Annotated in this window: 47 protein-coding genes and 1 tRNA gene (1 of these 48 running past the window's edge); 29 read left to right on the top strand and 19 right to left on the bottom strand. The window is 74.4% G+C overall.

Annotated elements, in window-relative coordinates:
- Nucleotides 1-160: 160 nt before the first annotated feature.
- Nucleotides 161-886 (top strand): hypothetical protein, encoded by a 726-nt coding sequence (locus GYH36_RS06330; protein WP_024841241.1) that lies wholly within the window; start codon nt 161-163, stop codon nt 884-886.
- A 43-nt stretch (nt 887-929) separates the two neighbouring features.
- Here GYH36_RS06330 and GYH36_RS06335 read toward each other — a convergent pair whose 3' ends face one another.
- The 3 genes from GYH36_RS06335 to GYH36_RS20285 form a co-directional block, all read right to left on the bottom strand.
- The gene (locus GYH36_RS06335; protein ID WP_162289413.1) at nt 930-1,715 is read right to left on the bottom strand and encodes a tyrosine-protein phosphatase; all 786 of its coding nucleotides are present in this window, start codon (nt 1,713-1,715) and stop codon (nt 930-932) included.
- The gene (locus GYH36_RS20280; RefSeq protein ID WP_024841239.1) at nt 1,712-2,278 is read right to left on the bottom strand and encodes a DUF308 domain-containing protein; all 567 of its coding nucleotides are present in this window, start codon (nt 2,276-2,278) and stop codon (nt 1,712-1,714) included. The genes GYH36_RS06335 and GYH36_RS20280 overlap by 4 nt, the downstream gene beginning before the upstream one ends.
- 155 nt (nt 2,279-2,433) lie before the next feature.
- Nucleotides 2,434-4,482, bottom strand: coding sequence for an FUSC family protein (locus GYH36_RS20285; RefSeq protein WP_162289414.1), 2,049 nt, complete (start codon nt 4,480-4,482; stop codon nt 2,434-2,436).
- Nucleotides 4,483-5,137: 655 nt separating this feature from the next.
- On the opposite strand from GYH36_RS20285, the gene GYH36_RS06350 reads away from it, so the two are divergent.
- The 3 genes from GYH36_RS06350 to GYH36_RS06360 all read left to right on the top strand — a co-directional run bounded on the left by GYH36_RS06350 (nt 5,138) and on the right by GYH36_RS06360 (nt 10,850).
- Nucleotides 5,138-7,726 (top strand): YhgE/Pip domain-containing protein, encoded by a 2,589-nt coding sequence (locus GYH36_RS06350; RefSeq protein ID WP_162289415.1) that lies wholly within the window; start codon nt 5,138-5,140, stop codon nt 7,724-7,726.
- Nucleotides 7,723-9,909 (top strand): YhgE/Pip family protein, encoded by a 2,187-nt coding sequence (locus GYH36_RS06355; protein ID WP_162289416.1) that lies wholly within the window; start codon nt 7,723-7,725, stop codon nt 9,907-9,909. The genes GYH36_RS06350 and GYH36_RS06355 overlap by 4 nt, the downstream gene beginning before the upstream one ends.
- Before the next feature lie 83 nt (nt 9,910-9,992).
- Nucleotides 9,993-10,850 carry a formylglycine-generating enzyme family protein gene (locus GYH36_RS06360; protein ID WP_246209243.1) on the top strand — a complete coding sequence of 286 codons (858 nt, stop codon included), beginning with the start codon at nt 9,993-9,995 and terminating at the stop codon, nt 10,848-10,850.
- 61 nt (nt 10,851-10,911) lie between these two features.
- On the opposite strand, the gene GYH36_RS06365 is transcribed toward GYH36_RS06360, so the two are convergent.
- Complete coding sequence (locus GYH36_RS06365) at nt 10,912-11,415, bottom strand: DUF4190 domain-containing protein (RefSeq protein WP_115943127.1); 504 nt, start codon at nt 11,413-11,415, stop codon at nt 10,912-10,914.
- Nucleotides 11,416-11,615: 200 nt separating this feature from the next.
- On the opposite strand from GYH36_RS06365, the gene GYH36_RS06370 reads away from it, so the two are divergent.
- The gene (locus tag GYH36_RS06370) at nt 11,616-13,244 is read left to right on the top strand and encodes a hypothetical protein (protein ID WP_151192101.1); all 1,629 of its coding nucleotides are present in this window, start codon (nt 11,616-11,618) and stop codon (nt 13,242-13,244) included.
- Nucleotides 13,245-13,340: 96 nt separating this feature from the next.
- Nucleotides 13,341-14,816 carry a beta-N-acetylhexosaminidase gene (locus tag GYH36_RS06375; protein ID WP_162289418.1) on the top strand — a complete coding sequence of 492 codons (1,476 nt, stop codon included), beginning with the start codon at nt 13,341-13,343 and terminating at the stop codon, nt 14,814-14,816.
- Nucleotides 14,817-14,820: 4 nt separating this feature from the next.
- Here GYH36_RS06375 and GYH36_RS06380 read toward each other — a convergent pair whose 3' ends face one another.
- Nucleotides 14,821-16,617, bottom strand: coding sequence for a dolichyl-phosphate-mannose--protein mannosyltransferase (locus GYH36_RS06380; protein ID WP_162289419.1), 1,797 nt, complete (start codon nt 16,615-16,617; stop codon nt 14,821-14,823).
- Nucleotides 16,618-16,651: 34 nt separating this feature from the next.
- On the opposite strand from GYH36_RS06380, the gene rsmI reads away from it, so the two are divergent.
- The gene (rsmI, locus tag GYH36_RS06385) at nt 16,652-17,572 is read left to right on the top strand and encodes a 16S rRNA (cytidine(1402)-2'-O)-methyltransferase (RefSeq protein ID WP_162289420.1); all 921 of its coding nucleotides are present in this window, start codon (nt 16,652-16,654) and stop codon (nt 17,570-17,572) included.
- 60 nt (nt 17,573-17,632) lie between these two features.
- Here the strand turns inward: rsmI and GYH36_RS06390 are convergent, their stop codons facing one another.
- Entirely contained in the window at nt 17,633-18,232 is a 600-nt protein-coding gene (locus GYH36_RS06390) for an isochorismatase family protein (RefSeq protein ID WP_024841229.1), read from the bottom strand.
- A gap of 123 nt (nt 18,233-18,355) precedes the next feature.
- On the opposite strand from GYH36_RS06390, the gene GYH36_RS06395 reads away from it, so the two are divergent.
- The 7 genes from GYH36_RS06395 (at nt 18,356) to GYH36_RS06425 (ending at nt 27,337) form a co-directional block, all read left to right on the top strand.
- Nucleotides 18,356-18,829 (top strand): MarR family winged helix-turn-helix transcriptional regulator, encoded by a 474-nt coding sequence (locus GYH36_RS06395; RefSeq protein WP_162289421.1) that lies wholly within the window; start codon nt 18,356-18,358, stop codon nt 18,827-18,829.
- A 129-nt stretch (nt 18,830-18,958) separates the two neighbouring features.
- Nucleotides 18,959-20,143: an aminotransferase class I/II-fold pyridoxal phosphate-dependent enzyme gene (locus GYH36_RS06400; protein ID WP_162289422.1), complete on the top strand. Its 1,185-nt coding sequence runs from the start codon at nt 18,959-18,961 to the stop codon at nt 20,141-20,143.
- Nucleotides 20,144-20,266: 123 nt separating this feature from the next.
- Nucleotides 20,267-21,577 (top strand): PQQ-dependent sugar dehydrogenase, encoded by a 1,311-nt coding sequence (locus tag GYH36_RS06405; RefSeq protein WP_162289423.1) that lies wholly within the window; start codon nt 20,267-20,269, stop codon nt 21,575-21,577.
- Nucleotides 21,578-21,831: 254 nt separating this feature from the next.
- On the top strand, nt 21,832-23,100 hold the full coding sequence (locus GYH36_RS20290) for a resuscitation-promoting factor (RefSeq protein WP_162289424.1): 1,269 nt from the start codon (nt 21,832-21,834) through the stop codon (nt 23,098-23,100).
- 119 nt (nt 23,101-23,219) lie between these two features.
- Nucleotides 23,220-25,013: a methionine--tRNA ligase gene (gene metG, locus GYH36_RS06415; RefSeq protein WP_162289425.1), complete on the top strand. Its 1,794-nt coding sequence runs from the start codon at nt 23,220-23,222 to the stop codon at nt 25,011-25,013.
- A 2-nt stretch (nt 25,014-25,015) separates the two neighbouring features.
- On the top strand, nt 25,016-25,999 hold the full coding sequence (locus tag GYH36_RS06420) for a TatD family hydrolase (protein ID WP_162289426.1): 984 nt from the start codon (nt 25,016-25,018) through the stop codon (nt 25,997-25,999).
- Nucleotides 26,000-26,170: 171 nt separating this feature from the next.
- Nucleotides 26,171-27,337, top strand: a complete 1,167-nt coding sequence (locus tag GYH36_RS06425) for a resuscitation-promoting factor (protein ID WP_162289427.1) — start codon at nt 26,171-26,173, stop codon at nt 27,335-27,337.
- A gap of 43 nt (nt 27,338-27,380) precedes the next feature.
- Here the strand turns inward: GYH36_RS06425 and GYH36_RS06430 are convergent, their stop codons facing one another.
- Nucleotides 27,381-27,779: a VOC family protein gene (locus tag GYH36_RS06430; RefSeq protein WP_162289428.1), complete on the bottom strand. Its 399-nt coding sequence runs from the start codon at nt 27,777-27,779 to the stop codon at nt 27,381-27,383.
- Nucleotides 27,780-27,903: 124 nt separating this feature from the next.
- Here GYH36_RS06430 and GYH36_RS06435 point away from each other — a divergent pair, with 124 nt between their 5' ends.
- From GYH36_RS06435 to GYH36_RS06450, 4 genes are all read left to right on the top strand, one after another.
- Nucleotides 27,904-28,890 (top strand): helix-turn-helix transcriptional regulator, encoded by a 987-nt coding sequence (locus GYH36_RS06435; protein ID WP_024841220.1) that lies wholly within the window; start codon nt 27,904-27,906, stop codon nt 28,888-28,890.
- Between the two features lie 342 nt (nt 28,891-29,232).
- The gene (locus tag GYH36_RS06440) at nt 29,233-30,666 is read left to right on the top strand and encodes a resuscitation-promoting factor (RefSeq protein WP_312028531.1); all 1,434 of its coding nucleotides are present in this window, start codon (nt 29,233-29,235) and stop codon (nt 30,664-30,666) included.
- A gap of 141 nt (nt 30,667-30,807) precedes the next feature.
- Nucleotides 30,808-31,749, top strand: a complete 942-nt coding sequence (rsmA, locus tag GYH36_RS06445) for a 16S rRNA (adenine(1518)-N(6)/adenine(1519)-N(6))-dimethyltransferase RsmA (RefSeq protein WP_024841218.1) — start codon at nt 30,808-30,810, stop codon at nt 31,747-31,749.
- Entirely contained in the window at nt 31,746-32,696 is a 951-nt protein-coding gene (locus GYH36_RS06450) for a 4-(cytidine 5'-diphospho)-2-C-methyl-D-erythritol kinase (protein WP_024841217.1), read from the top strand. The genes rsmA and GYH36_RS06450 overlap by 4 nt, the downstream gene beginning before the upstream one ends.
- 23 nt (nt 32,697-32,719) lie before the next feature.
- Here the strand turns inward: GYH36_RS06450 and GYH36_RS06455 are convergent, their stop codons facing one another.
- Entirely contained in the window at nt 32,720-33,727 is a 1,008-nt protein-coding gene (locus GYH36_RS06455; RefSeq protein WP_162289429.1) for an acetylxylan esterase, read from the bottom strand.
- A gap of 223 nt (nt 33,728-33,950) precedes the next feature.
- On the opposite strand from GYH36_RS06455, the gene GYH36_RS20295 reads away from it, so the two are divergent.
- From GYH36_RS20295 to GYH36_RS06485, 6 genes are all read left to right on the top strand, one after another.
- Nucleotides 33,951-35,963 carry a beta-xylosidase family glycoside hydrolase gene (locus tag GYH36_RS20295; protein ID WP_162289430.1) on the top strand — a complete coding sequence of 671 codons (2,013 nt, stop codon included), beginning with the start codon at nt 33,951-33,953 and terminating at the stop codon, nt 35,961-35,963.
- Nucleotides 35,964-36,247: 284 nt separating this feature from the next.
- Complete coding sequence (locus GYH36_RS06465; protein WP_024841213.1) at nt 36,248-37,393, top strand: LacI family DNA-binding transcriptional regulator; 1,146 nt, start codon at nt 36,248-36,250, stop codon at nt 37,391-37,393.
- A gap of 44 nt (nt 37,394-37,437) precedes the next feature.
- Nucleotides 37,438-39,078: an FAD-dependent oxidoreductase gene (locus GYH36_RS06470; RefSeq protein ID WP_197022559.1), complete on the top strand. Its 1,641-nt coding sequence runs from the start codon at nt 37,438-37,440 to the stop codon at nt 39,076-39,078.
- Between the two features lie 103 nt (nt 39,079-39,181).
- Entirely contained in the window at nt 39,182-40,465 is a 1,284-nt protein-coding gene (locus GYH36_RS06475) for an ABC transporter substrate-binding protein (RefSeq protein ID WP_034604732.1), read from the top strand.
- A 2-nt stretch (nt 40,466-40,467) separates the two neighbouring features.
- The gene (locus tag GYH36_RS06480; protein WP_312028532.1) at nt 40,468-41,355 is read left to right on the top strand and encodes a carbohydrate ABC transporter permease; all 888 of its coding nucleotides are present in this window, start codon (nt 40,468-40,470) and stop codon (nt 41,353-41,355) included.
- Complete coding sequence (locus GYH36_RS06485) at nt 41,345-42,316, top strand: carbohydrate ABC transporter permease (RefSeq protein WP_225872956.1); 972 nt, start codon at nt 41,345-41,347, stop codon at nt 42,314-42,316. Before GYH36_RS06480 ends, GYH36_RS06485 begins: the two co-directional genes overlap by 11 nt.
- Before the next feature lie 13 nt (nt 42,317-42,329).
- Here the strand turns inward: GYH36_RS06485 and GYH36_RS06490 are convergent, their stop codons facing one another.
- Nucleotides 42,330-43,505: a WXG100 family type VII secretion target gene (locus tag GYH36_RS06490; RefSeq protein WP_162289431.1), complete on the bottom strand. Its 1,176-nt coding sequence runs from the start codon at nt 43,503-43,505 to the stop codon at nt 42,330-42,332.
- Between the two features lie 161 nt (nt 43,506-43,666).
- Here GYH36_RS06490 and GYH36_RS06495 point away from each other — a divergent pair, with 161 nt between their 5' ends.
- Nucleotides 43,667-45,523, top strand: a complete 1,857-nt coding sequence (locus GYH36_RS06495; protein ID WP_162289432.1) for an ABC-F family ATP-binding cassette domain-containing protein — start codon at nt 43,667-43,669, stop codon at nt 45,521-45,523.
- The gene (locus tag GYH36_RS06500) at nt 45,520-45,852 is read left to right on the top strand and encodes a hypothetical protein (RefSeq protein ID WP_162289433.1); all 333 of its coding nucleotides are present in this window, start codon (nt 45,520-45,522) and stop codon (nt 45,850-45,852) included. Before GYH36_RS06495 ends, GYH36_RS06500 begins: the two co-directional genes overlap by 4 nt.
- A gap of 15 nt (nt 45,853-45,867) precedes the next feature.
- Here GYH36_RS06500 and GYH36_RS06505 read toward each other — a convergent pair whose 3' ends face one another.
- On the bottom strand, nt 45,868-46,353 hold the full coding sequence (locus GYH36_RS06505; protein ID WP_024841205.1) for a MarR family winged helix-turn-helix transcriptional regulator: 486 nt from the start codon (nt 46,351-46,353) through the stop codon (nt 45,868-45,870).
- Nucleotides 46,354-46,471: 118 nt separating this feature from the next.
- Between GYH36_RS06505 and GYH36_RS06510 the strand changes: the two genes are divergently transcribed.
- Nucleotides 46,472-47,074 carry an NADPH-dependent F420 reductase gene (locus tag GYH36_RS06510; protein WP_162289434.1) on the top strand — a complete coding sequence of 201 codons (603 nt, stop codon included), beginning with the start codon at nt 46,472-46,474 and terminating at the stop codon, nt 47,072-47,074.
- Nucleotides 47,075-47,213: 139 nt separating this feature from the next.
- Here the strand turns inward: GYH36_RS06510 and GYH36_RS06515 are convergent, their stop codons facing one another.
- The 9 genes from GYH36_RS06515 to GYH36_RS06555 form a co-directional block, all read right to left on the bottom strand.
- Complete coding sequence (locus GYH36_RS06515; RefSeq protein ID WP_162289435.1) at nt 47,214-48,245, bottom strand: TetR/AcrR family transcriptional regulator; 1,032 nt, start codon at nt 48,243-48,245, stop codon at nt 47,214-47,216.
- Nucleotides 48,246-48,354: 109 nt separating this feature from the next.
- Nucleotides 48,355-49,182 (bottom strand): ABC transporter permease, encoded by an 828-nt coding sequence (locus GYH36_RS06520; RefSeq protein ID WP_203231643.1) that lies wholly within the window; start codon nt 49,180-49,182, stop codon nt 48,355-48,357.
- Nucleotides 49,179-50,126 (bottom strand): daunorubicin resistance protein DrrA family ABC transporter ATP-binding protein, encoded by a 948-nt coding sequence (locus tag GYH36_RS06525; RefSeq protein ID WP_024841201.1) that lies wholly within the window; start codon nt 50,124-50,126, stop codon nt 49,179-49,181. Before GYH36_RS06525 ends, GYH36_RS06520 begins: the two co-directional genes overlap by 4 nt.
- Before the next feature lie 146 nt (nt 50,127-50,272).
- Nucleotides 50,273-51,634: an MFS transporter gene (locus GYH36_RS06530; protein WP_162289436.1), complete on the bottom strand. Its 1,362-nt coding sequence runs from the start codon at nt 51,632-51,634 to the stop codon at nt 50,273-50,275.
- A 62-nt stretch (nt 51,635-51,696) separates the two neighbouring features.
- Nucleotides 51,697-52,197, bottom strand: coding sequence for a MarR family winged helix-turn-helix transcriptional regulator (locus GYH36_RS06535; protein ID WP_115943104.1), 501 nt, complete (start codon nt 52,195-52,197; stop codon nt 51,697-51,699).
- Nucleotides 52,198-52,332: 135 nt separating this feature from the next.
- On the bottom strand, nt 52,333-53,541 hold the full coding sequence (locus GYH36_RS06540) for an ABC transporter permease (RefSeq protein ID WP_162289437.1): 1,209 nt from the start codon (nt 53,539-53,541) through the stop codon (nt 52,333-52,335).
- Nucleotides 53,538-54,497: an ABC transporter ATP-binding protein gene (locus GYH36_RS06545; protein ID WP_162289438.1), complete on the bottom strand. Its 960-nt coding sequence runs from the start codon at nt 54,495-54,497 to the stop codon at nt 53,538-53,540. Before GYH36_RS06545 ends, GYH36_RS06540 begins: the two co-directional genes overlap by 4 nt.
- Nucleotides 54,498-54,616: 119 nt before the next feature.
- Entirely contained in the window at nt 54,617-55,306 is a 690-nt protein-coding gene (locus tag GYH36_RS06550; protein WP_162289439.1) for a hypothetical protein, read from the bottom strand.
- 111 nt (nt 55,307-55,417) lie between these two features.
- On the bottom strand, nt 55,418-56,020 hold the full coding sequence (locus GYH36_RS06555) for a TetR/AcrR family transcriptional regulator (protein WP_024841195.1): 603 nt from the start codon (nt 56,018-56,020) through the stop codon (nt 55,418-55,420).
- 287 nt (nt 56,021-56,307) lie between these two features.
- Here GYH36_RS06555 and GYH36_RS06560 point away from each other — a divergent pair.
- Nucleotides 56,308-56,379, top strand: a tRNA-Gln gene (locus GYH36_RS06560).
- Nucleotides 56,380-56,409: 30 nt separating this feature from the next.
- A protein-coding gene (gene glmU, locus GYH36_RS06565; RefSeq protein ID WP_162289440.1) for a bifunctional UDP-N-acetylglucosamine diphosphorylase/glucosamine-1-phosphate N-acetyltransferase GlmU crosses the window boundary here: on the top strand, nt 56,410-57,245 show its 5' portion. It continues 844 nt past the right edge of the window; only the first 836 of its 1,680 coding nucleotides appear in the window; it begins with the start codon at nt 56,410-56,412; its stop codon lies beyond the right edge, outside the window.

The following is a 57,245-nucleotide window of genomic DNA, read 5'->3' on the forward strand; positions in this document are numbered from 1 at the left end:
CCCCCCCCGCGCCCCCCCCCCCCCCCCGCGGGGGGGGGGCGCGGGCCCCCCCAACCCCCCCCCCCCCCCCCCCCGGGGGGGGGGGGGGGGCCCCCCCCCCCCCCCCCCCGCGGTCGTCCCGACCCACCCGTCTGCCGGCCCACCGAGGGGAGCCCTCGCCATGAGCGAAGCGATCGTGACCACGTCCGTCGGACCACGGCCGTTCCTGGTCCCGACCCTGACCAAGCAGTGCTGGGGCTTCATGATCGGCTCGGCGCTGTTCGCGATCGGCTCGGCGCCCGGGTTCGGGTCGTGGGCCGGCGCCTCGGTCGCGAACCTCCTCTACTTCGTCGGGGCGATCTTCTTCACCGCGGCCGGTCTCGCCCAGCTCATCCTCAGCGGGGCGGTGAGCGTCCCCGTGAGCTACGCGCCCGGGCGGATGGTGCGGGCCGAGTGGCTCACCGCGGCCACCCAGTCCTTCGGCACGATCATGTTCAACGTGAGCACGACGGCCGCGCTGTACGCCCGGTCGCGCACCGCCGAGACCGAGTACGTCTGGAACCCGGACGCGGCAGGGTCGGTGGCGTTCCTCGTGAGCGCCAACCTCGCGTTCGTCGCCTACGCGCGCGCCACCTCGACGTGGTGGGACCCGGGGCGGATCGGGTGGTGGTCGGTCGTCGTCAACTACCTCGGGTGCGTCGCGTTCGGGGCCTCCGCGGTCGGGGCGTTCATCCTGCCGGACGGGTCGGCGATCAGCAGCTCCCTGGCGAACGGCGGGACGTTCGTGGGCGCGCTGTGCTTCTTCGTCGCGTCGCTCGTCGTCCTGCCGTGGTGGACCCGCGACCGCGCCGCGGGCGCTGCCGACGGGGCGCGGGACGAGGCCGCGGGGCCCTCGGGCCGCGACTGAGCCGCGGCCGGCGGCCGAGCCCGGCGGCGCGGACGAGGAGGCCTTACCCGGCGAGGCGGCGCCGGACGGTGCTCAGCTCACGCGACGTGAGGCCGCCCGACATGAGGTACCGGGCGCTCCCGCCGGCAGCGTCGACCCACGCGAGCGCCTGCGTGATCGCCGACGGGGGCGTCTCGGTCGCGAGCGTCCGCAGCTGCGGCGTCACGGGGATGCCGAGCGACTCGATCATGTGGAGCATGCCGTCCGCCCACGGACCCGCGAGGTTGCGCTGGGAGACGGCGTAGTCGTCGACGATCGCCGTGCGCTCGACCCCCACGGCGTCGAGGAGGAGCGCGACGGCGACGCCGGTCCGGTCCTTGCCCGCGGTGCAGTGGACGACGACGGCCGTCGGGGCGCCGTCGTGCGAGGCCGCGACGACCCGGGCGACGGCGGCGAAGGCCGCGGCCGACCCCCGCAGCATCCCGACGTAGAGGTCACCCAGCGCGGGCAGCGCCTCGAGGCCCGCACGGACGGCGTCGGGCGACGGCGCACGGGTCGGGTCGACCAGGGCGACGAGCTGCTCGCCGAGGGCACCCTGGGTGATCGCCGGCCGGACCGTGTCGATCGTCCGCGTGCTCGGGAGCCGGTCGGGTGCGGCCTCGCGCTCGGCGGGGGTGCGGAGGTCGGCGACCACGCCGGTCTCGGTGGTGGCGAGCTGGGCGACCCCTTGGTCGGTGAGGTTCCGCAGCGCGTCCGACCGGTACAGCACGCCCGGGCGGCTGTAGCCGCCGTCCTGGAGCGGGAGCCCGCCCGTGTCGCGGAAGTTGTAGAGGCCGTCGAGCGTGCTCATCGGGCGACCCCGACCCCGGTCCCGTAGCGGAAGCCGCGCACGATGTTGACGAGACCGAGGACGACGAGCGACAGGCCCAGGAGCCACCACAGCATGGTGGCGCCCCAGAGCGGCGTGAGGAGCAGGACGACGCCCGCGACGATCGACAGGACCGCGAACAGGATCGAGACCGGCTTCGAGGCGGCGTCGCGCAGCGAGGTCAGGTCCACGACGCCCTCGACGATCCACAGGACCCCGACGAGGATCCCGAGGAACTCCGCGAGGTAGGTGGTGGTCTGGCCGAGGTTGAGGAACGCCAGGATCCCCCCGACGACGAACACGACACCGAGGAGGGTCCGGCCGACGCGCGCCCACCCGCCCCTGCCGCCGCTGAAGATCCCGATCCCGAGGTGGATGAGGCCCGCGATGACCGCGTAGGCCGCGACGATGGCGGTGACGACCATGGCGGTCCGCCCCGGCCACACGAGGATGAGGACGCCGAGGATCGCGCTGACGAGCCCGCTCACCCCGAGGGCGGTGCGGATGCCGTTGACCGTGCGGATCGTTCCGGAACTGGTGCTCACGAAGGTCCCTCTCGTGGTGTCGGACGCGCGGCCGCGCTCCGGCGACCGTGCCGGCGGCGTCGGTCGTCGGCGCGCCTGTGCCACCGATGATGGCCAACGTGCGGAGCTCCTGCCCGCGAACCAGGGGAAGATCACCCCGGCGGTCACCCCGGCGATCACCCGCTCCGCCCGGGCGCGCGGGTGGGCCGGGGCTGCGTCAGGCGTCGCAGGGCCCACTCGACCCGTGCCAGGGCGAAGAGCGCCGCCGTCTGGGACCCGGTCGCGTCCGACGGCAGCCGGTGGACCCGGGAGACGAGCGGCGCGGACCGCGCGGACCCGCCGTCCCCCACGCGGTCGAACCGGTCGCGGGCGTCGTCCGCGGCGCGCCGGACGGCGGCGATCGCGTCCTGCACGACGCGGTCGCCGTCGGCGGGGCTCCCGTCCCCGTGCGCCCCGCGCCGCATCACGGCCTGCGCGAGCACGCCGCAGGCGCGGGTCACGACGTCCAGGAGGCGGACCGCCTCCAGCGCCGACTCGTGCCGGCCCAGCAGTGCGGCCGACATCGCCTCGACGGTCGCCTCGACGTCGTCCCTCGCCGCCTCGAGCTCGTGGAGGGCGGCGAGGGCCTCGTGGCCGTCGCCGCGCCCGCCGAACGTGCGGTCCCCGACCTGGAGGAGCGCGTCGAGCGCGCGGAAGCAGGCGCGCACCCTCCCCACGAGGTCGGGGTGCGAGCTCGCCGAGAGGATCGCGTAGGCGCACAGGACGCCGATGACCGCCCCCGCCAGGGTCTCCTCGAGGCGGAGCTCGAGGACGTCGTGGCGGAGGTCGCCGAGCATGGCGTAGACCGCGACCACGACGACCGTCATGAAGAACGGGGTGTAGACGTAGCGGACGGGGCCGAGGTAGAGCATGCCGAACACGGCGACGACGCTGATCCCGACGAGGACGCTCGTGTGCTGGCCGGACAGGAGGACGGCCCCGACGCCGACGACGATCCCGCCCGCCGTCCCCGCGACCCGCCGGTACGCGCGCGTGAGGACCCCGCCCCGCGTGGTCGTCCCGGCGAAGACGACGAACGCGCTCGTCACCGCCCAGTACCACCGGCTCGCGGAGATGGCCTCGCCGACCGCGACCGCCGCCGTCGCCGCGACCATCGCCTGCACCGCGAGCCGACTGGTCGGTGCCCACTGCCGCCACGGCGTCCAGCGGGGCGCCGCGCGCGCGGGTCGTGGCGGTGCGCCGACGTCGGACCGCGGGCGGGCCGTCGACGACGCGGGAGCGTCGTGGGGGAGCGTCCCGGTGCCGGGCGTCTGCTCGGCCCGGCGCAGCCGGGCGTGCGCGAGCGTGCTCCGCGCGACGAGGTACTCCAGGACGTCGTCCCTGACGGGTCGCCCCTGCGACGACAGCGCCCGGGTGGCCCACGCCGTCGCGGCCTCGACGCGGGCGCTCGACGCGCGCGGGGCGAGCACGGCCTCCAGGTGGGCGAGCGCGGCCGGGGCGCCGCGTCTCGTGCTCGCCGCTCCGGCGACGCGGACGAGCTCGTCGCAGGTCTCCTCGGTGCAGACGCGGGCGTCGAGCACGAGCAGGGCGAGCGACCGCTCGCTGCAGGCGACGTGGTCGGCGGTGGGGTAGTCCCGCTGCCACGCCGTGAGGGCGCGGCCGACCGCGTCGATCCGGGCGAGCCGGGTGCGCAGCACGCCCGCGCGGGCCGGACGGGCGGCGCTGCGGAGCGCGGCCGCGGAGGCGCTGCGCAGGTCGGCGAGGAGGGCGAGCAGCGTGCGGCGAGGGTGCTCGAACCGCAGGGCGGCGCGCGCGACGGCCTGGGTCGCGACCGCGCCGACGGCGATCAGGCAGAACGCCGGCAGCTCGTGCGCGGTGGGTCGGACGAACAGCGTGAAGAGGTAGCCCATGAACGCGAGCGTGCCGATCGCGGCGGCGCGGGGCCCGTACCGGCGGACCCAGGTCGCGGCGCCGGTCAGCAGGACGAAGCCCGCGAGCACCGCGGGCCGGTGCGGGGACAGCAGCGCGGCGACGGCGATCGACGCGGTGACCGTCGGGACCAGGAGCAGGGCCGTGCCGGCGCGCGCGCGAGGCGTGCGGTCCTGGACGACGGTGCTCGCCTGGACCGACAGGAACACCGCCATGGCCAGGAGGCCGGGGTGGGCGTGCAGACGGCGCACGACCTCCAGCGCCAGGACGGCGCTGCACAGGACGCCTGCCGACACGACCGCGGCAGTGGTCAGGCGCGTCCGTCCGGGATCGCGCGCGGACGGGGGGCGGGCGAGGCGGCGCGATCCGTCCGGAGGCCGCGGGACGACCACCGGGTGCCTACGGCGCCGTCGCCTCGGCCCGGGACGCGTCGGCGTCCAGGGACACGTCGGCGTCGAGCCGGTCGGCCCGTGGGCGCATGACGTCCTCCTGGGTAATTCTCCGCTCTCGGATCACATTGCGCGGTGCATTTCCGTCGACCGGACAAAAGGCTGACGAGCCGTCGCCTCGTACGGTGCGCAGCACCGTCGGTATTGACGGTGCGCGCCGTCGAAAATGTCCCGCGCCTTGCGACGGTAGCACCGGCCTTTGTCGGGCGTGGTGCACCGCGTGAAATTCACCCGCGCGCGCCCGAGCCGGACCACCCGTCCCTTGTCTGAGGCACGACGCGGGCGCGGGCGGGGGATGCCAGGGTGATGTGCCGGGTGATCTTTGTGCGCCGTCACGGGTCGGCCGAGAGTTTTCGGGAGGACCGAGACACACTGATGCCCCGAGGAAGGAGCCCGTGCACCACGGAAACGCAGTGTCCGTTGTCAGGGAACACCAATGTCCGGGAGGCGACAAGGCGACGTCCGAATGCGCGCCGCGGACCGCGGGCGACGAGGAGGAACGATGCGCAACGCCCTGAAGGTGTTCCGCCGCGACGTCGGGAGGATCCTTCACGCGCCGAAGGTCTGGGCCATCGTCATCGGGCTCGTCATCATGCCGTCCATGTACGCGTGGGTGAACATCCTCGCGTTCTGGGACCCGTACTCGGACACAGAGCACGTCAAGGTCGCGGTCGTCAACCTCGACGAGGGCGCGTCGACGGAGATGACGGGCGAGGTCGACGTCGGCGCCAAGATCGTCGACCAGCTCAAGGCGAACGACCAGCTGGGCTGGAGGTTCGTCGGGGAGGACGCGGCGCTGCGCGGGGTGAGGTCCGGCGACTACTACGCCGCCATCGTCATCCCGCCGACCTTCAGCGCGGACCTGCTGAGCATCACGACGGGGAGGTTCGTCCGCCCGGAGCTCGACTACTACGTCAACGAGAAGGCGAACGCGATCGCCCCGAAGATCACCGGCGTCGGGGCGTCGACCCTCGACTCCCAGGTGAACGCGACGTTCGTCTCGACCGTCGCGGAGACCGTCGCGGAGGACCTCGAGAAGGCGGGCGTCGACACGGGGGCACGCCTGCTCGACGCGAGGACGACGACGCTCGACGCGCTCGACGACACCGTGGCGGAGCTGGAGGCCGCGCGCGGCGGCCTGGCGGACCTCCAGGTCACGCTCACCGACGCCGGGGTCGCGCTCACCGACGCCACGAGCGCGCTCACCGAGGTCGACGAGACCATCGGCGACGTCCAGACGTCGATAGCCCAGGCCCAGGCGCTCGTGGACGACGCCCAGCAGGACCTCGTCTCGTTCACCGACTCGGTGACGACCGCCTACGTGTCGGGCGCCACGCTCCTGTCCGGGGCGTCGGCACGGCTCAACGTCGCCGTCACCACGCTCTCGGCGGGCGTGCAGAACGCGAACCTCGCGATCGGCACCGCGATCGACGACGCGGACGCGATCGCGGACGCCAGCGCCGAGGTGCTCGCCGAGCTGGAGGCGCAGCTCGCGACCATGGACCCCGCCGACCCCGGGTACAGCGAGCTGAGCGAGGCGGTGGACCTGCTGAGGGAGCGCAACGCGTCGGACCAGCAGCTCCTCGGCGACCTGGCGACGCTCAACCAGGACGTCGCGGACGTGACCACCGCGCTCCAGGCGACGGCGAGCGCGCTCAACGGCGCCGTGCAGGACTCGGCGACCTCGGCGGGGTCGATCCAGACCGCGCTGACGGGCACCGTCCCGGAGATCAACCGGACCATGGCCGAGCTGTCGGCGAGCGCCGGGGCGTTCTCGACCGCGCTCGACGCCCAGCGAGAGCTCGTGCGGGAGGCGGTCACGCTGCTCGACGGGCTCGAGGCCCAGATGGAGCAGGCGCGTTCCGCGGTCACGCTGCTCGACGGCAACCTGCTGGGCGTCGAGCAGGACCTCGAGACGCTGCGGACCGACCTCAGCGCGCTCAGCAGTGCGGAGATCTGGCGCACGCTGAGCGCGGTGACGGAGCTCGACCCGCAGCAGGTCGCGCGGTTCATGTCGTCGCCGGTCGAGGTGAAGCAGCACAACCTGTTCCCCGTCGCGACCTACGGCTCCGCGATGGCGCCGCTGTTCACCAACCTCGCGCTGTGGATCGGCGCGTTCATGCTCGTCGTGCTCCTCAAACAGGAGGCCGACACCGAGGGGGTCCCGGGCCTCACCGTGCGTCAGGCCTACCTCGGGAGGTGGATGCTCCTCGCGTCGCTCAACGTGCTCCAGGCGCTCCTGGTGAGCATCGGCGACGTCGTGATCGGCGTGCAGACGGCCAGCGCCGCGGCGTTCGTCGCGACGAGCGTCTTCACCGGGCTCGTGTACGTGTCGATCATCTACGCGCTCGCGATGTCGCTCGGCTACGTGGGCAAGGGCGTGGCGATCCTGCTGGTGATCATGCAGATCCCCGGGGCGTCCGGCATCTACCCGATCGAGATGATGCCGGGCTTCTTCCGGTCCCTCTTCCCGTTCTTCCCCTTCACGTACGGCATCGACGCGATGCGCGAGACCATCGGCGGGTTCTACGACGGCTACTACTGGCGCTACGTCGCGGTGCTCGGCCTGTACGCGGTGCTGGCCTTCGTCCTCGGCGTGTTCCTGCGGCTGCGGCTCGGCAACTTCTCTCGGCTGTTCAACGTCAAGCTGGCCGAGACGGGACTCTTCGTCAGCGAGGACGTGCAGATCTTCGGCTCGCGGCGCCGGCTCAGCCAGATCGTCCAGGCGCTGAGCGACCGACAGCGGTTCCGTGAGGAGATGGCGCGCCGGGCCGAGTGGTTCATGAAGCGCCATCTGACCGTGATCCGCCTGGCGGTCCTGATCGGTGTCGGGGTGAGCGTGGTGCTCCTGGGCGTCGCCTGGTTCGTGCCGGACGCCAAGGCGACCGTCCTCGGCCTGTGGGGCGTCGTGTGCCTCCTCGTGATCGGGACCGTCGTGACGATCGAGTACGTCCGGCAGAACATCGTCTTCGCGGGGAAGGTGGAGGACATGCCCGAGAGCTCGCTGCGGCAGGCGCTGGCACGGGAGGAGCGGGCGACCCGGTCGGACACGCCTCTGGCAGAGCTCCAGGACCACGGGAAGCGGTCGTGAACAACGTCTCCCGGCTCTTCCGCCACGACCTGCGGCAGGCGACGCGGAGCACGATCGCGCTCGTCGTGCTCTTCGGGGTCGTCGTCATCCCCTCGTTCTTCGCGTGGTTCAACGTGCTCGCGAGCTGGGACCCGTTCGGCAACACGAAGGACCTCAAGGTCGCGGTGGCCAACGCGGACGAGGGGTACGAGGGCGGTCTGCTGCCCGTGCGGATCAACATCGGGGACCAGGTCCTGTCGGCGTTGCGCGCCAACGCCGACCTGGACTGGGTGTTCACGAGCCCGGAGCAGGCGGTCCGGGGCACCGAGTCGGAGGAGTACTACGCCGCTCTCGTGCTCCCCCCGGACTTCAGCCGGCAGATGATGACGTTCCTCGTGCCGGGCGCCACCTCGGCCCGGATCGACTACTACACGAACGAGAAGACGAACGCGCTGTCGCCGAAGATCACGGGCGAGGCGGCGACCGACGTCTCCGTGCAGATCAACGAGACCTTCACGAAGACGTTGAACGAGGTCGGGCTGGGCGTCGTCGCGTCGCTCGCGGACAACCTCGAGGACCCCGAGACGCGCGCGGCCATCACCCGGCTGGAGGCGAACGCCGCGGCGCTCGCCTCCCAGCTCCGTGCGGGCGCCGACAGCGCGCAGGCGCTCGGCCTGCTCGTCTCGGCGAGCAAGCCGCTCGTGACCGGTGCGACGTCGCTCGCGACCTCCTCGGACTCGGCGCTGCGCGAGACGGCGGGCGCGATCGGCGACGGGTCCACCGCGGCACGGCGCCTCGGCACGACGCTGGAGACGGCGACCGGGTCCTTGGCCGCGGCGTTCTCGACGAGCGCGGACAGCTATCGGGCGCTCGGCACCCAGGTGGACCAGCTCTTCACGTCGCTGGGCTCGCAGAGCCAGGCGACGGTCGCCACCCTGAACACGCTCGCCGGGCAGGTCGACGCGCAGATCGCGGCCTACCAGGGTCTGCGCGACGAGCTCCAGGCGCAGGCGGACACGGCGACCGACCCGGCGCTGCGGGACGCGCTCGAGCTGGTCGTCTCCCGCATCGACGGGGCTCTCGCCCGGCAGGAGCTGCTGCGTGACCGCATCCAGGAGGCGGCCACGCGCCTGACCCAGGGCGAGGTCGACAGCCAGGCGACGCGCGACGAGGTGATCGCGGTCGTCGACGAGGCGAGGAGCGCCGTCGAGGGGGTCGAGAGCTCGTACTCCCAGAGCCTGCGGCCGCAGCTCGAGCAGCTCGCCGGGACGCTCGCGTCGGTCAACGGCGGATTCGTCGCGATCGGCGACGACCTGTCGGGCGCGGTCGCCGCCCTGTCCGAGGGCTCCGGCTCCCTCACCGGCGTGCTCACCGCCGCCGAGGGCACCCTGTCGACGATCTCCGAGGACCTGGAGGCCGCGGCAGCCCGGTTCGACGGCGTCGCGTCCGCGCTGCGCGACGCCTCGGAGTCGGGCGACCTCAGCGCGCTCACCACGATCATCGGCCCCGACGCCCAGACCTTCGCCGGCGAGCTGACCACGCCGGTCGCGCTCCGGACCATCCCGGTGTTCGAGGTCGACACGTTCGGGGCGCAGATGGCGCCCTTCTACTCCGTGCTGGGCCTGTGGGTCGGTGCCCTGCTGCTCTCGGTCCTGATCCGGGTCGACGTCGTGCGCGACCGCCTCCCGTTCGGGGCGGGCCTCACGCTGCCTCAGGAGTACTTCGGGCGCTACGGCATCTTCGCCGTCCTCGCCCTGCTGCAGAGCTCGCTGCTGTACGTGGGGCTCATCGGCTTCGTCGGGGTGCGACCGGTCTACCCGGCGCTGCTCATCCTCGCGGGGTGGGTGATGTCGCTCGTCTTCTCGCTCATCACGTACACGCTGGTCCTGTCGTTCGGCGAGGCGGGCAAGGCACTCGCCGTCTTCCTCCTCGTCGTCCAGATCTCCGCCGGGGGAGGGGCGTACCCGCTGAGCGTCCTGCCGCAGTGGTTCCAGAACATCAGTCCCTTCCTCCCCGTCACGCACGCGACGAGCGCGGTCCGCGCGGCGATCGCGGGGATCTACGAGGGTGACTTCTGGATCTCGCTCGGATGTCTCGTCCTCTTCGTCGTGCCCGCCCTGCTCCTGGGGCTCGTGCTCCGGGTCCCGCTCATCGGGTTCAACGACGACCTCGCGAAGGCGCTCGAGTCCACCCGGCTGATGTAGCGGCACGTCGTGCGGGCCCGGCGACCTATGCTGGCCGCGTGGACCTCACGGAGCTCGTCGCCGTCCCGGGTGGGACGTACCGCATGGGGTCCGACGCCCACTACCCGGAGGAGGGGCCGGCGCACGACCGTGAGGTCGCGCCGTTCCTCGTCGAGCGGCACCCCGTGACCAACGCGCAGTTCGCCGCGTTCGTCGCGGACACGGGCTACGTGACCGTCGCGGAGCGCGCGCTCGACCCGGCGGACTTCCCGGGCGCCGACCCCGCGGACCTCGTGCCCGGCGGCCTCGTCTTCACCCCGACCGCGGGCCCCGTCGACCTGCGCGACTGGCGGCAGTGGTGGCGCTGGCAGCCCGGTGCGTCGTGGCGCTCGCCGCAGGGGCCGGGCTCCGACGTCGACGACCGACCCGACCACCCGGTGGTGCTCGTCGCGTTCGAGGACGCGTCGGCGTACGCGGCGTGGGCCGGGCGCCGTCTGCCGACGGAGGTCGAGTGGGAGCGCGCCGCGCGCGGCGGCCTCGACGGCGCGGAGTTCGCGTGGGGCGACGAGCTCGCGCCCGGCGGCCGTGTCATGGCGAACACGTGGCAGGGCCGGTTCCCCTACCTCGACGAGGGCTGGGGCGGGACGTCGCCGGTCGGGACCTTCCCGCCCAACGGGTACGGGCTGGTCGACATGATCGGCAACACGTGGGAGTGGACGGTCGACACGTTCGCGCCGCGCCACGTCGTGCCCGGCACGGGCGGCCCCGACGCCGGGTCGCGACCGAACCTCCTGGCGCCGACGACGTCGCCGCAGGTGATGCGTGTGACCAAGGGCGGGTCGCACCTGTGCGCGCCGGAGTACTGCTGGCGGTACCGCCCCGCGGCCCGGTCGCCGCAGTCGGACGACAGCGCGACGACGCACCTCGGGTTCCGCTGCGCGGCCGACGACGACGCCGCGTGAGGGACGACGAAGGCCCCCGCCGTCGGCGGGGGCCTTCGTCAGGTGCGGTGCACGCCGGCGGTCAGCCGCAGGTGTACTCGACGCCGTTCTCGTAGTGCGTGCCCGGGCCGAGCTCGTTGCACTTCTCGATGAGGGCGAACGACGCGGTGCCGACGACGATCGCGACGATGATCGAGATCACCAGCACGACGGCGCCGACGATGATGCCGGCGAGCGCGACGCCGTTCTTGTAGCCGGCCTTCTTCGACTTGTTGTAGGCCACGATGCTGAGGATCAGGCCGACGATCGAGAGGCAGCCCAGGAACGACAGGACGAGGCCGACGATGCCCATCGTCTTGCCGGGGTCCTCGCCCTGGCCGGGGGCCGAGTACGGCGAGCCCTGCTGCGGGGCGTTGTACTGCGGCGCCTGCGGGGCGCCGTACTGGGGCGCCTGCGGGGCGCCGTGCTGCGGGGCCTGCGGCGGCTGCTGCGGCTGGCCCGGCTCGGGCGCGCCGTAGGCGGGCGGACCCGACGGCGTCGCGCCCGGCTGCTGCGGGTTCTGGTCAGGCTGGTCGGGGGTCGACATGCGATCTCCTCGGCGGTTGGTTGCGGCCCGACCAGTATGCCGGTCGAGCCCGCGCGAGTCCCGGCCCTCGCCCGGCGCGCCCCGAGTCGGGTCGTCGGGCCGAGGGGTGCTCCGACGCGCGTCCACCCGACGGGCCGGTCGTCACGAGTCCTCCACATCCGGCGTCGAGCGAGTGCGCGAGGGTGCGCGATGATGGGGGCGTGAACTCACGGAAGGTCCGATTCATCCCTGTCGTCCTCCCGCTCGTGCTCGGCGCCGGCGCGGCGCTCGGCGGGTGCGCCGCGGAGACCGCGGAGGCGGACGGACCGACCCCGAGCGAGGCGACGCTCGTCGCCCGGGCAGCCGAGCCGCCCGACGACGTGCTCGTGCTCGGCTCGACCGACCCCGCGGAGCTCGCGCTGACGAGCAGCCAGGCGTTCTTCACGTCCGCGCCGGTCGTCGTCCTGGCCGTAGCGGACGACGAGGAGGCGCGTGCGACGGCTGCCGCGGCCGCGGTCGAGCTCGCCGCGCCCGTCCTGCTCGTCGGCGGCGCGATCTCCGACGGCGGCCTGCGCACCGAGCTCGGTCGCCTCGGCACCGTGGCCGTGGTCGAGGTGGGGGAGGCCGACGCGCCCCCGGGGCAGGAGGAGGGCGCGGAGGACGAGGCCCCCCGGCGCGCCACGCTCGGCGACGTGGACGGCGTCGACCGGGTGCTGCTCGACGTGGGGGCGCTGGGGGTCGACGGGACGGTCGACCCGCACGACCTCGAGGACGTCCGCGCGGCGCTGCCCGAGCGTGGCGAGCCCGAGACGCTGACCGAGGTCCTCGCGCTCACCGAGCCCGGGAGCCTCGACGCCGCGGGCGGGCCGCAGTCCGCCGCGATCGCGACCGCGCGCGCGGCCGGCGCCGTGCCGCTCGAGGTGCCGGGCGGGGACCCGCGGTCGTCGGCCGAGGTCGTCGACGCGGTCGCGGCCGCCAAGGCGCTCGCCGTCGTCGGCATCGGCGAGAGCTTCGGCGAGGCGGAGGACCTCGCGTGGCGCCTGCGCACCGCCGAGGCGGGCGCGCTGCTGCCGAGCGGGTCGCAGCTCGTGCTCGCCGACGGCGTGCGGTACGTCGCGGTCGGGGCCGACGCGGTCACGCGCAGCCTGGTCGCGGTGGGGGAGGAGGCCCGGTCGGCCGCCGTCGAGCGCGCGCAGGGGGCCGCCGGCGCGTACGCCGAGGTGTCCCCGGACGAGGTCGTCGTCCCGGTGCTCGAGGTGCCGGCGACGCGCGCGTCGTCGTCCGCGGGCCCGGACCGCGACTACTCGACCGAGATCCCGGCGGAGGAGCTCGCGCCGCTCGTGGACGCCGCGGAGGCCGCGGGCGTCCACGTCGTCCTGCGGATCGAGCCCGGGCGGGCGACGTTCGACGAGCAGGTCGCGGAGTACGCCGACCTCCTCGCGCGCCCGACGGTGGGCGTCGCGCTCGACGTCGACGCGCGTCGCCCCGGCGAGGGGTCGCCCGCCGGCACGGTCGACGCCGCGGAGGTCGGCGCCGCGATCGACGTCGTCGCCGGTGTCGTGCGTGAGCACGCCCTGCCCCAGAAGCTCGTCGTGGTGCAGCGCGCGGACGCCGACGCCGTGCGCGACGGCGCGGACCTCGACCTCGGCGGGGGCGAGGCGCAGGTGGTCGTGCAGTCGACGTCGAGGAACGGGTTCGGCGAGCGCGTGCGCGAGTGGGGTGCGCTGCTCGACGGCGTGCCCGAGGGTGTCGTGGGCGGGTGGACCACGGGCTCGGCGGACCCGGCGCGCGACGTCGAGGGCGTCCTCGCGCTCGACCCGAGCCCGCGGTACGTCGCGCCCGCGCTCTGACCGGGGGCGGTTGGAACTGCCGCGGGCAGGGGTTAGGGTGTGGTGCTTGCAAAAGCCGAATCGTTTCGATCCTCCCCCAGACGACGAAGGTGCCCGATGGTCGCGGTCATTCCCCAGCCCCTGCAGGTCGAGCCCGGTGACGGGCACCTGCCCGTCGCGGCCCTCGCGGTCCACGCGCTCGGGCTCGAGCAGACGGCACCGTGGCTCGCCGACCGGGTCGCCGAGCTCCTCGGCGCGGTCGACGGCGTCACCGTGACGCACGACGGCCCCGCGTCCGACGTCGCGCCGGCGGACGCGACCGCGCTCGTGCTGCGGCTCGACGAGCACGCCGGCCCCGCCGGCTCCACGAGCGCCGAGCGCTACAGCCTCGTCGTCGACGCCGCGGGGGTCACGGCGACGGCGGCGGAGCCCGTCGGGCTCCTCCACGCGGCCCAGACGCTGCGCCAGCTCGTCGAGACGCCGGGCGACGGGCCCGCCCGGGTGCCGCACGTCGTCGTGCACGACGCCCCGCGCTACGCGTGGCGCGGCCTGTCCCTCGACGTCGCGCGCACCTTCTTCGGGCTCGACGCGCTGCGCGCCGTGATCGACGTCATGGCGTCGTACAAGCTCAACGTGCTGCACCTGCACCTCACGGACGACCAGGGCTGGCGCATCGAGTCGCCGTCGCGGCCCGAGCTCGCCAAGCTCTCCTCCGGGACCGACACGTCCGGCGGCACGGGCGGCCACCTGTCGCTCGCCGAGTTCCGCGCGCTGCAGGACCACGCGGCCGAGCGGTTCGTGCGCGTGGTGCCCGAGATCGACGTCCCCGGGCACATCAACGCGGCGACCCACGTGTACGGGGACCTCATGCCTGACGGCGTCCCGACCGACGCGTACTCGGGGATCGAGGTCGGGTTCTCGCGCCTCACGTTCGACCTGCCCGCCACCGAGCCGTTCCTGCGCGACGTCTTCACCGACCTCGCCCGCGCGACCGACGGCGAGCACGTGCACTTCGGCGGCGACGAGGTGCTGAAGATGGAGCCGGCGGAGTACGCGCGGTTCGTCGAGCTGTGCGAGCGGCTCGTGGTCGAGGCGGGCAAGACGCCGGTCGCGTGGCAGGAGGCGGCCAAGGCCCCGCTGCGCCCGGGCACGCTCGTGCAGTACTGGGACACGCACCCCATGGACCTCACGTACCTCGTCGACGCGGCGAAGGCCGGGGCGCGCGTCATCCTGTCGCCCGCGAACCGCGTGTACCTCGACATGAAGTACACGGCCGACTTCCCGTTCGGCCAGGAGTGGGCGGGCCTCGTCGAGGTCCGCGACTCCTACGACTGGGAGCCCGAGGACGCCGTGCCCGGGCTGCCGGCCGAGACGATCGAGGGCGTCGAGGCCGCGGTGTGGACCGAGCGCATCCCCACGCCGGAGGCGCTGTTCACCATGCTCCTGCCGCGCCTGAGCGCCGTCGCCGAGGTCGCGTGGACGGCCGCCGACCGCAAGGACTGGGACGACTACCGCCGCCGCGTGGCCCGCGAGGCGCACGCGTGGCGCCGGGCGGGGATCGCGTTCCACGAGTCGCCGCAGGTCGAGTGGTGACGCGTCAGATCCAGCTCGGCAACCACATGTGCATGCGCCAGAACCAGTACGGCACCTGCCACGCGGTCCAGACCGGGTAGTAGAAGACGCTGACGACGCCGATGGTCGTGAGCAGGACCGTGATCCACGTCCGCACGCGGGCCCGTGCCTCCGCGCGGTGCTCCGTGCGCTCGAGCGCGAGCGTCATCGCGTAGACGAGCGTGAGCACGACCCACGGCGTGAACACGATCGAGTAGAACGTGAAGATGGTCCGCTCGGCGTAGAGGAACCACGGCGCCCACCCGGCGACGATGCCGCTGAGCACGGCGAGCGCGCGCCAGTCCTTGAGCCGCACGAGGGCGTAGAGCGCGACGAGGATCGCGAGGGCCGCCGTCCACCACAGGACCGGGTTGCCGATCGACGTGATCGCCCGCGCGCACCGCTCGAGCTCGCACCCGGCCTCGCCCGGGTCGTAGGAGCGCCAGTAGAACGACGTCGGCCGCCACTGCAGGATCCACCCGAGCGGGTGCGCCTCGTACGTGTGCTCGGACGTGAGCCCGTTGTGGAAGTCCCACATCTTCAGGTGGTACTCCCACAGGGACCGCAGCGCGGGTGGCAGCCACGCGACGCCCTCCCCCGGGTTGTCCAGCGCCCACTGGCGCATGTACGCGCCAGGGGAGCGGAACCACGACGTCCACGCGCCGAGGTAGGCGAGGGCCGCCGTCGGGAGCATGACGAGCGCGGCCGGGACCGCGTCGCGCACGAGCGCGTCCTCCCACCAGCGCCCGACCCCCGCCGTCCGGCGCGCCGTCGCGTCCCACAGCACCGACACGACGGCGAACACCGCGAGGAAGTACAGGCCCGACCACTTCACCCCGCACGCGAGGCCCAGCGCGACGGCCGCCGCGAACCGCCACCACCGCCAGCCGAGCCCGGGGCCGTACCGGCCGATGCGCCCGCCCGCGTCGAGGATCGCGCCGCAGCGCTCGGCGAGCCGCCGCCGGGCCTGCTCGCGGTCGAGCAGCAGGCACCCGAACGCGACGAGCACCCAGATCATGAGCATGTTGTCGAGCAGGCCCGTGCGCGAGTGCACGATCGCCTCGCCGTCGACGGCCAGGAGCGCGCCCGCGACGACCCCCATGGCGGTCGACGCGAACAGGCGCCGCGCGATCCTCGCGACGAGCACGACGGCGAGCACCCCGACGAGCGCCGACGCGAGCCGCCAGGTCCACGGGTTCTCGGCGCCGCCGAGCACGCGCATGCCGAGCGCGATCATCCACTTGCCGAGCGGCGGGTGGACCACGTAGTCCGCCGTCGGGAGGAACGAGTCGACGTCGCCCGCCTCGAACGCCGGATTCGGCTCCTCCGGCCAGTTCGCCTCGAACCCGGCCCGCAGGAGCGTCCACGCCTGCTTGACGTAGTACGTCTCGTCGAACACGAGCGTGCCCGGTCGGCCGAGGTTCCACAGGCGCAGCACCGCGGCGACGGCCGCGACGACCGCGACGCCGAGCCAGCCCCACAGGCGGTCGTGCGCCGTCGCGCCGAGCGCGAGCCGGCGCGGCCCGAGCAGCGCGAGCAGGAGGCGCTCGCGGTGGCTGAGGTCCGGCGCGTCCTCGACGGGCTCCGTCGGTGCGTCGGTCGCGCCGGCGGTCGCGTCGGTCGCCGTGTCGGCCGTCGTGTCGGTCGTCGTGTCGGCCGTCGTGTCGGTCGTCGTACCGGCCGTCGCGACCTCGCCGGGCGCCGAGGTGCTGTCGGCGGAGACGTCGGTCGCGGGCCGGGGCCCGGGGTGCGCGTCGGCGGGCGGCTGGGACACGCAGGCCATCGTAGGGGCACGGGCGTGTGGAACCCTGGGAGCCATGCCCTCCTCGCCCGGCGACCTCCTCGACGCCTCCGCCCCGACCCCCGACGCGCCCCGGCCGGCGGGCGAGCCCGCCCGGGAGGCGGGGCACCTGGTGCTCGGCGGCACCCCGATCGGCAACGCGGAGGACGCGAGCCCGCGCCTGCGGCGTCTTCTCGCGGAGGCCGACGTCGTCGCGGCCGAGGACACGCGGCGCCTGCACGCGCTCGCGGGCCGGCTCGGCGTGCAGGTCGGGGGCCGCGTGCTGAGCTTCCACGAGCACAACGAGTCCGACCGCTCGGACGACCTGCTCGACGTGGTCGAGGGGGGCGGGACCGTGCTCGTCGTGTCCGACGCGGGCATGCCGAGCGTGTCCGACCCGGGCTTCCGCGTCGTCGCGCGCGCCGTCGAGCGCGGCGTCCCCGTGACGACGGCGCCCGGCCCGAGCGCGGTGCTCACCGCGCTCGCGCTCTCGGGCCTGCCGACCGACCGCTTCTGCTTCGAGGGGTTCCTGCCGCGCAAGGCGGGCGACCGGTCGCGCGCGCTCGCCGCGCTCGCCGACGAGCCGCGCACCCTCGTGTTCTTCGAGGCGCCGCACCGCGTGGCCGAGACGCTCGCCGCGATGGCCGACGCCTTCGGCGCCGACCGGGCGGCCGCCGTCGCGCGCGAGCTCACGAAGACCTACGAGGAGGTGCTGCGCGGCCCGCTCGGCGAGCTCGCGGAGCGCGCCGCCGCCGAGCAGCTCCGCGGCGAGATCTGCGTCGTCGTCGGCGGCGCGCCCCCGCGCGGCCCGGTGCCGCTCGCGGAGCTCGTGCCGCAGGTGCTCGCGCGCGTCGACGGCGGCGAGCGGCTCAAGGAGGCCGTGGCCGACGTCGCGGCGGGGGCCGGCGTGCCCAAGCGCGACCTCTACGCCGCGGCCGTCGAGGCCCGCGGGCGCTGAGGCCGCGAGCGCCGTGCCGGTGCGCGCCGTGCCGGTGCGCGGTGCAGGGAGAGCTGCGCGTCAGCGGCCGACGACGTCGCTCGCCTCGAGCGCGACGCCCGCCGCCGCGAGCGCCTCGCGCGCCGCGGCCCCGAGCTCGGGCGTGACGGGCACGGTGAGGTCGGTGAGGACGCGCGTGTCGAGCCCGAGCCGGTGGGCGTCGAGCGCCGTCTCGCGCACGCAGTGGGACTCGGCGATGCCCACGACGTCGACCGCCTCGATCCCGGCCGCGCGCAGGATGTCGGCGAGCGGGGTGCCGTCGACGTCGACCCCCTCGAACCCCGAGTACGCGGCCTGGAACTCGCCCTTCTTCACGCTCGCGTCGGGCGCGAGGTCCGCGAGCGCCGGGTGCAGCTCGGCGTTCGGCGAGCCGGCGATGCCGTGCGGCGGCCACGTGTCGACGAAGTCGGGGTCGGGGCTCCAGTGCTCGCCCGGGTCCACGTGCCAGTCCTGCGTCGTGACGACGAGGGCGTAGGTGTCGCGGTGGTCGCGCGCGTGGTCGGCGATGCGCTGCGCGACGGCGTGCCCGCCCTCGACGCCCAGCTCGCCGCCCTCGCAGAACGTGGGCTGGACGTCGACGACGAGGAGGGCGCGGCGCGGTCCGGGGGTGTTCTCGCTCATGCGTCCACTCTGCCACCGCACGGGGCGTCGTGGGGGTGCGCGGCGGGCCGGGCCGCCGGGCGCGCCCGCGGCGCGGGTGCCACAGTGGACTCCCGAGACCAGCGCACCACCGGGAGGCCTCCGATGAGCGACGACGCCCCGTCCACGACCACCCCCGACTCCGCGCCCGAGCGCCCGATCGGCTACTGGCTCAAGCTCGTGGACCGGCTCATCGACGAGAGCTTCGACGGCGTCTTCCACCACTCGGGCCTCACGCGCCGGCACTGGCAGGTGCTCAACACCATCCGGGACGGCGTGAGCGAGGAGACGAGCGTCGACGGTGTGCTGTCGCCCTTCACCGGGGCGGGGGGCGCGGGGCACGGCGGCGCGAGCGCCGTGGCGGCGGAGATCGACGACCTGGTGCGGCGCGGCTGGGTCGCGCGCGGCGCGGACGGCGCGCTGTCCGTGACGGTCGCGGGCAACCACGCGTACCACGACCTCCTCGACGCGGTGTCGCTGTCGCGCGAGCGGGTCGCGGAGGGCATCAGCCGCGAGGAGTACGCCCGGACGGTGGCGACGCTCGAGCGCATGGCGCGCAACCTCGGCTGGTCGGGCTGACGGGCTGACCGGCCGCGGGCGGGTCGCGAGACGCGCCGCCGCGTCGTCGGGCAGCAGGCGTACCCTGCGAGACCCGCGACCCGTGCGCACCCCGCGTCCGGGCGCACCGCACAGAGCTGGAGCACTGCGATGGAGTTCCGCCGGATCCCCGGTCTGCCGCCCTACGTCTTCACGATCATCGACGGGCTCAAGATCGAGGCACGCCGAGCGGGGCGCGACGTCGTGGACCTCGGCTTCGGCAACCCGGACCTGCCGAGCCCGCAGGTCGCGGTCGACAAGCTCGCCGAGGCCGCGCAGAACTCGCGCAACCACCGGTACTCCGCGTCGCGCGGCATCCCGAAGCTCCGTGAGGCCGTGGCGGGTCTGTACCAGCGCCGGTTCGGCGTGAGCCTCGACCCGGACACCGAGATCATCTCGACGATCGGCGCCAAGGAGGGCTTCAGCCACCTCATGTGGGTGCTGCTGCAGCCGGGCGACGTCGCGCTGGTGCCCACCCCGAGCTACCCCATCCACATCTGGGGCCCCTACTTCGCGGGCGCCGACGCGCGCCAGGTCCCCATCGGCGACGGCACCGACGCCGCGGGGTACATCGACCGCATCATCGAGGCGTGGGAGCTCGGCTGGCCCAAGCCGCGCGTCGTCGTGCTGTCGTTCCCGCACAACCCGACGACGACGGTCGCGACCAAGGAGGACCTGCAGCGCCTCGTCGACTGGGCGCGGGACAAGGGCGTCGTGCTCGTGCACGACCTCGCGTACGCCGACATGACGTTCGACGGGTTCCGACCGCCGTCGATCATGGAGTGCGACGGCGCGCGCGAGGTCGCGGTCGAGCTCTACTCCATGACGAAGTCGTTCTCCATGGCGGGCTGGCGCGTCGCGTTCCTCGTGGGGCGCCGCGACGTCGTCGGGGCGCTCGCCAAGCTGAAGAGCTATCTCGACTACGGCACGTTCCAGCCCATCCAGATCGCTGCGACGGTCACGCTCAACGAGGCGACCGAGTTCCCGCAGGAGATCTCGTCCGTGTACGAGTCCCGGCGCGACGCCCTCTACGACGGTCTGCAGCGCATCGGGTGGGACATCCACAAGCCCGGGGGCACGATGTTCGCGTGGGCCCGCATCCCCGAGCCGTACCGCGAGATGGGCTCGATCGAGTTCGCGACGCACCTCGTCGAGGAGTGCGACGTCGCCGTCTCCCCGGGCGTCGGGTTCGGACCCGGCGGCGACGAGTTCGTGCGCTTCGCGCTCATCGAGAACGAGCACCGCATCGGCCAGGCGGTCCGCGGCCTCAAGCGCGGTCTCACCCGCCTGCAGTAGAGGCCCGCCCCGGGCTCGACGTCGCGTCGTCCCGGGCGCGGGGCGGACGTCGGGTCGTGCTCGGGGAAGGGCGCGGCGGGCGTGACGGGTGCGGCGCCCGGCGGGCCGGGCGACGATGGGCGCATGCCCACCCGGCGCTCGACCGTGCGCACCACGACCGTGCACCGCTCGACCACGCCTTCCTCGTCCGCCCGTCGGTCGTCCGTGCGCCGCGCGGTCCTGGCGGTCGCGGTGGTCGCGCTGCTCGCCGCGTGCTCGGGCGACGGCGGCGGGGGACCCGGCCCGACGCCGTCGGCCACGACGACCACCGACGCGCCGTCCGGGTCGCCCGGGACGACGACGCCGCCACCGGAGCCGTCGCCCGAGCCGGGACTCGTCGTCGTGCCCGAGGTGCGCGTGGACGTCGCCGAGGTCGCGACCGGGCTCGCCGCCCCGTGGGGGCTCGCGGCGCTCGCCGACGGGACGCTGCTCGTCTCGCTGCGCGACGAGCGCGCGCTCGTCGTCGTCGACCCGGCCACGGGCGCGGTCGAGCCGGTCACCGGGCCGGGCGCGGACGACCTGCGCGACGGCACGGTCGCGCGCGGCGAGTCGGGGCTGCTCGGGGTCGCGGTCGGGCCCGAGGACGGCGCGGCGCCCGGGGAGGTCTTCGTCCACCGCACGGCGCCGGGCGGCAACGAGGTGCTGCGCGGCACGCTGACGGGGCGCGAGCTGTCCGCGCTCACGCCCCTGGTCCAGGGGATCCCGGCCGCCTCGACGCACGACGGCGGCCGGCTCGCGTTCGGCCCGGACGGCTTCCTCTACGTGACGACGGGCGACGCGCAGCAGCGCGGCGCGGCGCAGGACCCGGGTGCGCTCGCGGGCAAGGTCCTGCGCGTCACGGTCGACGGCGCGCCGGCCCCGGGCAACCCCGACCCCGCGTCGCCCGTGTGGAGCCTCGGGCACCGCAACGTGCAGGGCGTCGCGTGGGACGTCACGGGGCGCATGCTCGCGTCGGAGTTCGGCCAGGACACGTTCGACGAGCTCAACGTCGTCGTGCCGGGCGGCAACTACGGCTGGCCCGAGGTCGAGGGCACGGGCGGTGCGGGGGCCGGGTTCGTCGACCCGGTGACGACGTGGGCGACGTCGGACGCCTCGCCGAGCGGGCTCGCGGTGACGCGCGAGGCCGCCTACCTCGCCGGGCTGCGGGGGCAGGCGCTGTGGCGCGTGCCGTTCGCGTCGGCCGACGGCGGCGCGTCCGCCGACGCGTTCGGGGCACCGCAGGCGCTGCTCACGGACCGCGGGCGGCTGCGCGCCGTGCTCGTCGACCCGGCCACGCCCCTCGGGGACGACGGGAGCGCGGCGCTGTACGTGCTGACGAACAACACCGACGGGCGCGGCGAGCCCCGCGACGGTGACGACCGCCTGCTGCGCGTGACCGTGACGCCGGCAGGCTGACCTGCCGGTTTGGAGCCTGATAACGAATCGGTTACGGTCGAGTGTCTCGCGTAGCCGCTCACCGGGGACAGGTGTATGGACGGCCGCGAGGCGCGGCTCGTGACGAGCGCCCAGGAGGCGCCGGTGGCCGCAGGACGGCCGGATCGGCTGGTCGAACGGGTGCGCCCGAGCCGCAGCGAGCGGTGCGCGGCGCGCCCGAGGTGCGTGCGCGCCGTCGACCCCCGTGCCCGGGACCCCCGACGACTGGATCCTCAGTGCAGCTCTTCTCCCGCTTCGGCGCGCCCCAGAACGGCGACGCCGACACCTCGCCCGAACCCACGCCCGCGACCCACGCCCCGACGCCGAGCCGGCGCGCGGCCCGCTCCGCGCGCTCGCAGCGCACCACGCGCCGCCGCCGCTGGTCGATCGTCGCCGCGGCCACCGCCGTCGCGCTCGTCGGTTCCGGCGCCGTCGCGTACGGCGAGGCGAACAAGACCGTGACGATCGACGTCGACGGCGAGGTGACGACCGTCAGCACCCTCGCGGGCTCGGTCGCCGGCGCGCTCGACGCCGCGGGCGTCGAGGTCGGCGCGCGCGACCAGGTCGCGCCCGACCCGGGCTCGGCCATCGACGACGGCGACGACGTCGTGGTGCGGCTCGCGAAGAAGGTCACCGTCCAGACCGACGGCGAGCAGTCCGACGTCTGGCTCACCGCGCTCGACGCGGACGAGGCCCTGCGGAGCCTCGCGGAGCGCGGCGGCGACGTCCGCCTCGTCGCGTCGCGCTCCGGCGAGCGTGCGTCCCTCGACCTGCGCCTCGACACCGACGGGCCCGTGAACGTCGTCGCGGACGGCGAGACGACCGTCGCCCCCGACGGCAGCATCGGCGTCCCCGCGATCCTCGAGGAGCGGGGCATCGAGCTCTCGGACCTCGACCGCGTGAGCGTCCAGCGCGTCGAGGCGCCCGAGCCGGGCGCGCCGACGGTCTCGCTCGTCGTGCAGCGCGTCGTCGTCGAGCAGCAGCAGACCACGACGCCGATCGCCCACGAGACGGTGAAGAAGCCCGACGACTCGAGGTACACCGACGAGTCCGCCGTCGCCCAGGCCGGGAAGGACGGCGTCACCACGACGACGTTCGAGGTCACGCTCGTCGACGGCGTCGAGGAGTCGCGCGAGCAGCTCTCCGAGGAGGTCACGACCACTCCCGTGGACGAGGTCGTCGTCACCGGGACGAAGGAGCGCCCGAAGGACCCCCGCACGATCGGCCAGACCATGGCCGCCGAGCGCGGCTGGACCGGCTCGCAGTGGACCTGCCTGGAGAGGCTGTGGACCAAGGAGTCCAACTGGAACCCGACGGCGGACAACCCGACGTCGAGCGCCTACGGCATCCCGCAGTCCCTGCCCGGCTCGAAGATGGCGAGCAAGGGCGCCGACTGGGCGACCAACCCCGCGACCCAGATCGCGTGGGGCCTCGACTACATCGCCTCCGTCTACGGCTCCCCGTGCGGCGCCTGGTCGCACTCGCAGGCCACCAACTGGTACTGAGCAGCCCCCGCTCCCGCTCGGGCCCGCGACCCCTCGTGGTCGCGGGCCCGTCGTCGTCCGCGCCCCTCGCACGAGACGCCCCCGCTGGCGGGCGCGCGGGCCGACTAGGATCGGGCACCATGACCCACATCCTCTCGGCCGTGGCGTGGCCGTATGCCAACGGGCCGCGCCACATCGGCCACGTCGCAGGTTTCGGTGTCCCGTCGGACGTCTTCAGCCGGCACATGCGCATGGCGGGTCACGACGTCCTCATGGTCTCGGGCACCGACGAGCACGGCACGCCGATCCTCGTGCAGGCCGACAAGGAGGGCGTGACGCCGCAGGAGCTCGCGGACCGGTACAACCGCGTCATCGTCGAGGACCTGCACCAGCTCGGGCTGTCGTACGACCTGTTCACGCGGACCACGACGCGCAACCACTACGCCGTCGTGCAGGAGATGTTCCGCACGGTCCACAAGAACGGGTACATGGTCGAGCAGACGACCATGGGCGCGATCTCGCCCTCCACGGGCCGCACGCTGCCGGACCGCTACATCGAGGGCACGTGCCCCATCTGCGGGTACGACGGCGCGCGTGGCGACCAGTGCGACAACTGCGGCAACCAGCTCGACGCGATCGACCTCATCAACCCGCACAGCCGGATCAACGGCGAGACGCCGAAGTTCGTCGAGTCGAACCACTTCTTCCTCGACCTGCCCGCGTTCGTCGACGCGCTGGGGGACTGGCTGCGCACGCGCACGGCGTGGCGCCCGAACGTCCTGAAGTTCTCGCTGAACCTGCTCGACGACGTGCGCCCGCGCGCCATGACGCGCGACATCGACTGGGGCATCCCGGTGCCGCTGCCCGGGTGGGAGGAGAACTCGAGCAAGCGTCTGTACGTGTGGTTCGACGCGGTGATCGGGTACCTCTCGGCGTCGATCGAGTGGGCGCGCCGCAGCGGCGACCCGGACGCGTGGCGCGCGTTCTGGAACGACCCCGAGGCGCGGTCGTACTACTTCATGGGCAAGGACAACATCACGTTCCACTCCCAGATCTGGCCGGCCGAGCTGCTCGGCTACGACGGCCGGGGGAGCAAGGGCGGGGCTCCGGGGGCCTACGGGAACCTCCAGCTCCCGACGGAGGTCGTGTCGAGCGAGTTCCTCAACGTCGAGGGCCAGAAGTTCTCCTCGTCGCGCGGCGTCGTCATCTACGTGCGCGACATGCTGGCCCGCTACCAGCCGGACGCGTTCCGGTACTACGTGGCGTCGGCCGGTCCGGAGACGCAGGACGTGGACTTCACGTGGGCGGACTTCCAGCGCCGCACGAACGACGAGCTCGTCGCCGGGTGGGGCAACCTGGTGAACCGCACGGCGAACCTCGTGCACAAGAACTTCGGGGCGATCCCGGAGCCCGGGCAGCGCCAGCCGATCGACGAGGGCGTGCTCGCGACGACGACGACCGCGTTCGGCCGGGTGGGCGAGCTCATCGCGACGCACCGCCAGCGCGCCGCCGTCGCGGAGGCGATGAAGACGGTGGGCGAGGTCAACAAGTACGTCTCGGACACCGAGCCGTGGAAGCTCAAGACCGACCCGGACCGTTTGGCGACGGTCCTGCACACGGTGACGCAGGCGGTGAGCGACCTCAACACGATCCTGTCGCCGTTCCTGCCGCACTCGGCGCAGAAGGTGCACGAGGCGTTCGGCGGCACGGGCACGTTCGCGCCGCAGCCGCGCATCGACGAGGTGACCGACCTCGACGACGACTCGCGCCACTACCCGGTCATCACGGGCGACTACCGCGCCGAGGGCCTGGCGACGTGGGAGCCGAGGGCCGTGGTGTCGGGGACGCCGGTCGCGAAGCCGACGCCGGTGTTCACCAAGCTCGACGACTCGATCGTCGAGGAGGAGCTCGACCGCCTGCGCGAGACCGCCTGACCGTGGCGAAGCAGCGTGAGCGGGGGTGGCCGCCTGACCCGGAGCCGCTGCCGGTCCCGGTCGTGGACAACCACACGCACCTCGACGCGATCGGCGACGTGCTGCCCGAGGGGGAGCCGGTGCCGAGCGTCGCGGAGCACCTCGCGCGTGCGGCGGCCGCGGGGGTGGACCGCGTCGTGCAGGTGGGGTGCGACCTGCCCGCGGCCCGGTGGACCGACGCCCTGCTGCGCGGCGCGCCGTCCGCCGAACATGGGGTCACCGCCCGTCCGGAGGTCGTGACGGGCGACGACCACATGCTCGGCGGGGTCGGCAGGCTGCTCGGGGCGGTGGCGATCCACCCGAACGAGGCGGTGCTGCACGGCGGCGTGCGGGAGGTGGGCCCGGACGGGCTGGAGCCGGACCCGCAGCCCCGGCACGACGTCCCGCTCGACGACGCGATCGCCGAGATCGCCGCGATCGCTCGCTCGAACGACCGCGTGCGCGCGATCGGCGAGACGGGGATGGACCTGTTCCGTACGGGCGCCCGGGGCGAGGCCGTACAGCGCGAGGCGTTCCGCGCGCACGTGGCGCTCGCGAAGGAGCTCGGGCTCGCGCTCCAGATCCACGACCGCGACGCCCACGCCGAGGTGCTCGACGTGCTCGCGCGCGACGGCGCCCCCGAGCGCACGGTGTTCCACTGCTACTCGGGCGACGCCGCGATGGCCCGGTTCTGCGCCGAGCAGGGCTGGTACCTGTCCTTCGCGGGCCCGGTGACGTTCCGCGCGAACGACGAGCTCCGGGCCGCGCTGCGCGCGGTGCCGCTCGGGCAGGTCCTCGTCGAGACGGACGCGCCGTACCTCACGCCGCACCCGTACCGCGGCCGGCCCAACGCGCCGTACGTGCTCCCCACGACCGTGCGTACGGTCGCCGACGTGGTGGGGCTGCCGCTCGTCGACGTGTGCGCGCGGCTCGCCGCGACCTCGGTCGCGGTGTACGGCGCGTGGTGACGCGGGCGCGCACCGCCCGGCCGGCCACGGGCGTTCCGGGACGTTCGGGAGGTTTCACCCCCGGTCACGTTTCGGCTACGGTCAGGTCCGTGCGTCGGGCCGCCCGGCCGCACCCCACCCCGCCCTCGGTGGTCGTCGAGGGCCGTTCCCCCCGCAGAAGGGACCGCGCGCGTGCTCGCACCTGACGGAACCGGTCGGCGGCGCCTGCAGCGCGTGGCGGCCCAGGGTCTCGTCGTCGCGAGCCTCGTCGTCGTCACGGGTGCGTTCGCGTCGCTCCACAAGAGCGTGACGCTCGACGTGGACGGCGAGCTGCACGAGGTTTCCGCGTACGGGCGCACCGTCGCCGAGGTGCTCGACTACCAGGACGTCGCGGTCGGCGAGGGCGACCTCGTCGAGCCGGGCCTCACGGACGCGGCGCACGACGGCGGCACGATCGTCGTGCGCACGGCGCACGACGTCACGGTCGAGATCGACGGGCAGGTCCAGACGATCTCGACGACGGCGCGCACGGTGGGCGAGCTGCTCACCTACCTCGGTCCGCGCGCCGAGGGCGCCGTGACGGAGGTGTCGCGCACGCAGGCCCTGGGCCGCGACCGGATCCGCGTCTCGACGCTCAAGACGGTGCACGTCGCCGTGGACGGCGCGGTCATGCCCATCACGACGGCGGAGCCGACCGTGCGGGGCGTCCTCGCGACGGCGGGCATCGTCCTGGCCGAGGGCGACAGCACGTCCGCACCGCTCGACGCGGCCGCGGTGGACGGCATGCTCGTGCTCGTCAGCCGGGCAGCGTCGTCGGCGGCGACGGTGACGGAGGTCCTGCCGTTCACGACGGAGGAGGTCGAGGACCCGAACCTGCCGAAGGGCCACCGCGTCGTCGTGCAGTCGGGTCGGGTCGGCGAGGCCGTCACGACGTACGCCGTGCAGACGCTCGCAGGCGCGGAGGTGTCACGCACGGTCCTCACGCGCACGGTGACCACGGAGCCGCGCAACGAGGTCATCAAGGTCGGGACGATGGACGTCTCGGTCTCGGTGGACCCGGGCTCCGCGCGCGCGATCGGTCGGTCGCTCGCCGCGCAGCGCGGCTGGGGCGACGACCAGTTCTCGTGCCTGGACAAGCTGTGGACCAAGGAGAGCAACTGGCGCGTCGACGCGGACAACCCGACGTCGAGCGCCTACGGGATCCCGCAGGCCCTGCCCGGGTCGAAGATGTCGAGCGCGGGCGCCGACTGGCGGACCAACCCCGCGACGCAGATCACGTGGGGGCTGGGCTACATCGAGGGCCGCTACGGCACGCCGTGCTCGGCGTGGTCGCACTCGGTCGCGAAGGGCTGGTACTGACGGACCGGGGGCCGCGGCGCCCGGGCGCCGCGAGCGGCGCGCGTCAGCGCTTGAGCATCGCGAGGTAGTGCGGGTTCTGCATGATCCCGAGGACGTTGCCGAACGGGTCGACCACGGACGCGGTGACGAAGCCCTCCCCCTGCCCGCGCTCCACGACGCCCTCGTACTCGGTCGCGCCGAGCTCGAGGAGCCGCGCGAACGCGGACCGGACGTCGTCGACGTGCCAGTTCACGATCACCCCGCCCGGTGCGTCGGGCTGCGGGTGCGGCGACCACGACCGCGCGATGATCCCGAGCTCGTCCTCGCGGTCGCCGACGCGGAACTCCACGTACCCGCCCGGCACCACGTAGTAGGGCGCCGTCCCGAGGACCTCCGCATACCACGCGGACGCGGCCTCCAGGTCGTCCGCCCACAGGTTCAGCGTCGCCATCCCACGCAGCATGCTCGTCTCCTTCGTCCTGCCGGGCGTGCACCCGGCCGTCCGCCGAGCCCCGGCGGGGCCGACACGTCGACCGTAGGACGTCATGCGGAACGTGCGGTTCCGCAGTGTCGGGCACGATGGACGGGTGCTCGACACCTCGATCCGCCTGCTGCGCCTGCTCGCGCTGCTCCCGACGCGCCCCTCCTGGTCCGGCCCGGAGCTCGCGGAGCGGCTCGGCGTGACGACGCGCACGGTGCGCAACGACGTCGAGCGGCTGCGGCTCCTGGGGTACGAGGTGCGCTCGTCGCCCGGCGTCGCGGGCGGGTACCGCCTCGGCTCCGGGACCGCGCTGCCGCCGCTCCTGCTCGACGACGAGGAGGCGACCGTGGTCGCGGTCGCGCTGCGCGCGGCCGCCGCGGGCTCGGTCTCGGGCGTCGAGGACGTCGCCGGGCGCACGCTCGTCAAGCTCGACACCGTGCTGCCCGCGCGGCTGCGCGCCCGGGCGGACGCCCTGCGCGACGCGGTGACGAGCGCGCCGGCGGGCGGGCCCGTCGTGGACCCGCGCGTGCTCGCGGACGTCGCGGCGGCGATCTCCGCGCGCACGGGTCTGCGCCTGGGGTACCGCGCGCACGACGGCACCACCTCCTCACGGAGCGTTGAGCCCTACCGGCTCGTCCTCGTCGAGCGCCGGTGGTACCTGCTCGCGTTCGACCTGGACCGCGACGACTGGCGGACCTTCCGCGTGGACCGGCTCCGCCTGCGCACGCCGGGCGGGCGGCGGTTCGTGCCCCGGCCCGTGCCCGGGGGCGACGCCGTCGCGCACGTGGTGCGCGGCGTCGGCTCCGAGGCGTGGGCGCACCCGGCGCGCGTGCGCCTGCACGCCCCGGCGGGCGTGGTCGCCGAGCGGATGTCGCCCGGTGCCGGGGTCCTCGTCGACGACGGCCCCCACGCGTGCGTGCTCGAGACGGGCGGCACCTCGCTCGCCCGGCTCGCGGGCTTCCTGCTGGGCCTCGACGTCGACCTCACGGTGCTCGACCCGCCCGAGCTCGTCGACACGCTGGCGCGCGCGGGGGAGCGGGCGGCCCGGGCGCGGCTCGCGCCGGACGAGCCGGCGCAGGGTGCCGAGCGGTGACGTGCGGGTGAGAAATCCGTGCAGGTGGCGCTGACATTCGTGTCCAAACCCGGACAGAACTCTCCAGTCTAACGCCCCAGGGGTTGGCGCTTGATAACGGATCGGTTACGGTCGAACGTCGCTCGCGCGCGATCGGCACGCCCTCCCGGGCCCACCAGGACCGGGTGGACGTGACGGGACCACGCGAGCGGTGCGCCGTCGTCGGGCCCTGGGGAAGGGGCGCCGGGGTGGCGCCGGCAGCCGGATCGGCCGCTCGAGAAACCGCGGACGCACGTGTGCGCCCGCCGCGGAGGACCATGTCCTGCGCGGGCCGCGGTCGGTGCTACGCGCCGTCGAGCCGTCGTGACCGGGACCCCCGACGACTGGACCCGAGTGAAGAACCCCTTCCACCGGACCGCTGACGCGGCTGGCGCCCCCGACGGCGCCGACACCACCCCCCTGACCCCCGTCACCACCGACGACCTCGCAGAGAGCCCCCAGAGCCCTGCGACCACCGCGCACCGCTCGCGCCGCCGCTGGCCCTTCGTCGCCGGCGCGACCGCGGTCGTCCTCCTCGCGACCGGTGCGGTCGCCTACGGCAGCGCGCGCAAGACCGTCGAGCTCGACGTCGACGGCCAGATCACCACCGTCACGACCTTCGCCGGGTCCGTCGAGGGCCTGCTCGAGGAGCAGGACGTCGCGGTCGGCGACCGCGACCTCGTCGTGCCCGACCTCGACTCCGCCCTGCGCGGCGGCGGCGACGTCGTCGTGCGCTACGGGCGCGAGGTGCCCGTCCAGGTCGACGGCTCCCAGTCCTCCGTCTGGCTCACCGCGCTCGACGCGGACGAGGCCCTGACGACCCTCGCCTCGCGCGGCAGCGACGTGCGCCTCGTGGCGTCGCGCTCCGGTGAGCGCGCGTCCCTCCCGATCCGCCTCGACGCGGACGGCCCGGTCAACGTCGTGGCCGACGGCGAGACGAAGGTCGCGCCCGACGGCAGCATCGGCATCGACGCGATCCTCGACCAGCAGGGCATCCGCCTCGGCGACCTCGACCGCGTCCACGTGGCCAGGACGGCGCAGCTCGCGGCGCAGGAGGAGGTCGAGGGCGAGGAGCCCGCGGCCGACGACGCCGCCGCGGACGCCGCGGCCGAGGACCCGGCCGCCGAGGACGCCGCGGCCGACGCCCCGGTGACTCTCGTCGTGCAGCGCGTGAAGGTCGAGGAGGTGCCGACCGAGAAGGCGGTGCCGTTCGAGACCGTCACCGAGGAGGACCCGGACCGCTACAAGGACCTCGACCCGGCGGTCAAGCAGGAGGGCGTCGAGGGCGTCCACACGACCGTGCACCGTGTCACGACGGTCGACGGCGTGGAGGAGTCGCGCGAGCTCGTGTCGGAAGGCGTCACCACGCCGCCGGTGAACGAGATCCTCGTGCAGGGCACCAAGGAGCGCCCGAAGCCGAAGCCGAAGGTCACGACGCAGCAGCGCTCGTCGTCGTCCTCGTCGTCGTCCTCGTCGTCCGGCGGCTCGTCCGCCCCGGCCGCCGACCTCGGCTCCGCCCCCGGCGGCGTCTGGGGCGCGCTCGCCCAGTGCGAGTCCGGCGGCAACCCCGCGACGAACACGGGCAACGGCTACTACGGCCTCTACCAGTTCTCGCTGCCGACGTGGCAGGCGATGGGCGGCACCGGCCTCCCCTCGGAGGCCTCGGCCGCCGAGCAGACGCAGCGCGCCCAGGCGCTCCAGGCCCGGTCGGGCTGGGGCCAGTGGCCCGCGTGCGCGCGCAAGCTGGGTCTGCTCTGACCCGGTAGGCGAGACGTACCCGGCCGCTCGACGGCCGCACCGCGGAGGGCGGGGCGCACGGCGCCCCGCCCTTCGTCGTCCCTGGGTGCGGTCGCGCCGCGCCGGGGTCGGGCCGCGGCCGGGTCGGTAGGCTTGCGTCCCATGAGCGACGCCCGAGGTGCCCTGCTGGGTCCGGCCGAGATCCGCGACCTGGCGGGGCGCCTCGGCGTCCGCCCGACCAAGACGCTCGGCCAGAACTTCGTCCACGACGGCGGCACGGTCCGCAAGATCGTGCGCGCGGCGGACGTGCGACCGGGGGAGCGCGTCGTGGAGGTCGGTCCCGGGCTGGGGTCGCTCACGCTGGGCCTGCTCGAGGCGGGCGCGAGCGTCGTCGCGGTCGAGATCGACCCGGTGCTCGCGAAGCAGCTCCCCGAGACGGTCGCGGCGCACGTGCCCGACCTGGGCGACCGGCTCGAGGTCGTCGGGGCGGACGCGCTCGAGGTCGCCAGCCTGCCGGGCGAGGCGCCGACGGCGCTCGTGGCGAACCTGCCGTACAACGTCGCGGTGCCGGTGCTGCTCACGTTCCTCGAGCGGTTCGACTCGCTCGAGCGCGTCCTCGTCATGGTGCAGGCCGAGGTCGCCGACCGGCTCGCCGCACCGCCCGGCTCGCGCACGTACGGCGTGCCGTCCGTCAAGGCCGCGTGGTACGCCGACGCGCGACGCGCGGGCACCGTCGGGCGCAGCGTGTTCTGGCCCGTGCCGAACGTCGACTCGGCGCTCGTCGCGCTCGACCGCCGCGAGCCCCCGGCCACCACGGCGACGCGCGAGCAGGTCTTCGCCGTCGTCGACGCCGCGTTCGCGCAGCGCCGCAAGATGCTGCGCTCGGCGCTCTCCGGGCTCGCCGGGTCGGCGAGCGTCGCGGCCGAGGCCCTCGAGGCGGCGGGCGTGGACCCGCAGGCGCGCGGCGAGGTGCTCGACGTCGCCGCGTTCGCGCGCGTCGCGGAGCAGCTCGTCCGGCGCGCGGGCCTGGGCGACCGCGGGCCGCGCACCGCACCCCCCGCCGCGGGGCGGTCCGCCGGGCGACCTGGCACAGTGGACGCGTGACACCCCCGCGTCCGCCGAGCATCGCCCTCGCGCCACCCCCGTCCGTCCGCGTGCGCGCACCCGGCAAGGTCAACCTCTCGCTGCGGGTGGGGGCGCTGCAGGACGACGGGTACCACCCGCTCGTGACGATCTTCCAGGCGGTCGGGCTGAGCGAGGACGTCGTCGCCCACCAGGTACCGCCCGGCTCGGGCGTCTCCCTCAGCGTCCAGGGGCTGCAGGCCGACGTCGTGCCGACGGACGGGACGAACCTCGCGTGGCGGGCGGCGGTCGCGCTCGCCGAGCACGTGGGCGTCGACCCGGACGTGCACCTGGAGATCCACAAGGAGGTCCCCGTCGCGGGCGGCATGGCGGGCGGGTCCGCGGACGCCGCGGCCGCGCTCGTCGCGTGCGACGCGCTGTGGGACACCGGCGTGCCGCGTGCCGACCTCGTGCGGCTCGCCGCCGGTCTCGGGGCGGACGTCGCGTTCGGGCTCGTGGGCCACACCGCCGTCGGGACGGGGCGCGGGGACGTGCTCACGCCCGCGATGACGCGCGGGGAGTTCCACTGGGTCTTCGCGGTGCAGGCCGAGGGCCTGTCCACGGCGCAGGTCTACCGCACGTTCGACGAGACCGTCGGGGGGCCCGCCGAGCTCGACCTGGCGGAGGACACGGCGCTCATGCAGGCGCTGCGCGCGGGCGACGCCGTCGGGCTCGGGCAGGTGCTGCGCAACGATCTCCAGGAGCCTGCGCTCGCGCTGCGGCCCGAGCTGCAGCGCACCCTCGACGTCGCGACGGAGGCGGGCGCGCTGGGCGCGATCGTCTCGGGCTCGGGCCCGACGGTCGCCGCGCTCGCGCGCAGCCGCCAGCACGCGCTCGCGATCGCCGCGTCGTGGACCGCGAACGACGCGTGCGACACCGTGTGGTGCACGACGGCGCCCGCCGCCGGGGCGCGCGTCGTGGCGCGCTGAGCCGGCGGCCCCGCGCCCGGCGGCTACCGCGTGCGCTCGCGCAGCCAGGCGAGCTGGCGCGCGAAGCGGAAGCCCTGGCCGCCCTCGTGCTCGTTGTAGCGGTAGACGTCGATCGCGCGCTCAGCGGGTGCGTCGCCCGCGGTCCCCGCGCCCCACGCGTTGTACGCGGCATAGACGGTCGAGGGCGGGCACACCTGGTCCATGAGCGCCACGGAGAACAGCGCGGGCGCGGCGGCGCGGCGCGCGAGGAGCGCGCCGTCGAGGTAGGACAGCGTGCGGAACACCCGCTCCTCGGCGTCGCGGTGCACGGCGAGGTAGCGCGTGAGCTCGCGGTAGGGGTCGCGGTCGGTGATCTCGACGGCGCGGCGGTAGTGGCACAGGAACGGCACGTCGGGCATCGCGCCGACGAGGCCGTCGGCGAGGGCGGCGACGGCGATGGCGATGCCGCCGCCCTGGCTCACGCCGTGCACGGCCACGCGCGCGGGGTCGATCCCGGGCAGCGAGCGCACGGCGTCGACGGCGCGGACGCCGTCGGTGAAGACGCGGCGGTAGTAGTGGTCGTGCGGGTCCTCGATGCCGCGCGTGAGCACGCCCGGCACCGCGGGCCCGGACCCGGCCGGGTCGGGCGTGCCGCCGCCGCTGCCCCAGTGGCTGCCCTGGCCGCGCGTGTCGACGACGAGGTGCGCGAAGCCGGCGTTCGCCCACGCGAGGTGCTCGTGCGGCAGGCCGCGCCCGCCGCCGTACCCGATGAACTCCACGACGGCGGGCAGCGGCTCGTCACGGGGTACCGCGGGGCGCACGAGCCACGCCTTGATCGGGTGCCCGGCGAACCCGGGGAACGTCACGTCGTCGACCACGACGAGGTCGAGGCCGGTGTCCACCGGCTCGAGGCGCACCGTCTCGGCGAGGTCGCCCCCGGCCGCGCGGGACTCGGCGAGGGTTCGCGACCAGAACGCGTCGAGGTCGGCGGGCTCGTCGAGCGCGGGGGCGTAGGTCTCGAGCTCGGCGAGCGGCAGGTCGAAGAGCGGCACGGTGACGGTCCTCCGGAGGTGAGAAATATCTGACGTCTGATGTCGACGCAGGGTCGGATCGACTCTAGCGCCGTCACGGCGACCGGGTGACCACGCTAATAATGCGCATCATCCCTTTGACCTCCGCCCCGCCGGACCGGCCACACTGCCAGCGAGCCCGCGCCGTCGTGCGCGGCCCCGGACGGCGACGACGCCCCCGGCGAGGAACCGATGGAGGTCCCCTGTGAGAACCCGAGCAGCAGCACCGCGGCGCCGACCAGGCGCCGCGGCGACCCTGGCCGCAGCCCTGACCGTGTCGCTCGCGGCCGGCGCCGCCCCCGCGACGGCCGCGGCCGGGAGCACGCCGGCGCCCGGCGGCGCGAGCACCGCGACCGTCTCCGCCGCGGGCGACGCGCCCACCGCGTCCGACCTGCCGGTGTTCGAGTACCGCGGCGTGATCACCGACAAGGAGTCGATGACCTACAACCCGACGGACGAGTTCATCTTCCCGAGCGTGTTCCACGCGGGCGCCCACCTCGACGACCCGCTGGGGGAGTGGTACCTGTACTACGCCCCGCACGACTCGCCGGGCGGCATCTCGCTCATGTACGCCGACTCGCTGGAGGGCCCCTGGACGGAGTACGCGGACAACCCGCTCGTCGCGAACGAGTGGCCGCCCTTCTACGACCACGTGTCGCACGTGTCGTCGCCCGACGTCCTGTGGGACGACGCGACGGACGAGGTGCTGCTGTACTTCCACGGCGAGAACTCGACGACGCGGTGGGCGACGTCGTCGGACGGCGTGACGTTCGACGACTCCGGCGTCGCCGTGACCAACGCCGACGGCGGCGCGGGGACCACCGAGACCTCGTACGCGCGCGTCGTCGAGCACCCCGACCCGTCGTCCGGGTACCGGTTCGCGATGACGTACATGCAGAACCGGACCGACGACATCCGCCGCATCAAGGTGGCCGAGTCGGTCGACGGGCGCACGTGGGACGTGCGGCCCGACCCGCTCGTCGTGCCCGACGCCGCGACCGGCACGAACGTGTCCGGCGGCAACCTGTGGGAGTGGGAGGGCCAGCTCTACGTGATCTACCACGGCTCCACGGGCATCACGTTCGCGCGCACGCTCGACCCGACGATGACCCAGGTCGGCCCGCGCTGGGAGCTGCACCGCGCGAGCGGCGTCGGCGACGACACCGGCCGGGTGGCCGCGCCCGAGATCGTCACCGACGGCGACGAGACGTACCTCTTCTACGAGTCCGGCGACCGGCTGGGCGCGACCATCGCGTGGGCGCAGCGCGACCCCGACGCGGTGCGGCCGCCCGAGCCCGGGCAGGACCCTGACCCGCTGCGCGAGCAGTGCCGCGGCGCGGGGTCGGACGAGTTCGACGGCGCGGCGCTCGACCCGGCGCTGTGGTCGGTCGTGCGCGAGGGCACGGCGCGGCATGCGCTGACCGACGGCGCGCTGCGCGTCCCGGCGTACCCGACCGGCGTGGCCGGCGCGTCGCTGCCGCTCCAGGCCGTGCCGGACGGGCCGTGGGAGGTCACGACCGCCGTCTCCGTGTCCCCGGCCCAGACGTTCCAGCAGAGCGGGCTGCTGCTGTACCGCGACGACGCGAACTACGCGAAGCTCGACCTCGTGCACGGCTCCAACGGCGCCCGGCTCGAGTTCATCTGGCGCCAGGGCGGCAGCGACCGCAACACGGGCTTCGACTCGATCGCCCCGCCGGCCGGGCTCGGCGACACGTTCTGGCTCCGGCTCGCGAGCGACGGGACGGACGTGCGGGCGTCGGTCTCGGTCGACGGCGTCGAGTTCACGCCGTGGGGGCGCACGGTGGGCGTCGCCGCGCTCGGCGCGACCGGGGTCGGGCCGTTCGCGATGCGCGGGTCCGCGACGCCACCGGAGATCGTCGCGTCGTTCGACTGGTTCCGGTGGACGCCCACGGCCGAGGAGGCGGCCGCGTGCGCGGACGACGGGCCGGCCGTCGAGGTGGACGCGGTCGCGCGCTGCCTCGCGGGCCGCGCGTACGTGGCCGTGACGGCGCGCAACGCGGGCGACGCCCCGGCGGCCGTGCGGCTCGTGACGCCGTTCGGCGAGCGGACCGTCGCCGACGTCGAGCCGGGTCGCAGCGCGTACCAGTCGTTCGCGTCGCGCTCGGCGCAGGTCGCGTCCGGTGCTGCCACGGTCGAGGTCGTCGGGGACGGCGGCGGGTCGACCACCGCGACCTACGACGCGGTGACCTGCGGGTAGCCCGCCGACGGCGCCCTGCGACGGGCCCGGGACCGCACCTCGGCGTGCGGTCCCGGGCCCGTCCCGTGCGCGCCCGTCCGTCGCCCGCCGGAAGTCCGCCCGCCGCCCGCCCGAAGACGGTCCGGAGCCTGCGCGGGCGGTCGTAATACGGATCACCGGAGCGGGGACCAGGCGCGCAGGCGTGCGGCTCCCGGCGTAATAATGCGTATTATCGCGTTGACCTCGGCGCGCGCCGCTCGCGAGACTCCTCATCACGTCATCGACGACGTGATCGAGGAGGATCCATGCCGAGGCACCGCATCACCCAGGCCGACGTCGCCGCGATGGCCGGCGTCAGCCAGGCGACGGTCTCGTTCGTGCTGAACGACTCCACGCCCGCCGGGGTGCGGATCAGCGAGGAGACCCGCCAGCGCGTGCTCGACGCGATCCGGATCACGGGCTACTCCGCGAACCCGGTCGCCCAGCGCCTCGCGGGCGGGCACAACCAGATCCTCGGCGTCTTCACCTACGAGGCGACGTTCCCGCGCGCCGGCCGCGACTTCTACGGCCCGTTCCTCGTCGGGATCGAGCACGCGGCCGAGAAGCTCGGCATCGACATCCTGCTCTTCACGAGCGCGCGCGTCGTCGACGGTCGTCGCCGCCTCACGCGCGACGGGTGGCAGCGGCTCGGTATCGCGGACGGCTGCCTCCTGCTCGGCCAGCACGAGGACCGCGGCGAGCTCCAGCACCTGCTCGACACGAACTACCCGTTCGTCTTCATCGGCAAGCGCGGGAGCGACGGCGGGCGGCTGCCCTACGTCGGCGCCGACTACGTCACGGCGACCGCCCGGCAGGTCGAGCGGCTCGTCACGCTCGGGCACGAGCGGATCGGCTACGTCGGGCCGCGCGGCACCGACCAGCCGACGCTCGACCGCGTGGACGCCTACCGCGCCACGATGAAGGCGCACGGCCTCACGGTGCGGTTCGTCGAGCTCGACGACGTCGCCGCCACCGCCGCGGAGATCGTCGACCAGCGCCTCACCGCGGTCGTGGTCGCCCCGGAGAACTACCCCGAGGAGCTCGTCGACGAGCTCGAGCGCCGCGACGTGCGGGTGCCCGAGGACGTGTCGTTCCTCCTCCTCGGCCAGCCCCACCACGGCCGCCCGGGCGGGCGCCGGTGGTCGGGGTTCTCGATCCCGCGCGAGGAGATGGGCGCGCGCGCCCTCGTCCTCCTCTCGCGCCTCGTCGCGGCCGACACCGGCCCGACGCGCTCCGGGCGGCGGGCCACGCGCGGCCTCACCGTCCCCGAGGACGAGCTCCACCAGCTCCTGGAGTGCGTCGACGTCGACGGCGAGACCGTCGCCGCGCCGCCCGCGCGGCGTCGTGTCGCGGCCCCCGCACGGCCGGTGGCCCCGGCACGGCCGGCGCCCGCGACCGCACCGGGCGTCTGACGCCCCCCGACCCGAACCCGAGCACCAGAGAAACGGACCCCAGCGTGACCCATCCAGACCTGCAGGCAGACGTCCTCGTCGTCGGCGCCGGGCTCGGCGGCGTGGCCGCCGCGCTCGCCGCGGCGGAGCGGGGCGCCCGCGTCGTCCTCACCGAGGAGCACCCGTGGATCGGCGGGCAGCTCACGTCCCAGGCGGTGCCGCCGGACGAGAGCGCGTGGGTCGAGCGGTTCGGCGTGACCGCGCGCTACCGCGCGCTGCGCGAGGGCATCCGCGACGTCTACCGGCGCTCATACCCGCTCACCGACGCCGCGCGCACGTGGGACGCGCTCAACCCCGGCGCGGGCTGGGTCTCGAAGCTGTGCCACGAGCCGCGCGTCGCGGTCGGCGTGCTCGAGGAGATGCTCGCCCCGTGGCGGTCGGCGGGCCGCGTCCGCCTGCTGGAGCGCGTACGCCCGACGGCGGCCACGACCGACGGCGACCGCGTCACCTCCGTGACGCTCACCCCGGTCACCCCGGGCGACGGCGCGGTCGGCGACGGGGCCGTGACGGTCCGCGCCGCGTACGTCGTCGACGCGACCGAGACGGGAGAGCTCCTGCCGCTGACCGGCACCGAGTACGTCACGGGCTTCGAGTCGAACCGCGAGACGGGCGAGCCGAGCGCTCCCGACGAGGCGCAGCCGGACAACGTGCAGGCGCTGAGCGTGTGCTTCGCCGTCGAGCACGTGGACGGCGACCACACGATCGACCGCCCCGAGCGCTACGGCTTCTGGAGCACCTACACACCCGGACCGTGGAACGGGCGGCGCATGCTGTCGTGGGAGGCGCCCAACCCGCGCACGCTCGCGATGGACGTGCGGTCGTTCACCCCGAACCCGGGGGACGACGCGCGCGCCGTCGACGCCGACCAGTCGAAGAACCCCGGCGACGGCAACCTGTGGACGTTCCGGCGCATCGCCGCCCGCGACCTGTTCGCGCCCGGCCATTACGCGAGCGACCTGTGCCTCGTGAACTGGCCGAGCATCGACTATTTCCTCGCGCCCGTGCTCGACGTGCCGCGCGACGTGGAGGAGGCCCGGATCGCCGACGCCCGCCAGCTCAGCCTCTCGATGCTCTACTGGATGCAGACCGAGGCGCCCCGCGCCGACGGCGGGACCGGGTTCCCCGGCCTGCGCCTGCGGCCCGACGTCATGGGCTCGGCCGACGGGCTCGCCCAGGCGGCCTACCACCGCGAGTCCCGCCGCCTGCGCGCCGTGACGACGGTGACGGAGAACGACGTCTCGTACGCCGTGCGCGGCGACCGCGGCGCGACGCGCTACGACGACTCGGTCGGCGTCGGCATGTACCGGATCGACCTGCACCCCTCGACCGGCGGCGACACGTACATCGACGTCGCGTCGACGCCGTTCGAGATCCCGCTCGGCGCGCTGCTGCCGCAGCGCGTGACCAACCTGCTCGCCGCCAACAAGAACATCGGCACGACGCACATCACCAACGGGTGCTACCGACTGCACCCCGTCGAGTGGAACATCGGCGAGGCCGCGGGACACCTCGCGGCGCACTGCCTCGCGACGGGGCGCACCCCGCACGCCGTCCAGTCCAAGGCCGACCTGCTCGCCGACTACCAGGACGAGCTCGTCCGGGCGGGCGTCGAGCTGCGCTGGCCCGCGGAGGCCCACCCCTACTGACCCGGCCGCCCGACGGCGACCGACGCACGACCCCCTCAGTCCGAAGGAGAACTGATGACCCCCCCTCACCCGCCGCACCCCGGCCCGACGCCGCCTCGTCGGCGTGCCCCTCGCCGCCGGCGGTGCCGCGCTGGCCCTCGTCCTCACCGCGTGCTCCGGCGGCGGCGACGACGTCTCCGGCGAGCCGAGCACCCCGAGCGAGCCGGTCGAGCTGCGCATGACGGTCTGGACGGCCGACGAGACGCAGCTCGCGCAGTTCCAGGAGATCGCCGACGCGTACGTCGCCGAGAACCCGGACCTCGTCTCGGGCGTGACGTTCGAGACCATCCCGTTCGAGGACTACACGACGTCCCTCACGACGCAGCTCGCGGGCGGCAACGCGCCCGACCTCGCATGGATCCTCGAGAGCTACGCGCCCGAGTTCGTCGCGAGCGGCGCGCTCGTGGACGTCGCCCCGAAGCTCCGGGAGACCGAGGGCTACGAGTACGACGACCTGCTCGACTCGTCGCTCGCGCTGTGGGAGAAGGACGGCGGCCTGTACGCCTACCCGTTCTCCAACTCGCCGTTCGCGCTGTTCGTCAACACCGACCAGGTCGCCGCGGCGGGCCAGCCGAACCCGGCCGACCTCGTCGCGTCCGGCGAGTGGACGTACGACCAGGCCCGCGACATCGCGCAGGCCGCCGCGGCGACGTCGGGCAAGCAGGGTCTCGTGGTGCGCGACTTCGACTACAAGATCTGGGAGAACCTGTCGACGGTCTGGGACGGCTGGGGCGCCGCGCCGTGGAGCGAGGACGGCACGCAGTGCACGTTCACCGATCCGGAGATGGTCGACGCGCTCACGTGGATCCACGACGCGACGTTCGTCGACAAGGCCCTGCCCGGCCCGGGCACGACCGCCGACTTCTTCGCGGGCGACTCCGCGATGACGATCACGCAGATCAGCCGTGCGTCGGCGCTCGACGACTCGTTCGCGTGGGACGTCGTGCCGCTCCCGGCGGGCCCGGCGGGCCAGCAGAACGTCATCGGCCAGGCCGGCATCGGCGTCTTCGCCGCCGGGGAGCACCCGGACGTCGCGGCCGACTTCCTCGCGTGGTTCACCAACCCGGAGAACGCCGAGACGCTCGCCGCGTACTTCCCGCCGCCGCGCGAGTCGCTCCTGAACGCCGAGACGCTCGGCGCGGCGAACCCGAGGCTCAGCGAGGAGCAGCTCCAGGCGGTCGTCGTCGAGGGCATCCAGGGCGCGGTGACCAAGCCGTCGCACCAGAGCTTCGCCAAGCTGCAGGACACGGTGCGCGCCGAGCTCGACGCGCTGTGGACCGCCGACGCGGACGTCGAGGGCGTCCTCGCCGACACGTGCGCGGCGATCCAGCCCCTGCTCGGGGACTGAGCGTGGCGTCCTCCGCACTCGCACGACGGGACGCGGCCGTGGGCTACACCATGGTCGCGCCCGCCGTGCTCGGCGCGCTCGCGTTCGTCGTCGCGCCGCTCGTCGCCGTCGTCTGGTACTCCCTGCACGAGTGGAACGTCCTCGCGAACACGTTCACGTTCGCGGGCGCGGACAACTACGAGCGCATGCTCGCCGACCCCGGGCTGCGCGACTCGTTGCTCGCGAGCCTGTGGTTCTCCGTCGGGCTCGTGGTCCTCAACATCACGCTCGCGCTGCTCCTCGCGGTGCCGCTCAACCAGCGGCTCCCGGGCACCACGACGTTCCGCACGTTCTTCTTCTCGCCCGTCGTCGTGTCGCTCGTCGCGTGGACGATCGTGTGGAGCTTCCTGCTCCAGGCCGACGGCGGAATCAACGGCTTCCTGTCGCTGCTCGGCGTCGAGGGCCCGAACTGGCTGCGCGGCGAGACGACCGCGATGCTCTCGGTGATCGTCGTGCAGGTCTTCAAGAACGTGGGCCTCAACATGATCCTGTTCCTCGCGGCGCTGCAGGGGGTGCCCGAGGAGATCCAGGAGGCCGCGCGCATCGACGGCGCGGGCGCGTGGCGGCGGTTCCGCTCGATCACGCTCCCGCTCATCAGCCCGACCGTCCTGCTCGTCTCGATCCTCACGATCGTGGGGTCGCTCGAGGTGTTCGCGCAGATCGCCGTGCTCACGGGCGGCGGGCCGGGGAGCTCGACCACGGTGCTCGTCTACTACCTGTACCAGCAGGCGTTCCGGTTCAACGACTTCGGCTACGCGAGCGCGATCTCCGTCCTGCTGTTCGTCATCGTCCTCGTCCTGACACTCGTGCAGTGGCAGACGCGCAAGAGGTGGGTCTTCCATGAAGTCTGACGTGATGCCCGGCCCGGCCACGCTCCCTGGCGCGGACGACGCCCCCGCCCGACCCGCGGCGTCGGGCACGGGCGGCGACGGCAGGGACCGCGCGCGGCCCGCGCCCGCACGGCGCGACCGGGCGGCGCGGTCCCGGCGCCGCTGGGGCCGCGGGGCGCTCGTGGCGCTGCTCGTCGTGCTCAGCGTCCCGTTCGTCTTCCCCACGTGGTGGATGGCGACGTCGAGCCTCAAGCCGATGAGCGAGATCCTGCGCGCGGTGCCGACGCCGTGGCCGCAGGACCCGTCCTTCGCGGCGTACGGCGAGGTGTTCCGGCTGCAGCCGTTCGCGCAGCAGTACTGGAACAGCCTCTACATCGCCGTGGTCGTGACGGTCGGGACGATCCTCGTGGCCTCGATGGCCGGGTACGCGTTCGCGCGCATCCGGTTCCCCGGGGCGAACGCGCTGTTCCTGCTCGTGCTCGTCGGGCTGCTCGTGCCGTCGGAGGTGACGATCGTCCCGCTGTTCCGGATGGTCAACTCGCTCGGGCTCATCGACACGCACTGGCCGCTCGTGGTCATCCCGATCCTCGGGGCGCCGAGCGTCCTCGCGACGTTCATCATGCGCCAGTTCTTCCTCGGGCTCCCCGGCGAGCTCGAGGAGGCGGGGCGCATGGACGGCCTCGGGCGGTGGGGGATCTTCTGGCGGATCGCGTTCCCGCTGTCGCGCTCGGCGATCTCGGCCGTCGCGATCTTCACGTTCCTCAAGTCGTGGAACCTGTACCTCGAGCCGATCGTGTACCTGTCCAGCAAGGACCGGTTCACGCTCCCGCAGGCGCTCACGCAGTACGTCGACGCCTACGGCGGCCCGATGTGGAACGTCCAGCTCGCCGCGACGACGCTCACGGTGCTGCCGGTCCTCGCGGTGTTCCTCGTCGCGCAGAAGCAGTTCGTCCAGGGCCTGGCGCACACGGGACTGAAGTAGGAGAGGCCGCCGATCAGCCCTGCTCGGGGTACTCGGTGCGGGTGCGCGACCCTCCGACCGAGACGCTCCCGCCGCCGACCACGGGCAGCGGCGTCCCGGCGGAGAACCCGGCACCCTGCTCCTTCACGACCGTCCCGCCGGGGGGCGTCGTGATGAGCGAGCTCGGCGGGTTGGGCACGACGTTGCCGCTCGCGTCGTACGTGATCGCGTACACGCCGGGCCCGCCGAGGTCCGTGCTGCCCGGGACGATCCCCGTGCCCTCGATGCCTGCGCCGGCGTCGCCGCGGACGTAGACCGTCGTGGTGCCCGTGTTGTTGTCCACTCGGGTGCCGACCAGGCCCTCGACCTCGACCTCGGCCCTGCCTCCGGCGAGCGGGACGACCGCACCCCCGGCGGACCCGGTCGCGTAGGCGCCCGCCTCGACGATCGTGGCGTCGGGCCTTGGCGGCACGTACGACCCGAGCTCCGGCCCCATGTAGTGCATCGTCTGGCGCTGCTGGTAAGCGAGGAAGGCGTCGACCTCCTCCTGGCTCGCGAAGGTGTACTCGCTCCCGACGTTCAGCACCGCCCCGCCCGAGGCGCCCGCCTGCGCGCCGAGGTTGACGCCGTGCTCGTTCACGTGCCCCTCGACGTAGGGGGTCGGGGTGCCCTCTCCGACCCCCAGGCTGCCCCCGGCGAGCTGGGTGACCCGGAACGTCCCGTCGGAGAGCTCGTCGATGCGGTACTCGAACCCGGCGCTCCCTTCCCCCGGGCCGGCCCCGATGCCCTGCTCGTACGTCACGTGCTCCGTCGCGACGATCGTCGGCGGCTCCTGCTGCTCGGTCATCGGCGGCAGGTCGGGCAGGGTGCGATCGCCCGGCAGACCAGGGATCCCGCCGCCACCGCCGCCGCCGCCAGCACCGCCGCCACTGCTCCCGCCGCCGTCGACGGCGCTCGCGCTGTCCTGTTGCTCGGCCTGCACGCGGAGCTTCTGCGCGCCGTCGTCGAGCAGGGTCGACGACGCTCGCAGCGCCGCCTCCATCTCGCCGTGCCACCGTGCCCGCAGCGCCTCGGCGTCCGGACCTGCCCACGGGGTCGACGTGACGGCGGCGCGCAGCGCCGAGGTCGTCGCCTCGAGCTTCGCGGACTCGCCCTGGAACGTGTCGGCGAGCCCGCGCAGCGCGGCGACGTCGGCACCGTAGAAGGACATGGTGAACCTCTGCTGGCAGGGGGACGGTTGTCACGGTCACCCTTCGTCATGGCGCGGCCCGGCGCAAGGGGGAGGAGTCCCCATCGGGCCGAGACGCGCGGTCGGGCTGAGCGCCCGGCGCCCTGCACGAGGACGCCGCCGAGGTCGCTACGCTCGACGGTGTGGCTCATCTCCTCGGCGCCGACGGCATCTCGCTGACCGTCGGCACCCGCACCCTGCTCGACGACGTCTCGCTCGGCCTGGACGACGGCGACCGCGTCGGCATCGTCGGCCCCAACGGGGCCGGCAAGACCACGCTCCTGCGCCTCCTCGCGGGCACGCAGCAGCCCGACGGCGGCCGCGTCACCCGCGTGGGCGGCCTGCGGGTGGGCCTGCTCGACCAGCGCGACGACGTCGGCACCGGCGCGACGATCCGCGACCTCGTGCACGGCGACGCCGCGACCCACGCCTGGGCGTCGGACGCGAGCATCCGCACCGTCCACGCGGGGCTGCTGGGCGACCTCGACCTCGACGCCCCGGCGGACACGCTGTCCGGCGGGCAGCGGCGGCGCGTCGCGCTCGCGGCCCTCCTCGTCGCCGACCACGACGTGCTGTTCCTCGACGAGCCCACGAACCACCTCGACGTCGAGGGCGTCGCGTGGCTCGCCGCGCACCTCGGCGACCGCTTCGCCCGCCCGGGCGCGAAGGGCGCCCTCGTGGTCGTCACGCACGACCGCTGGTTCCTCGACGCCGTGTGCTCGCGCATGTGGGAGGTGCGCGGCGACGGCTCGGGCCAGGTCGAGGGCTACGAGGGCGGGTACGCGGCGTACGTGCTCGCGCGCGCCGAGCGCCAGCGCACCGCGGCCGTCGCGGCGGAGAAGCGCGACAACCTGCTGCGCAAGGAGCTCGCGTGGCTCCGGCGCGGCGCGCCCGCGCGCACGTCCAAGCCCAAGTTCCGCCTCGACGCCGCCGCCGCGCTCATCGCCGACGTCCCGCCGCCGCGCGACACGCTCGAGCTCACGCGCACCGCGACGAAGCGGCTCGGCAAGGACGTGCTCGACCTCGAGGACGTGACGGTCGCGGTGCCGCGCCAGGACGGTCAGGGCGAGCGCGTGCTGCTCGACGACGTCACGTGGCGTCTGGGACCTGGCGACCGGTACGGGGTCGTCGGGGTCAACGGCGCCGGGAAGACGACGCTCCTCGCGCTCCTCGCCGGGCGGCGCGAGCCCGACTCCGGGCGGGTCAAGCGCGGCAAGACCGTCCACGTCGCGGAGCTGTCGCAGGACGTCGGCGAGCTCGACGACATCGCGGGCCTGCGCGTCGTGCAGGTCATCGAGAGCGAGAAGCGCTCGGTCGTCGTGGACGGCAAGGAGCTCACGGCGTCCCAGCTCGTCGAGCGCCTCGGGTTCACGCGCGAGCGGTCGCAGACCCTCGTGCGCGACCTCTCGGGCGGCGAGCGCCGCCGCCTGCAGCTCCTGCGCCTGCTCGTCGCGGAGCCCAACGTGCTGCTGCTCGACGAGCCCACGAACGACCTCGACACCGACACGCTCGCCGCGCTCGAGGACCTCCTCGACGGCTGGCCCGGCACGCTCGTCGTCGTCTCGCACGACCGCTACCTGCTTGAGCGCGTCGCGGACCGCCAGGTCGCGCTGCTCGGGGACGGTCGGGTGCGCGACCTTCCGGGCGGCGTCGAGCAGTACCTCGAGCTACGGCGCGCGGCGCTCGCGGTTCCCGGGGCGGCGTCGAGCGGCTTCGCGCCTGCGGCCGGGGGCGACGGCGGGGCGGAGGGCGCGCCGGACGCGGCCGCCCCGGCCGGGCCCAGCGCCGCCGAGGTCCGCGCGGCGAAGAAGGAGATCAACCGCATCGAGCGACGGCTGTCGAAGATCGCGGAGGCCGAGGCGCGCCTGCACGAACGGATCGCGGCGAACGCCACGGACTTCGCGGCCGTCGCCGAGCTCGACGCCGAGCTGCGCACGCTCGCGGCCGAGAAGGACGACCTCGAGGCGGCGTGGCTCGAGGCGGCGGAGGTCGCCGGGTGACGGGCCCGCACCCGATGCGGGTCGCCGTCTCGGCGCGCGGCGTCGAGGTCGACGACGGCCAGGGCGGCGTCCTCGCGCCGTGGTCGGACGTACGCCGCGTCACCGCCTTCGCGCTCGCGGCGGCGGGCGGTACCGCGCGCTACGTGTCGTTCGACCTCGTGGACGGGCACAGCGTCGAGGTCGACGACGCGTCGCCCGAGTGGGACGACGTGGTCGCCGCGCTCCCGGCGCACGCCGACCTCGCGGTGGACGACCTGCCCGCGGCGCTCGCGGGCCTGGGCCCGGACGACGGGGTGCTCGTCGTCGCCGGCCCGGCGCGCGCCCGCTGAGCGGGGGCGTCGGGCTCAGCGCCGCAGGAAGCCCATGCGGTCGTCGGGGTCGACGCGCGCGAGGATGGCGCCCGCGATCTCGTCGAGCTGGGCTACCTGCTCGTCCGTGAGGGCGTCGATGACGTGGTCGCGCACCGTCGCCACGTGCCCGGGCGCGGTGGCCACGACCTTGTCCCAGCCCGCGTCGGTGAGGTGGGCGTTCGTCGCGCGGCGGTCCTCGGGGCACGGCACGCGTTCGACGAGTCCGCGCTTCTCGAGCCGCGCCACGACGTGCGAGAGCCGCGGGAGCGTCGCGTTCGTCGCGCTCGCGAGGCCCGTCATGCGCAGCGTGCGGCCCGGTGCCTCGGAGAGCATCGCGAGCACGTAGTACTCGAAGTGGCTCAGGTCGGCGTCGCGCCGGAGCTGGGAGTCGAGCACGCCCGGGAGCAGCTCGACCACCGCCACGAGCCGCTTCCACGCGTCGAGCTGCTGGTCGTCGAGCCAGCGGGGTTCTGTCGTCATCAAGCCTCCTCGGGAGACTCCATCGTAATAGTTGACGCTACAAGCTTCGGCGCGTACGGTGTTAGTTGTAGCAACAACCAATAGCCGCCCGCCGGACGGCGCACGAAGGGAAGCCACCATGAGCAGCATCACCATCATCGGCGCCGGGAACATGGGCTCGGCGATCACCGGTCTCGCGCTCGCCGCGGGCAGCGACGTCCAGGTCCTCACCCGTGAGGCCACCGAGCTCGACCCGCGCGTCACGGCCGGGAAGGTCGGCGACGACGTCACGGGCGAGGTCGTCGTGCTCGCCCTCCCGTACGGCGCGGTCGACGAGGTCCTCGACACCTACGAGGACCGCCTCGACGGCACGGTGCTCGTCGACATCACCAACCCCGTCGACTTCGCGACGTTCGACTCCCTCGTCGTGCCCGCGGGCTCGTCGGCCGCCGCGCAGATCCAGGAGCGCGTGCCGGGCGCCCGCGTGCTCAAGGCGTTCAACACGAACTTCGCCGCGACGCTCGCGTCCGGCCAGGTCGGCCCGCTGCCGACGACCGTCCTCGTCGCGGGCGACGACGCCGACGCGAAGGCCACGCTCGCCGCCGCCGTGTCCGGCGTGCGCGTCGTCGACGCCGGCCCGCTGCGGCGCGCGCACGAGCTCGAGGCCCTCGGCTTCCTGCAGCTCACGCTCGCCGCGGCCGAGAAGACCTCGTGGACGACGGGCTTCGCCCTCGCGGAGTGACCCACGGCGCTCGCGCCGGGCGCACCACGGCGCGCGCACGACGGCGGCCGGCCACCCCGCGCGGGTGACCGGCCGTCGTCGTGCCGTGCGGGGGCCGCGGGGCGTGATGCCCGGCGTCGGCCTCCCGCGAGGCGTGCGGTCAGGCGCGCGCCTTCTCGACCGCCGCACGGGCGGCCTCGCGCTCGGCCTTCTGCGCCTCGCGCAGCGCCTTCTTGAGCTCGCGGACCTTCTTCTGCGCCTCGCGCACGCGTCGCTCGGCGTCGCGGCGCTTGAGCGTGGCCTTCTTGACCTTCGGGTCCTTGAGGTGGACCGCGACCTCGACGGGTGCGACGGCGTCGCGCGGGTCCGGCGCGGAGGCCGCGCCGTCCGCGCCGGGGCCGTCGACCGGCGTCGAGCCGCTGCCACCGCGGTTGCCAGCCCCCGGGGCACCGGCCGCGCGCGCGTCGACGTAGACCGCGATCCCGTCGAGCACGCGCTCGAGGCCCCACGCCGTGTCGTCGATGTCGCCCTCGCCCGCGTACGTGCCCGCCTCGACGAGCGGGCGCAGGTAGGGGAACCGGACCTCGTCCACGAGCTCGCGCAGCGCGTCGGCCCACGCGCCGCCCTGGACGGTCGCGTCGCCGTCGGCCGCCGCGACCGCGCGCGCGAGGTCGGTCTGGAGCCGGGCCGCGTTCCGCGCGTACCCGCTCACGAGGAGGATGACGGACATCTTCTCCTCGTCGTCGAGCGGCGTGGAACGCAGCGCGCGCAGCCCGCTGTCCGCGCCGCGCAGGTTGTTCGGCGTGAGGGGTGCCCCCGTCACGGGGATGTCGAGGAACCACGGGTGGGACGCGAACGTCGCCATGGTGAACTGCGCCCACTCGCGCAGCTCCGCGCGCCAGTCGGCGGGGTCGTGCGGCGGCGGGTACTCGACGTCGAGCGCGGCCTCCTGCATGAGGAGCAGCAGGTCGTCCTTGCTCGTGACGTACCGGTAGAGCGACATCGTCGTGAAGCCGAGCCGCTGCGCGACCTTGGCCATGGACACCGCGCCGAGCCCGTCGGCGTCGGCGATCTCGATCGCCGTCTCGACGATCCGCTCGATGCTCAGCTCGCGCTTGGGCGCACGCTCGGGGCGTTCGGCGACGCCCCACGCGAGCGCGAGCCGGGGAGGGAGGTCGGGTGCGTCCGTCATGCCCACATCATCCCCGAGGTCGGGTGTCCGGCGCTGTGCCCGGCCGAGCATGTGCTTGTCGCCCGCCCTGAGCCCAGGGCGGGCGACAGCAACATGCTCGGCGGCGGGATCAGCGGGCGGTCCGTCGCCGGTAGAGCACCGAGCCGACGACGCAGCTCGCCACGAGGAAGCCGACGAGCCACGCGACGGCGGTGAGCGCCGTCGACGCGTCGGGCGACCCGGCGAGGAAGCCGCGGAACGTCTCGATGACCGGCGTGAACGGCTGGTTCTCGGCGAACCCGTGCAGCCACGTCGGCATGGTGTCGATCGGGACGAACCCCGAGCTGAGGTAGGGCACGAAGAGGAAGAGGAAGTTCACCGACTGCGACGCCTCGACGCTCAGGACGAGGCCGAGCGCGACGCTGAGCCACGTGAACGTGAGCACCGCGAGCACGGCGAACGCGACGAGCCCGAGCCAGTCGGCGAGCCCGGCGTCGGGCCGGAAGCCGAGCGCGAGCGCGACGCCCACGACGACGACGGCGGACGCGAGGTTGCGCACGACGCTCGCCACGACGTGCCCCCACAGCGCGGACGGCCCGAAGATCGGCAGCGTCTTGAACCGGTCGATCGTGCCGGACGTCATGTCCTGCGCGACGCCGACCGCGGCCGTCGCGGAGCCGAACCCGAGGCACATGACGAGCACCCCCGGGACGACGTAGTCGATGTAGTCGTCGCCGCCGATCGCGCCGCCGAAGATCACGACGAAGACGAGCATGACCATCACGGGCAGGAAGAACGCCGTGATGAGCCCGTCCACGCTGCGCAGCTGGCGCCGCGTCTCGCGGCGCACCATCGTGCGGACGTCGCGCGCGGCCGTCGCCGGGCTGCGGCGGGGACGGTCGGGCCCGGTGCGCGAGGGCCGGGCCAGGGTGGGGGTGGCCGTGGGCGTGGCGCTCATCGGGCGCTCTCCTTCCGGGTGAGGGCGAGGAAGACGTCGTCGAGCGTCGGCTTGACGACGCTCACGCCGACGACGGCGAGGGAGTGGGTGTCGGCCGCGGCGAGCACGTCGCGGATCGTGCGGACGGGGTCGTCGCTCGGCGCGGTGAGCGACAGGTCCTTCTCGTCGGTGGTCGTGCCGTCGAGCCCCAGCGCGGGGGCCAGCCCGGCCGCTGCGGCGAGGCTCGCCGGGTCGTCGAACGCGACGCGCACGTGGTCGCCCGCGACGAGCGCCTTGAGCTCGGCGGCCGTGCCGCGCGCCGCGACGCGGCCGTCGTGCAGGACGGCGATCGTGTCCGCGAGGCGGTCGGCCTCCTCGAGGTACTGCGTGGTGAGCAGGACGGTCGTCCCGTCCGCGGCGAGGCCGCGCACCACGTCCCAGAGCTGGGCGCGCGACGCCGGGTCGAGCCCCGTCGTGGGCTCGTCGAGCACGAGCACCGCGGGGTCGGCGACGAGGCTGATCGCGAGGTCGAGCCGGCGCCGCATGCCGCCCGAGTAGGTCCCGACCCGCCGGTCGGCCGCGTCGGTGAGGTCGAAGCGCGCGAGGAGCTCGTCCGCGCGTCGACGCACCGCACGCCGGGGCAGGTGCGCGAGCTCGCCCATCATCACGAGGTTCTCGCGGCTCGTCTGGAACTCGTCGACCGACGCGTACTGGCCTGTGAGCGCGATGACCTCGCGCACGCGCGCCGCGTCGTGCACGACGTCCGCGCCGGCGACGCGCGCCGTGCCGCCGTCGGGCCGCACGAGGGTCGTGAGGATGTTGACCGTCGTGGTCTTGCCGGCGCCGTTGGGGCCGAGCAGCGCGAAGATCTCGCCGCGGCGCACGGTCAGGTCGACGCCGCGCAGCACGGCGTGGTCGCCGTAGGACTTCTCCAGCCCCTGCACGGCGATCATCGGTTCGGTCATCGCCTTCTCCTTCTCGGTCGGATGCGGTGTGCGACGCACACGTAGGTGTATGGCATAAACGATGTGTACACCATAAACACGCCCGCGAGCGAGGGTCAAGGGTCGACGGGCGCCGGGATGCTCCGGCCGTTGATGAAGAGGTCCGGTCAGCGCGGCGCGGGCGCCGGGCGTCGGCCCGTGAGCACGAGGCCGATCCCCGTCATGACGACGAGCGCGCCCAGCACGACGGCGACCGGCGTCGTCCACGTCCCGGTCGCGGTGTGCAGCGCTCCCGCGAGCGTCGGCGCGACCGCGGCGAGGCAGTAGCCCACCGACTGCACGGTCGCCGACGCCTGGCGTCCGCGTCGGACGGTGGGGAAGCGCTGCGCGACGAGCGTGAAGATGACGACGAAGTTGGCCGCCTGGGCGACCCCGGCCGCCGACGCCCAGACCGCCCACAGCCCCGGCGCGACGAGGAGGCCCACGGGCAGCGAGAGCCAGAGCACGGCGATCCCCACGAAGCTCTGCCGCAGCGACCACCGCCGCGCCGCGAGCGGCACGGCGAGCCCGCCGACGATCGCGAAGCCCTGGAACAGCGACGCCGCCCCGCCCGACGCCGCGCGCGGGATGCCCGCGAGCTCCTCCAGGACGAGCGGCAGCCACGCCGTGAGCGCGTAGAAGCTCGACGACTGGAGCGCGAACATCGCGCACAGCCACCACGTGAAGGGCGTCGCGAGCACGTGGCGCTCACGGGCGGCGGCCGGGTCCGTGCCCGTCACGCCCTCCGCGGCCGCCGCGGCGAGGGCCTCGCCGTCGCCGTCGCCGTCAGCGCCGGGGCCGCCGTCGCCGTCGTGGTCGCCGGGGGCGTCGGGCGCCTCCCGCGGCGGCGCCGCCGAGACCGCCGGACCGCGGTCGGGTCGCGCCTCGCGCGGGACCGCGCGCAGCCACCAGACGAGCGCGACCACCGCGAGCACGGACCACGACGCGAGCGCCCAGCGCCAGCCCACGGCGTCGGCCAGGGGTGCGGTGAGCGCCGTCGTCGCGACCGTGCCGACGTTGATCGCCGCCGTGTACAGGCCGGTGACGGTCGAGACGTGCCCGGGGAAGTCGCGCTGGGCGATCATCGGGACGGCGAGGTTCGCCGTCGTGATGCCGAGCCCGAGGAGCACCGTCCCGGCGAACGTCCCCGGGGCGCTGACCGCCGGGTCGCCGACGAGCGCGCCCAGGTCGGCCGAGCGCACGAGGGTGCCCGCGAGGATCAGGCCGAGCGCGACGGCGATCGCGGTCCGCAGCGACGACCGCCCGAGCAGTCCCGCGACGGCGGGCGTGGCGAGCGCGAAGCACAGGACGGGGATCCCGGTGAGCAGCCCGGCCGCCGCGGCCGTGAGGTGCAGGTCGGCGGCGACGTCGGCGACGACGGGCGGCAGCGCCGTGAGCGGAGCGCGCAGGTTGACCGCGACGAGCAGCACGGCGACGAGCAGCACGCCGTCGATCCCGCCGCGGAACGTGCTCGGGCGGGACGGCGGCATCGGGCGGGGACCTCCGGGTGCGGACGGGGGCGACGCCGCCCGTCCGGTCGGCGGGCCGTCGGTCAGTCGTCGAACTGTCCTACGACTGTACGCAGGAGCGCCGCGAGCGCCGGGCGTCCGCCGGGCTCGAGCGCGTCGAGGATGCGCGCCTCGACGGCGAGGAGGTCGGTCATCGCCGCGTCGACGCGCTCCAGTCCGTCGGGCGTGAGCTCGACGAGCACGCCGCGGCGGTCGTCGGGGGAGCGGCGGCGCACGACGAGGCCGCGCTCCTCGAGCCGGTCGATGCGGTTCGTCATGGTGCCGCTCGTCACGAGGGTCTGCGTGACGAGCGCGCCGGGCGAGAGGCGGTACGGCTCGCCGGCCCGGCGCAGCGCGGACAGGACGTCGAACTCCCACGTCTCGAGGTGCCCGCGCGCGAACGCCGTGCGGCGCGCGCGGTCGAGGTGGCGCGCGAGGCGGTCGACGCGCGAGAAGACGGTGAGCGGCTCGACGTCCAGGTCGGGGCGCTCGCGCTGCCAGGCCGCGACGATGCGGTCGACCTCGTCCTCGTGCTGCTGGTCCATGACGAGAGGGTACTCGATGTGTCTCGACGTCAAGACTCTTGACGGGCCCCGGTCAACTCCGGCGCGCCGAGCATGCGGTTCCGGAGCGTCCGGATCGTCAGACGCTCCCCAACCGCATGCTCGGCGTGGGGGTGATCAGGCGGCGCGCAGGGCGTCCTTGAGCCTGACGCGCGCGCCGGTGCGCAGGACCGCGTTGGAGTAGATCTTCGCGGCGAGCCACACGAGCACCGGGACGACGGCGACGGACAGGCCCAGGGCGAGGAGCGCCTCCCACGTCTCGGCGCTGCCGAGCGCGATGCGCACGGGCATGAGCAGCGGCGAGCACAGCGGCACGTACGACAGCCACACCACGAGCGGGTTGTCCGGGGCCCACGGCGCGACGGAGACGCCCACGATGTACGGCACGACCATGAGGAACGTGACGGGGGTCGTGACGGCGCCGACGTCCTCCTGGCGCGAGACGAGCGCGCCGAGCCCGGCCATGAGCAGCGCGTAGCTGACGAACCCGACGACGAACCACACGAGGGCCCACACGGCCGCGGTCCCCAGGTCGATCGTCGAGGTGTCCACGAGGCCCAGCCCGAGCGCCGTGCCGACGCCCGCGACCACGACGAGCGCGACCTGCCCGAGCCCGACGAGGCCGATGCCGAGCACCTTGCCCGCCATGAGCTGCCACGGCCGGACCGTGGAGAGCAGGAGCTCGACGACGCGGCTCGTCTTCTCCTCCACGACGCCCTGCGCGATGAGCTGGCCGCTGATCATGATGGCCATGAAGAGCAGGATCCCGGTGACGAGGCCCGTGATGTAGCGCGCGGGGTCGAACTCGCTGGGCTCGCCGATCGTGCGGACGGTCGGCTCGGCGGTCGCGATGTCACCCGCGACCTGGGCCGGGTCGCCGCCGAGGTCCGCGACGGCGTCGGACAGCGCGGTCTGCTGGGCGAGCGTCGTGAAGACGGCCGTGAGCCCGGGCGAGAGCTCGGTGTCCACGACGACGGTCGGGTCGTCCGCCGTCCCCGTGACGAGCGCGGCGAGGTCGCCGTCGCGCACCTGGGCCTCGCCCGCGGCGTCGTCGGCGACGTCGACCGTCTCGACCTCGGTCCCGAGCGTGCTGCCCGTGGCCGTGATCGGCTCCGCGAGCGCCGCCGTCTGGGGCGTGACGCCCACGCGCTCGGCGGTCGGGCCGGACGAGCTCGCGGCGTTGAGCACGACGCCGCCGAGCACGACTGCGGCGACGAGGATCACCGTCAGCCACACGAAGGACTTCGAGTGCAGCCGCGTCATGATCTCGCGGCCGGCGACGAGGCGGATCGCGCCCCAGGACGTCAGCGTGGTCCCCGTGCTCATGCCCCCACCTCCACGGTCTCGGCGGCCTCGCCGGCCGGCTTCTCCTCGGCGCTCACGACGTCGCGGTACAGCTCGGTGAGCGACGGCCGCACGAGCGCGAACTCGTGCACGGGGCCGGCCGCGAGCGCGGTGCGCAGCACGGCCTGCTCGCGCCCGCTCGTCCCGTCGACGCCGCCCGCGGACGTGAGCTCGACGACGGTGCGCGACCCCTCGAGGCTCACGGCCCGCGCGTCGGGCACGGCGCCGATCCACGTCGCTCCCGGCGGCCCGTCCACGACCCAGCGCTCGTGCTCCGTGCGGCGCAGCTCGTCGATCGTGCCGACCTCGACCATCGCGCCGTCCTTGATGATGCCGACGCGGTCGCACAGGCGTTCCACGAGGTCGAGCTGGTGGGACGAGAACACGACGGGCACGCCCGCGTCGGCGCGGTCGCGCAGCACGCCGCTCATGACGTCGACGGCGACCGGGTCGAGGCCGCTGAACGGCTCGTCGAGCACGAGCAGCTCGGGGTCGTGCGTGAGCGCCGCGGCGAGCTGGACGCGCTGCTGGTTGCCGAGCGAGAGCTTCTGCACCTCGTCGCCGCGGCGGGCGTCGACGCCGAGCGTCGTGGTCCAGCGCTCCATGGCGTCCTTCGCGTCGGTGGCGGAGAGGCCGTGCAGGCGCGCGAGGTAGACGAGCTGCTCGCCCACCTTCATGCGGGGGTACAGGCCGCGCTCCTCGGGCATGTAGCCGATCCGTCGCCGGGCGGCGAGGTCGATCGGCCGCCCGTCCCAGCGCACCTCGCCCGCGTCCTCGGCGAGCACGCCGAGCACGATGCGCATCGTCGTGGTCTTGCCGGCCCCGTTGGAGCCGACGAAGCCGAAGATCTCGCCGGCGCGCACGTCGAACGACGTCCCCCGCAGGGCGCGGACGTCGCCGTAGGACTTGGTCAGCGAGTCGATCTCAAGAGTCGCCATGGGTCCCACACAACCACGCGCCCCGGTGGGCGGCACAGGACAGATGTCACGTCCTGCCCGTGCGAACGGTGGGGACCGGGCCCCGCCGAGGTCGGTGGCCTCGGCGGTGCGAGCGGCGGTCAGCCCCGGTGCTCGTCGGGCACGCGCGGGAGCGACGAGCGCGCGGCGCGCACCGTGATCCGCAGCATCGCCGCGGTCGCGTGGTCGACGTCCGCGACGTCGTCGCGGCGGACGGCGTCGAGCGCGGCCCACAGGAGCTCGCGCGCGATCGCGGCCTCCCGCTCGTCGAGGCGCCCCGAGACCGACTCGACGGCGCTCATCGCGACGAGCACGCGCATGCCCGCGGACGTGGGCGGCGCGACGCGCACGCGCCGGATCTCGATCGCGTCGCGCAGGGCGCGGCGCTCGACGCGCGTGAGCCGCGGCCCGGCGGTCGCGTGCACGAGCGCGCGCGTGAGCAGCAGGGCGCCCGCGCCGAGGACCGCGGCGGCGAGGACGAGGGGCGCGGGCGCGAGGTCCCGGCCCAGGGCGAGCACCGCGAGCGCGACGAGCGCACCCGCGACGACCCCCGGGCGCAGCCCGTCGACCGCGGCACGCCGGGCCGCGTGCCGGCGCACCCGGTCGAGCTCGCGCGGCGTCAGCCCGGGCACGAGCACGTCGGTCCGCTGGACGATCCGTTCCGGCGCCCCGGCGACGGCGCCCTGCAGGCAGCGCGCCGTCGTCCACGTCGAGTAGCCCCAGACCGTGGGACGGATCTCGTCCCGGCAGTCGTGCGGCGTGCGGTCGGTCGACCGGTCGTGCCCGTGCATGAGGTGCCCCGCCCTTCGTCGAGCTCGTGCTTCCGAGGGAGAGACGGGCGTGCCGTGCCGCCATGACGCGACTTCTCCCGTGGTCTTCGCCCGGGTGCCGGGTGCCGGCCGTCAGCGCTTCGTCGTGATGAGGTGCGGGCGCTTCTCCATGTCGGCGAGGCCGTTCCACGCCAGGTTGACGAGGTGCGCCGCGACCTCCGACTTCTTGGGGGAGCGCGCGTCGAGCCAGTACTGGCCGGTCAGCGCGACCATGCCCACGAGCATCTGCGCGTAGATGGGCGCGACCTTGGGGTCGAGCCCGCGTGACTTGAACTGGTCGGCGAGGAGGTGCTCGACCTGCGTCGCGACGTCGCCGATGAGGCTCGAGAACGTGCCGGTCGCCTGCGCGACGGGCGAGTCGCGGACGAGGATGCGGAACCCGTCCTCCGACGTCTCGATGTACGTCAGGAGCGCGAGCGCGGTGCGCTCCAGCAGCACCTTGGGGTGGCCGCCCTCGTCGAGCGCCCCGGACAGCGCGGCGGTCAGCGCCTGCACCTCGCGGTCCACCACGACCGCGTAGATCCCCTCCTTGCCTCCGAAGTGCTCGTAGACGACGGGCTTGGACACCTCGGCGCGCGCCGCGATCTCCTCGACGCTCGTGCCCTCGAACCCCTTCTCCGCGAACAGGCCGCGGCTCACGGCGAGCAGCTGCTCGCGCCGCTGGCTCGCGGTCATGCGGGAACGGGGGGTGCGTCTGGGCTCGGCCACGAGGACCATCATGCCGTGAAGCCCCGCCGGGCCGGGGACGCCGCCCGCCGCCGCGCGCCGGGACGGCGCGCCCCGGGGCCGCGCCGGACGAGGCCGCCCGGTGTGGTGCGGGCCACGCCGCGGCGCGGGTGCGGATGGGACGAGACGGGCGCGAGCGTCGCCGCGCAGGGGGACCGACCTGGCAGACTGTTCCCGGACCCACCCCGCCCGTCGCGGCCCGGGAACGCACCGGGCGCGGTCGACGCCGGGTCCGTTCCGCCTTGGTGTAATCGGCAGCACAAGGGTTTTTGGTGCCCTTGGTCCAGGTTCGAGTCCTGGGGGCGGAGCTCGTGCCACCGATCCCGAGGGGAACACCCATGGAAGCTCAGCAGGGAACCGACACCACGGTCGCCCCCGCTGCCGTGATCGTCCTCGCCGCCGGCGAGGGGACGCGGATGAAGTCGTCCACCCCCAAGATGCTCCACACGCTCGCGGGCCGCAGCCTGCTCGGGCACGTGCTCGTCGCCGCGCGCTCGCTCGACCCGGCGCTCCTCGCCGTCGTCGTGCGCCACGAGCGCGACCGGGTGGCCGAGCACGCGGTGACGGTCGACCCGGCCGCCGTGGTCGTCGACCAGGACGAGATCCCCGGGACGGGGCGGGCGGTGCAGTGCGCGCTCGCCGCGCTCGACGCCAAGGCGCACGCGCAGGCGCTCCTGCGGGGCGTGCCCGACGGCGAGGAGGGCCGCGGCGTCGGCGACGGTCTCGAGGGTCCCGTGGTCGTCACCGCGGGCGACACGCCCCTGCTCGACGGCGGGACGCTCGCCCAGCTCCTCGCGGCGCACGTCGCGGACGGCAACGCCGTGACGATGCTGACGACGGAGCTCGCGGACGCGACCGGCTACGGGCGCGTCGTGCGCGACGCCGCGACGGGCGACGTGCTGCGCATCGTCGAGCACAAGGACGCGTCGGCCGACGAGCTCGCGATCCGCGAGATCAACGCCTCGATCTACGTGTTCGACGCCGCGGTCCTGCGCCGCGGGCTGGCCACGCTGGGGCGCGACAACGCGCAGGGCGAGGTCTACCTCACGGACGTCGTCGCGGCGGCGCGCGCCGAGGGCGGGGTCGTGCGGGCGCTCGTCTCCGACGACCCGACGGTCGTCGAGGGCGTCAACGACCGCGTCCAGCTCGCGATGCTGCGCGCCGAGCTCAACCG

This window comes from Cellulosimicrobium composti (genome assembly GCF_010287905.1).
GTDB classification, from domain to species: Bacteria; Actinomycetota; Actinomycetes; order Actinomycetales; family Cellulomonadaceae; genus Cellulosimicrobium; species Cellulosimicrobium composti.

What these genes read in the sequence shown, in the direction of transcription:
- GYH36_RS06550 (WP_162289439.1), bottom strand. Translation starts at nt 55,306, where the DNA reads ATGCACGGGCACGACCGGTCGACCGACCGCACGCCGCACGACTGCCGG.
- GYH36_RS06390 (WP_024841229.1), bottom strand. Translation starts at nt 18,232, where the DNA reads ATGAGCGAGAACACCCCCGGACCGCGCCGCGCCCTCCTCGTCGTCGAC.
- GYH36_RS06400 (WP_162289422.1), top strand. Translation starts at nt 18,959, where the DNA reads ATGGAGTTCCGCCGGATCCCCGGTCTGCCGCCCTACGTCTTCACGATC.
- metG (WP_162289425.1), top strand. Translation starts at nt 23,220, where the DNA reads ATGACCCACATCCTCTCGGCCGTGGCGTGGCCGTATGCCAACGGGCCG.
- rsmA (WP_024841218.1), top strand. Translation starts at nt 30,808, where the DNA reads ATGAGCGACGCCCGAGGTGCCCTGCTGGGTCCGGCCGAGATCCGCGAC.
- GYH36_RS06540 (WP_162289437.1), bottom strand. Translation starts at nt 53,541, where the DNA reads ATGAGCACGGGGACCACGCTGACGTCCTGGGGCGCGATCCGCCTCGTC.
- GYH36_RS06490 (WP_162289431.1), bottom strand. Translation starts at nt 43,505, where the DNA reads ATGTCCTTCTACGGTGCCGACGTCGCCGCGCTGCGCGGGCTCGCCGAC.
- GYH36_RS06520 (WP_203231643.1), bottom strand. Translation starts at nt 49,182, where the DNA reads ATGAGCGCCACGCCCACGGCCACCCCCACCCTGGCCCGGCCCTCGCGC.
- GYH36_RS06485 (WP_225872956.1), top strand. Translation starts at nt 41,345, where the DNA reads ATGAAGTCTGACGTGATGCCCGGCCCGGCCACGCTCCCTGGCGCGGAC.
- GYH36_RS06375 (WP_162289418.1), top strand. Translation starts at nt 13,341, where the DNA reads ATGGTCGCGGTCATTCCCCAGCCCCTGCAGGTCGAGCCCGGTGACGGG.
- GYH36_RS06430 (WP_162289428.1), bottom strand. Translation starts at nt 27,779, where the DNA reads ATGCTGCGTGGGATGGCGACGCTGAACCTGTGGGCGGACGACCTGGAG.
- GYH36_RS06510 (WP_162289434.1), top strand. Translation starts at nt 46,472, where the DNA reads ATGAGCAGCATCACCATCATCGGCGCCGGGAACATGGGCTCGGCGATC.
- GYH36_RS06525 (WP_024841201.1), bottom strand. Translation starts at nt 50,126, where the DNA reads ATGACCGAACCGATGATCGCCGTGCAGGGGCTGGAGAAGTCCTACGGC.
- GYH36_RS06505 (WP_024841205.1), bottom strand. Translation starts at nt 46,353, where the DNA reads ATGACGACAGAACCCCGCTGGCTCGACGACCAGCAGCTCGACGCGTGG.
- GYH36_RS06405 (WP_162289423.1), top strand. Translation starts at nt 20,267, where the DNA reads ATGCCCACCCGGCGCTCGACCGTGCGCACCACGACCGTGCACCGCTCG.
- GYH36_RS06515 (WP_162289435.1), bottom strand. Translation starts at nt 48,245, where the DNA reads ATGACGGACGCACCCGACCTCCCTCCCCGGCTCGCGCTCGCGTGGGGC.
- GYH36_RS06365 (WP_115943127.1), bottom strand. Translation starts at nt 11,415, where the DNA reads ATGTCGACCCCCGACCAGCCTGACCAGAACCCGCAGCAGCCGGGCGCG.
- GYH36_RS06545 (WP_162289438.1), bottom strand. Translation starts at nt 54,497, where the DNA reads ATGGCGACTCTTGAGATCGACTCGCTGACCAAGTCCTACGGCGACGTC.
- rsmI (WP_162289420.1), top strand. Translation starts at nt 16,652, where the DNA reads ATGCCCTCCTCGCCCGGCGACCTCCTCGACGCCTCCGCCCCGACCCCC.
- GYH36_RS06395 (WP_162289421.1), top strand. Translation starts at nt 18,356, where the DNA reads ATGAGCGACGACGCCCCGTCCACGACCACCCCCGACTCCGCGCCCGAG.
- GYH36_RS06465 (WP_024841213.1), top strand. Translation starts at nt 36,248, where the DNA reads ATGCCGAGGCACCGCATCACCCAGGCCGACGTCGCCGCGATGGCCGGC.
- GYH36_RS06350 (WP_162289415.1), top strand. Translation starts at nt 5,138, where the DNA reads ATGCGCAACGCCCTGAAGGTGTTCCGCCGCGACGTCGGGAGGATCCTT.
- GYH36_RS06360 (WP_246209243.1), top strand. Translation starts at nt 9,993, where the DNA reads ATGGGGTCCGACGCCCACTACCCGGAGGAGGGGCCGGCGCACGACCGT.
- GYH36_RS06530 (WP_162289436.1), bottom strand. Translation starts at nt 51,634, where the DNA reads ATGCCGCCGTCCCGCCCGAGCACGTTCCGCGGCGGGATCGACGGCGTG.
- GYH36_RS06380 (WP_162289419.1), bottom strand. Translation starts at nt 16,617, where the DNA reads ATGGCCTGCGTGTCCCAGCCGCCCGCCGACGCGCACCCCGGGCCCCGG.
- GYH36_RS06335 (WP_162289413.1), bottom strand. Translation starts at nt 1,715, where the DNA reads ATGAGCACGCTCGACGGCCTCTACAACTTCCGCGACACGGGCGGGCTC.
- GYH36_RS06555 (WP_024841195.1), bottom strand. Translation starts at nt 56,020, where the DNA reads ATGACCGCGAGCCAGCGGCGCGAGCAGCTGCTCGCCGTGAGCCGCGGC.
- GYH36_RS06330 (WP_024841241.1), top strand. Translation starts at nt 161, where the DNA reads ATGAGCGAAGCGATCGTGACCACGTCCGTCGGACCACGGCCGTTCCTG.
- GYH36_RS06535 (WP_115943104.1), bottom strand. Translation starts at nt 52,197, where the DNA reads ATGGACCAGCAGCACGAGGACGAGGTCGACCGCATCGTCGCGGCCTGG.